The sequence below is a fragment of the Luteococcus peritonei genome (genome assembly GCF_039526385.1).
Lineage (GTDB): Bacteria > Actinomycetota > Actinomycetes > Propionibacteriales > Propionibacteriaceae > Luteococcus > Luteococcus peritonei.
The window spans coordinates 54,711-111,097 of record NZ_BAAAIX010000034.1 but is presented as its reverse complement, the minus strand read 5'-3'; the positions used below and the strand labels follow the sequence as shown (position 1 = coordinate 111,097).

At 70.6% G+C, this 56,387-nt stretch carries 53 protein-coding genes (2 of these 53 cut by a window edge); 19 read left to right on the top strand and 34 right to left on the bottom strand.

Going from position 1 to position 56,387, the window contains the following annotated elements; translation table 11 throughout:
* A protein-coding gene (locus ABD073_RS14625) for a DUF2231 domain-containing protein (RefSeq protein WP_343875791.1) crosses the window boundary here: on the top strand, window positions 1-231 show its end. The gene continues 249 nt to the left of window position 1, outside the view; only the last 231 of its 480 coding nucleotides appear in the window; the start codon falls outside the window, past its left edge; it ends in the stop codon at window positions 229-231.
* On the opposite strand, the gene ABD073_RS14620 is transcribed toward ABD073_RS14625, so the two are convergent.
* A complete protein-coding gene (locus ABD073_RS14620) occupies window positions 228-1,070 on the bottom strand; it encodes a PhzF family phenazine biosynthesis protein (RefSeq protein WP_343875789.1) in 843 nt (280 codons plus the stop codon). The two genes, ABD073_RS14625 and ABD073_RS14620, sit on opposite strands and share 4 nt — an antisense overlap.
* A gap of 256 nt (window positions 1,071-1,326) precedes the next feature.
* Between ABD073_RS14620 and ABD073_RS14615 the strand changes: the two genes are divergently transcribed.
* Complete coding sequence (locus ABD073_RS14615) at window positions 1,327-2,064, top strand: HAD family hydrolase (protein WP_343875787.1); 738 nt, start codon at window positions 1,327-1,329, stop codon at window positions 2,062-2,064.
* Window positions 2,065-2,216: 152 nt separating this feature from the next.
* Window positions 2,217-2,417 (top strand): hypothetical protein, encoded by a 201-nt coding sequence (locus tag ABD073_RS14610; protein WP_343875785.1) that lies wholly within the window; start codon window positions 2,217-2,219, stop codon window positions 2,415-2,417.
* Window positions 2,418-2,480: 63 nt separating this feature from the next.
* Here the strand turns inward: ABD073_RS14610 and ABD073_RS14605 are convergent, their stop codons facing one another.
* The 10 genes from ABD073_RS14605 to hisI all read right to left on the bottom strand — a co-directional run bounded on the left by ABD073_RS14605 (window position 2,481) and on the right by hisI (window position 15,197).
* Window positions 2,481-3,986 carry a glutamate synthase subunit beta gene (locus ABD073_RS14605; protein WP_343875783.1) on the bottom strand — a complete coding sequence of 502 codons (1,506 nt, stop codon included), beginning with the start codon at window positions 3,984-3,986 and terminating at the stop codon, window positions 2,481-2,483.
* Window positions 3,979-8,508, bottom strand: coding sequence for a glutamate synthase large subunit (gene gltB, locus ABD073_RS14600; protein ID WP_343875781.1), 4,530 nt, complete (start codon window positions 8,506-8,508; stop codon window positions 3,979-3,981). The genes ABD073_RS14605 and gltB overlap by 8 nt, the downstream gene beginning before the upstream one ends.
* Before the next feature lie 169 nt (window positions 8,509-8,677).
* A complete protein-coding gene (lgt, locus tag ABD073_RS14595; RefSeq protein ID WP_343875935.1) occupies window positions 8,678-9,499 on the bottom strand; it encodes a prolipoprotein diacylglyceryl transferase in 822 nt (273 codons plus the stop codon).
* A 14-nt stretch (window positions 9,500-9,513) separates the two neighbouring features.
* A complete protein-coding gene (gene trpA / locus ABD073_RS14590) occupies window positions 9,514-10,329 on the bottom strand; it encodes a tryptophan synthase subunit alpha (protein WP_343875933.1) in 816 nt (271 codons plus the stop codon).
* 38 nt (window positions 10,330-10,367) lie between these two features.
* Window positions 10,368-11,693 (bottom strand): tryptophan synthase subunit beta, encoded by a 1,326-nt coding sequence (gene trpB, locus ABD073_RS14585; protein ID WP_343875779.1) that lies wholly within the window; start codon window positions 11,691-11,693, stop codon window positions 10,368-10,370.
* Window positions 11,694-11,733: 40 nt separating this feature from the next.
* Window positions 11,734-12,519 (bottom strand): indole-3-glycerol phosphate synthase TrpC, encoded by a 786-nt coding sequence (trpC, locus tag ABD073_RS14580; protein WP_343875777.1) that lies wholly within the window; start codon window positions 12,517-12,519, stop codon window positions 11,734-11,736.
* Window positions 12,516-12,800, bottom strand: coding sequence for an HGxxPAAW family protein (locus ABD073_RS14575; RefSeq protein WP_343875775.1), 285 nt, complete (start codon window positions 12,798-12,800; stop codon window positions 12,516-12,518). Before ABD073_RS14575 ends, trpC begins: the two co-directional genes overlap by 4 nt.
* On the bottom strand, window positions 12,797-13,306 hold the full coding sequence (locus ABD073_RS14570; RefSeq protein WP_343875774.1) for a hypothetical protein: 510 nt from the start codon (window positions 13,304-13,306) through the stop codon (window positions 12,797-12,799). Before ABD073_RS14570 ends, ABD073_RS14575 begins: the two co-directional genes overlap by 4 nt.
* Window positions 13,303-14,823, bottom strand: coding sequence for an anthranilate synthase component I (locus ABD073_RS14565; RefSeq protein ID WP_343875773.1), 1,521 nt, complete (start codon window positions 14,821-14,823; stop codon window positions 13,303-13,305). Before ABD073_RS14565 ends, ABD073_RS14570 begins: the two co-directional genes overlap by 4 nt.
* Window positions 14,820-15,197 carry a phosphoribosyl-AMP cyclohydrolase gene (hisI, locus tag ABD073_RS14560; RefSeq protein ID WP_343875771.1) on the bottom strand — a complete coding sequence of 126 codons (378 nt, stop codon included), beginning with the start codon at window positions 15,195-15,197 and terminating at the stop codon, window positions 14,820-14,822. Before hisI ends, ABD073_RS14565 begins: the two co-directional genes overlap by 4 nt.
* A 128-nt stretch (window positions 15,198-15,325) precedes the next feature.
* Here hisI and ABD073_RS14555 point away from each other — a divergent pair, with 128 nt between their 5' ends.
* Window positions 15,326-16,132 (top strand): GNAT family N-acetyltransferase, encoded by an 807-nt coding sequence (locus ABD073_RS14555; RefSeq protein WP_343875770.1) that lies wholly within the window; start codon window positions 15,326-15,328, stop codon window positions 16,130-16,132.
* A gap of 4 nt (window positions 16,133-16,136) precedes the next feature.
* A complete protein-coding gene (locus tag ABD073_RS14550; protein ID WP_343875768.1) occupies window positions 16,137-16,901 on the top strand; it encodes a phosphotransferase in 765 nt (254 codons plus the stop codon).
* 20 nt (window positions 16,902-16,921) lie between these two features.
* Here ABD073_RS14550 and ABD073_RS14545 read toward each other — a convergent pair whose 3' ends face one another.
* Entirely contained in the window at window positions 16,922-17,641 is a 720-nt protein-coding gene (locus ABD073_RS14545; protein WP_343875767.1) for an AAA family ATPase, read from the bottom strand.
* A 54-nt stretch (window positions 17,642-17,695) separates the two neighbouring features.
* Between ABD073_RS14545 and ABD073_RS14540 the strand changes: the two genes are divergently transcribed.
* The gene (locus ABD073_RS14540; protein ID WP_343875766.1) at window positions 17,696-18,355 is read left to right on the top strand and encodes a TIGR03085 family metal-binding protein; all 660 of its coding nucleotides are present in this window, start codon (window positions 17,696-17,698) and stop codon (window positions 18,353-18,355) included.
* Window positions 18,356-18,379: 24 nt separating this feature from the next.
* On the opposite strand, the gene ABD073_RS14535 is transcribed toward ABD073_RS14540, so the two are convergent.
* From ABD073_RS14535 to ABD073_RS14520, 4 genes are read right to left on the bottom strand one after another with little or no spacing between them, the layout of a single operon-like run.
* Window positions 18,380-19,060 carry a LutC/YkgG family protein gene (locus ABD073_RS14535; protein WP_343875764.1) on the bottom strand — a complete coding sequence of 227 codons (681 nt, stop codon included), beginning with the start codon at window positions 19,058-19,060 and terminating at the stop codon, window positions 18,380-18,382.
* Window positions 19,060-20,613: a LutB/LldF family L-lactate oxidation iron-sulfur protein gene (locus ABD073_RS14530; RefSeq protein ID WP_343875931.1), complete on the bottom strand. Its 1,554-nt coding sequence runs from the start codon at window positions 20,611-20,613 to the stop codon at window positions 19,060-19,062. The genes ABD073_RS14535 and ABD073_RS14530 overlap by 1 nt, the downstream gene beginning before the upstream one ends.
* A 50-nt stretch (window positions 20,614-20,663) precedes the next feature.
* Window positions 20,664-21,455, bottom strand: a complete 792-nt coding sequence (locus tag ABD073_RS14525) for a (Fe-S)-binding protein (protein WP_343875762.1) — start codon at window positions 21,453-21,455, stop codon at window positions 20,664-20,666.
* Between the two features lie 49 nt (window positions 21,456-21,504).
* Window positions 21,505-23,193 (bottom strand): L-lactate permease, encoded by a 1,689-nt coding sequence (locus ABD073_RS14520; RefSeq protein ID WP_343875761.1) that lies wholly within the window; start codon window positions 23,191-23,193, stop codon window positions 21,505-21,507.
* A gap of 191 nt (window positions 23,194-23,384) precedes the next feature.
* Between ABD073_RS14520 and ABD073_RS14515 the strand changes: the two genes are divergently transcribed.
* A complete protein-coding gene (locus tag ABD073_RS14515) occupies window positions 23,385-23,819 on the top strand; it encodes a FadR/GntR family transcriptional regulator (RefSeq protein WP_343875759.1) in 435 nt (144 codons plus the stop codon).
* 53 nt (window positions 23,820-23,872) lie between these two features.
* On the opposite strand, the gene ABD073_RS14510 is transcribed toward ABD073_RS14515, so the two are convergent.
* The 4 genes from ABD073_RS14510 to gatC form a co-directional block, all read right to left on the bottom strand.
* Window positions 23,873-25,231: a nucleobase:cation symporter-2 family protein gene (locus ABD073_RS14510; protein WP_343875758.1), complete on the bottom strand. Its 1,359-nt coding sequence runs from the start codon at window positions 25,229-25,231 to the stop codon at window positions 23,873-23,875.
* A 196-nt stretch (window positions 25,232-25,427) separates the two neighbouring features.
* The gene (gatB, locus tag ABD073_RS14505; RefSeq protein WP_343875929.1) at window positions 25,428-26,906 is read right to left on the bottom strand and encodes an Asp-tRNA(Asn)/Glu-tRNA(Gln) amidotransferase subunit GatB; all 1,479 of its coding nucleotides are present in this window, start codon (window positions 26,904-26,906) and stop codon (window positions 25,428-25,430) included.
* A 23-nt stretch (window positions 26,907-26,929) separates the two neighbouring features.
* Window positions 26,930-28,459, bottom strand: coding sequence for an Asp-tRNA(Asn)/Glu-tRNA(Gln) amidotransferase subunit GatA (gene gatA / locus ABD073_RS14500; RefSeq protein WP_343875757.1), 1,530 nt, complete (start codon window positions 28,457-28,459; stop codon window positions 26,930-26,932).
* On the bottom strand, window positions 28,459-28,755 hold the full coding sequence (gatC, locus tag ABD073_RS14495; protein WP_343875756.1) for an Asp-tRNA(Asn)/Glu-tRNA(Gln) amidotransferase subunit GatC: 297 nt from the start codon (window positions 28,753-28,755) through the stop codon (window positions 28,459-28,461). The genes gatA and gatC overlap by 1 nt, the downstream gene beginning before the upstream one ends.
* 149 nt (window positions 28,756-28,904) lie before the next feature.
* Here gatC and ABD073_RS14490 point away from each other — a divergent pair, with 149 nt between their 5' ends.
* A complete protein-coding gene (locus tag ABD073_RS14490; RefSeq protein ID WP_343875755.1) occupies window positions 28,905-29,519 on the top strand; it encodes an ACT domain-containing protein in 615 nt (204 codons plus the stop codon).
* A 33-nt stretch (window positions 29,520-29,552) separates the two neighbouring features.
* Here the strand turns inward: ABD073_RS14490 and ABD073_RS14485 are convergent, their stop codons facing one another.
* The 4 genes from ABD073_RS14485 to ABD073_RS14470 are packed head-to-tail and all read right to left on the bottom strand — an operon-like array spanning window position 29,553 to window position 33,031.
* Window positions 29,553-29,762 carry a hypothetical protein gene (locus ABD073_RS14485; RefSeq protein WP_343875753.1) on the bottom strand — a complete coding sequence of 70 codons (210 nt, stop codon included), beginning with the start codon at window positions 29,760-29,762 and terminating at the stop codon, window positions 29,553-29,555.
* A gap of 10 nt (window positions 29,763-29,772) precedes the next feature.
* Window positions 29,773-30,750: a uroporphyrinogen decarboxylase/cobalamine-independent methonine synthase family protein gene (locus ABD073_RS14480; protein WP_343875751.1), complete on the bottom strand. Its 978-nt coding sequence runs from the start codon at window positions 30,748-30,750 to the stop codon at window positions 29,773-29,775.
* On the bottom strand, window positions 30,750-31,826 hold the full coding sequence (gene mnmA / locus ABD073_RS14475) for a tRNA 2-thiouridine(34) synthase MnmA (protein WP_343875749.1): 1,077 nt from the start codon (window positions 31,824-31,826) through the stop codon (window positions 30,750-30,752). The genes ABD073_RS14480 and mnmA overlap by 1 nt, the downstream gene beginning before the upstream one ends.
* A 50-nt stretch (window positions 31,827-31,876) precedes the next feature.
* On the bottom strand, window positions 31,877-33,031 hold the full coding sequence (locus tag ABD073_RS14470) for a cysteine desulfurase family protein (RefSeq protein ID WP_343875748.1): 1,155 nt from the start codon (window positions 33,029-33,031) through the stop codon (window positions 31,877-31,879).
* Between the two features lie 289 nt (window positions 33,032-33,320).
* Here ABD073_RS14470 and glgX point away from each other — a divergent pair, with 289 nt between their 5' ends.
* Entirely contained in the window at window positions 33,321-35,495 is a 2,175-nt protein-coding gene (glgX, locus tag ABD073_RS14465) for a glycogen debranching protein GlgX (RefSeq protein WP_343875746.1), read from the top strand.
* A gap of 101 nt (window positions 35,496-35,596) precedes the next feature.
* Here glgX and ABD073_RS14460 read toward each other — a convergent pair whose 3' ends face one another.
* Window positions 35,597-38,155: a glycogen/starch/alpha-glucan phosphorylase gene (locus tag ABD073_RS14460; RefSeq protein WP_343875744.1), complete on the bottom strand. Its 2,559-nt coding sequence runs from the start codon at window positions 38,153-38,155 to the stop codon at window positions 35,597-35,599.
* Between the two features lie 200 nt (window positions 38,156-38,355).
* Here ABD073_RS14460 and ABD073_RS14455 point away from each other — a divergent pair, with 200 nt between their 5' ends.
* From ABD073_RS14455 to ABD073_RS14440, 4 genes are read left to right on the top strand one after another with little or no spacing between them, the layout of a single operon-like run.
* Window positions 38,356-40,416: an alpha-1,4-glucan--maltose-1-phosphate maltosyltransferase gene (locus tag ABD073_RS14455; protein WP_386751674.1), complete on the top strand. Its 2,061-nt coding sequence runs from the start codon at window positions 38,356-38,358 to the stop codon at window positions 40,414-40,416.
* A complete protein-coding gene (locus ABD073_RS14450) occupies window positions 40,413-41,789 on the top strand; it encodes a maltokinase N-terminal cap-like domain-containing protein (protein ID WP_343875742.1) in 1,377 nt (458 codons plus the stop codon). Before ABD073_RS14455 ends, ABD073_RS14450 begins: the two co-directional genes overlap by 4 nt.
* A 1-nt stretch (window position 41,790) precedes the next feature.
* Complete coding sequence (gene glgB, locus ABD073_RS14445) at window positions 41,791-43,725, top strand: 1,4-alpha-glucan branching protein GlgB (RefSeq protein WP_343875741.1); 1,935 nt, start codon at window positions 41,791-41,793, stop codon at window positions 43,723-43,725.
* 2 nt (window positions 43,726-43,727) lie between these two features.
* Window positions 43,728-44,504, top strand: a complete 777-nt coding sequence (locus tag ABD073_RS14440) for an NUDIX hydrolase (RefSeq protein ID WP_343875740.1) — start codon at window positions 43,728-43,730, stop codon at window positions 44,502-44,504.
* A gap of 8 nt (window positions 44,505-44,512) precedes the next feature.
* Here ABD073_RS14440 and ABD073_RS14435 read toward each other — a convergent pair whose 3' ends face one another.
* Entirely contained in the window at window positions 44,513-44,887 is a 375-nt protein-coding gene (locus ABD073_RS14435; RefSeq protein WP_343875739.1) for a DUF4232 domain-containing protein, read from the bottom strand.
* A 283-nt stretch (window positions 44,888-45,170) separates the two neighbouring features.
* The gene (locus ABD073_RS14430; RefSeq protein WP_343875738.1) at window positions 45,171-46,109 is read right to left on the bottom strand and encodes a tetratricopeptide repeat protein; all 939 of its coding nucleotides are present in this window, start codon (window positions 46,107-46,109) and stop codon (window positions 45,171-45,173) included.
* Between the two features lie 110 nt (window positions 46,110-46,219).
* Here ABD073_RS14430 and pgm point away from each other — a divergent pair, with 110 nt between their 5' ends.
* Window positions 46,220-47,851, top strand: coding sequence for a phosphoglucomutase (alpha-D-glucose-1,6-bisphosphate-dependent) (pgm, locus tag ABD073_RS14425; RefSeq protein ID WP_343875736.1), 1,632 nt, complete (start codon window positions 46,220-46,222; stop codon window positions 47,849-47,851).
* Window positions 47,852-47,918: 67 nt separating this feature from the next.
* On the opposite strand, the gene ABD073_RS14420 is transcribed toward pgm, so the two are convergent.
* Window positions 47,919-48,479: a PH domain-containing protein gene (locus ABD073_RS14420; RefSeq protein WP_343875734.1), complete on the bottom strand. Its 561-nt coding sequence runs from the start codon at window positions 48,477-48,479 to the stop codon at window positions 47,919-47,921.
* A gap of 7 nt (window positions 48,480-48,486) precedes the next feature.
* On the bottom strand, window positions 48,487-48,699 hold the full coding sequence (locus tag ABD073_RS14415) for a hypothetical protein (protein WP_343875732.1): 213 nt from the start codon (window positions 48,697-48,699) through the stop codon (window positions 48,487-48,489).
* A gap of 136 nt (window positions 48,700-48,835) precedes the next feature.
* Between ABD073_RS14415 and mce the strand changes: the two genes are divergently transcribed.
* Both mce and ABD073_RS14405 read left to right on the top strand, forming a co-directional pair.
* On the top strand, window positions 48,836-49,294 hold the full coding sequence (gene mce / locus ABD073_RS14410; protein WP_343875730.1) for a methylmalonyl-CoA epimerase: 459 nt from the start codon (window positions 48,836-48,838) through the stop codon (window positions 49,292-49,294).
* Between the two features lie 142 nt (window positions 49,295-49,436).
* Complete coding sequence (locus ABD073_RS14405) at window positions 49,437-50,879, top strand: DivIVA domain-containing protein (RefSeq protein ID WP_343875729.1); 1,443 nt, start codon at window positions 49,437-49,439, stop codon at window positions 50,877-50,879.
* A gap of 55 nt (window positions 50,880-50,934) precedes the next feature.
* Here ABD073_RS14405 and ABD073_RS14400 read toward each other — a convergent pair whose 3' ends face one another.
* From ABD073_RS14400 to nucS, 3 genes are all read right to left on the bottom strand, one after another.
* Window positions 50,935-51,951, bottom strand: a complete 1,017-nt coding sequence (locus tag ABD073_RS14400) for a hypothetical protein (RefSeq protein ID WP_343875727.1) — start codon at window positions 51,949-51,951, stop codon at window positions 50,935-50,937.
* Window positions 51,948-52,451 carry a SigE family RNA polymerase sigma factor gene (locus ABD073_RS14395; RefSeq protein ID WP_343875725.1) on the bottom strand — a complete coding sequence of 168 codons (504 nt, stop codon included), beginning with the start codon at window positions 52,449-52,451 and terminating at the stop codon, window positions 51,948-51,950. The genes ABD073_RS14400 and ABD073_RS14395 overlap by 4 nt, the downstream gene beginning before the upstream one ends.
* A gap of 100 nt (window positions 52,452-52,551) precedes the next feature.
* A complete protein-coding gene (gene nucS / locus ABD073_RS14390) occupies window positions 52,552-53,268 on the bottom strand; it encodes an endonuclease NucS (RefSeq protein WP_343875724.1) in 717 nt (238 codons plus the stop codon).
* Window positions 53,269-53,298: 30 nt separating this feature from the next.
* Here nucS and ABD073_RS14385 point away from each other — a divergent pair, with 30 nt between their 5' ends.
* Both ABD073_RS14385 and ABD073_RS14380 read left to right on the top strand, forming a co-directional pair.
* On the top strand, window positions 53,299-53,577 hold the full coding sequence (locus ABD073_RS14385) for a hypothetical protein (RefSeq protein ID WP_343875723.1): 279 nt from the start codon (window positions 53,299-53,301) through the stop codon (window positions 53,575-53,577).
* The gene (locus tag ABD073_RS14380; RefSeq protein ID WP_343875722.1) at window positions 53,578-54,357 is read left to right on the top strand and encodes an alpha/beta fold hydrolase; all 780 of its coding nucleotides are present in this window, start codon (window positions 53,578-53,580) and stop codon (window positions 54,355-54,357) included.
* Between the two features lie 18 nt (window positions 54,358-54,375).
* Here ABD073_RS14380 and ABD073_RS14375 read toward each other — a convergent pair whose 3' ends face one another.
* Window positions 54,376-55,053: a peptidylprolyl isomerase gene (locus ABD073_RS14375; RefSeq protein WP_343875721.1), complete on the bottom strand. Its 678-nt coding sequence runs from the start codon at window positions 55,051-55,053 to the stop codon at window positions 54,376-54,378.
* Window positions 55,054-55,090: 37 nt separating this feature from the next.
* Here ABD073_RS14375 and ABD073_RS14370 point away from each other — a divergent pair, with 37 nt between their 5' ends.
* The gene (locus tag ABD073_RS14370; RefSeq protein ID WP_343875719.1) at window positions 55,091-55,717 is read left to right on the top strand and encodes a cob(I)yrinic acid a,c-diamide adenosyltransferase; all 627 of its coding nucleotides are present in this window, start codon (window positions 55,091-55,093) and stop codon (window positions 55,715-55,717) included.
* A gap of 3 nt (window positions 55,718-55,720) precedes the next feature.
* On the opposite strand, the gene lplAB is transcribed toward ABD073_RS14370, so the two are convergent.
* Window positions 55,721-56,387, bottom strand: the 3' portion of a protein-coding gene (gene lplAB / locus ABD073_RS14365) for a lipoate-protein ligase LplAB (protein WP_343875718.1). Its footprint extends 395 nt past the window's final position; only the last 667 of its 1,062 coding nucleotides appear in the window; the start codon falls outside the window, past its right edge; it ends in the stop codon at window positions 55,721-55,723.

Genomic DNA, 56,387 nt, shown 5'->3' with positions numbered 1-56,387 from the left:
GGCCTGCTGACCATCAGCTTCCTGCCACTGGCGCTGCTCTCGCTCTTGGCCTGCTGGAGCTTCGGCTCCGGCTCCGCCCTGGCCTCGAGCCGTGGCCAGCGCGACGGTTCCCGTGAGCGCCTGGTGCCGGCGGTGACCTGGCTGGTGGTGCTGCTGGCCGCCGCCACGCTGGTGCTGACCGTGCTCACCGGTCATGCCGGGGCGGTCGCCACCTGGAGCAGCTCGCGCTAGGAGAGCTGGTCCGCGGCGTCGAAGTTCAGGGCACCGTCCACGACGACGCGTGCGGACCCGCCGATCCAGATGTCGGAGCCGTCGTCGCTCACGTGGATCCGACCTGCTCGACCCACCTGGCTGCCCTGGACGGCGAGGTAGGCCTGCGGCACCTCTCCCCTGCCTCGCAGCCACTGCGCCAGCGCACCGTTGAGGCTGCCGGTGACGGGGTCCTCGTAGGAGCCGCCGAAGGCCCGCACCTCGTAGGCGATCTCGGAGCCGGCGGGCTCCAGGCCGACGACGCCGATCCGCAGGTCGCCCCGATCCGGCACCGGCCGCAGCGCCCGCACCGCCTCGGCGTCGCGGAGCTGGACCAGTCGCCACTCGGGCCCGTTGACGCCCCAGGCCTGGTCGACGATCCGCTCGCGAGGGATCCGCAGCGCCGCGGCGATCCGCTGCACGTCGGTCTCGGGCATCGGCCCGCTGCGGTGCAGCGGCGGGGTGGCGAAGGCGAGCAGGTCCCCCTGCTGGCGCACCGGCACCAGGCCGGCGGCGCACTCCTGCACCAGCCGGCCGGGCGTCCTGGGCGTGCCGCCCAGGTGGAGCCAGGCGCGGGCCGAGCCGAGCGTCGGGTGGCCCGCGAAGGGGTACTCGGTGGTGCGCGTGAAGATCCGCACTCGGTAGTCCGCCTCCGGATCGGTGGGCGACAGCAGGAAGGTGGTCTCGGAGAAGTTGGTCCACGCCGCGATCCGGCCCATCTGCTCGTCGCTGAGGTCCTCGGCCCCGGCCACCACGGCGAGCGGGTTGCCGCTCAGCGGTCCGGTGGCGAAGACATCGATCTCGAGGAAGAGGTGGGACATGCTCCCACGCTAGCGAAGCGCTCCGGTGGTGTCGGGGGCGTGCCCCCGCGTCGGACTACACCTCACGACGGCACCTCGCGACCCGTGGCGTCCACGTCGCGCTCCTGACCTCCACCTTGCGCTCCCAACCTCCACCTCGCGCTCCGGGCGCAACCTTGCGCTTGGCACTACGCGCGCAACGTTGCTCCACGGGCGCGACGTGACGCAGGTGGCGCGACGTGGCCGGCCTGCGTCGCGCCGGGTCGATACTGGTCGGGTGGTGGATCAGCAGCCGTCGGCCCCGGCCCCTGTTCTGCGCTTCCAAGCAGTGGCCTTCGACTTCGACGGGACACTAACCGACTACCTGAGCGCGGACCGAGCGGCCGTCGAGACGGCCCGTCGGCTGTGTGCGCCGAGGATCGCACCAGGAGCCTTCTTCGAGGCCTCCGGTGAGGCCATCATGGACTTCCACGAGCTGGTGGAGCAGGGGCGCGTGGACCCGCTCGACATGCACCGCTGGCGACTCGCCGCCACCTGCGACCGGCTGGGGCTGGCAGCGCCGCAGCCGGAGGCTGTGACGGCCTACCGGGAGGCGCTGCTCGAGCACTGCGCTCCCCTGCCGGGAGCGCGTGAGCTGCTCACCGAGCTGCAGAGCTGGGGGCTTCGACTGGCCGTCATCACCAACGCCTACGACCCCGACGAGCAGACGGCCCGGATCGGCCGCACCTTCCCCGCCAAGCTCTTCGAGCAGATCGTCGTCGCGGGAACCCATGGGCAACCGAAGCCTTCCCCGGAGCCATTCGTCCACCTGGCCCAGCTGATGCAGCTGCCACCCCGATCCATCGCCTACGTCGGCGACCTGCCCCGGCACGACATCCCCGGGGCCCGGGCGGCCGGCCTGTCACCGGTGATCGTCTCTGCTTCGGCAAGCACCCGGGACCTGGCCGCCGGTCTCGGGGCTCCAGCCCTGACCGAGCTCGCCACCGTGCGGTGCTGGCTGTCCCAGCCCGATTGAGGCGGCTCGAAGCGCCTCCAGCCGTCCCACCCCAACAGACGGGTCGGACCCCTGGCACCGGCTGGTTGAATGGGGGCTGGGCGCCACCCCCGCCCCGGCACCTCGTGCCGACCAGCCAGCGGTCCCTGACCGCGCAGGAGAAGGAGCAGCACATGAGTGAGGGCCAGATCTCCGAGACCTCGATGATGACGCCGCAGCAGGGCGCCGACTCCACCCCGGGCACCGGCGAGGGTGCACCCCCGGCCGACCTCTCGCAGCAGGTGGCGCAGGGCATGCCCAGCGACTACTCCGAGGAGCCGGGCGAGCGCTCCGGCGTCCAGGACGACCCCGAGGACCTGGGCGGCGCCACCTAGGCCCCGCCGCACGACGCAGCACGGCCCCCGTTCCCTGGTGGAACGGGGGCCGTGTCGTCGTGCTCAGGCCATCAGCTGGCGCACCTCGGGACCGATCGGGCGGGGCAGGCTGCTGGCGCCGTCGTCGGAGAGGAAGGCATCGACGCCGTTGGCCGCACCACGACCCTCGGCGATCGCCCAGACGATCAGCGACTGGCCACGGCCGCAGTCGCCGGCGGCGAAGACCCCGGGGACATTGGTCTGGTAGTCGTCGCCGCGACGGATGTTGCCGCGCTCGTCCAGCTCGAGGCCCAGCTCGGCCACCACTCCCCCGGGCTCGGGGTGCATGAAGCCCATGGCCATCAGCACCAGGTCGGCCGGGATCTCGCGCTCGGTGCCCTCCAGGGTGACGAGCTTGCCCTGCTCGAAGCGCACCTCGCTCAGCCGCAGGCCGGTGACCCGGCCCTCGCTGCCCAGGAACTCGGAGGTGTTGACGGCATACATCCGCTCGCCGCCCTCCTCGTTGGCCGAGGCCACCCGGTAGATCATCGGGTAGGTGGGCCAGGGCTGCTGCTCGGGACGGGTCTGCGGCGGCTGCGGCATGATCTCCAGCTGCGTGACGCTCTTCGCGCCCTGTCGCAGCGCGGTGCCGAGGCAGTCGTTGGAGGTGTCGCCACCGCCGATCACCACCACGTGCTTGTCCTTGGCGTGGATCTGGCCCTCACGGGCCTGCGGGGTCACCTGGTTGTTGCCGTCCAGGGCCTGGGTGGCCTGGGTCAGGTAGTCCATCGCCTGGTGGATGCCGTCCAGCTCGGAGCCCGGCACGGTCAGCGCCCGCGGCACCGTGGAGCCGATGGTCAGCACCACCGCGTCGAAGCGCTCGCGCAGCTGCTCACCGGTGATGCCGCCCTGCTCGTCGGCGCCGGGTCCGATCGGCGTGCTGGGCTTGAAGGTGGTGCCCTCCAGGCGCATCTGCTTCAGGCGACGGTCCAGCACCGCCTTCTCCATCTTGAACTCGGGGATGCCGTAGCGCAGCAGGCCGCCGATGGCGTCGGCCCGCTCGTAGACCACGACGGTGTGCCCGGCGCGGGTGAGCTGCTGGGCCACCGTCAGGCCGGCCGGGCCGGAGCCCACCACGGCAACGGTCTTCAGGCTGTGCCAGGTGGGCTGCTGGGGCACCACGCGACGGTCGTCCCAGGCCTTGTCGATGATCGAGACCTCGATGTTCTTGATGGTCACCGGCTCACGGCTGATGCCCACCACGCAGGCGGTCTCGCAGGGCGCCGGGCACAGCCGCCCGGTGAACTCCGGGAAGTTGTTCGTGGCGTGCAGCCGCTCCAGAGCCTGGGTCCACTCGTCGCGCCAGATCAGGTCGTTCCACTCCGGGATCAGGTTGCCCAGCGGGCAACCCGTGTGGCAGAAGGGAATGCCGCAGTCCATGCAACGGCTGGCCTGGTCGGTGATGATGGGCAGCAGGGAGCGGCCGGGCGTGCCCGGGTAGACCTCCTGCCAGTCGGTGAGCCGCTCGTCGACGGGGCGACGCTCGGCCAGCTGGCGCTGCTTGGTGATGAATCCGCGGGGATCAGCCATGAGCTGCCTCCATCATGAGATCGGTCATTTCGTCTTCCTTGATGCCGGCGAGGATCGCGTCCTCGCGGGCCTTGATCACCCGGGCGTAGTCCCGCGGGACGATCGCGGTGAAGTGGTCGGCGAGCCAGCCGTCGTCGTGGCCCAGCAGGCCATCGGCCACGCTGCTGCCGGTCTGGTCGCGGTGCAGCTCCAGCAGCTCACGGATCCGCGCCACCGCCTTCTCGTCGGGCCGCTGCGCGTCCACCAGCTCGGTGTTGAGCCGCTCGGTGTTGAGGTCGAGCACCCAGGCACTGCCGCCGGACATGCCCGCGGCCACATTGCGGCCGGTGGGGCCCAGGATCAGCGCCTCACCGCCGGTCATGTACTCCAGGGCGTGGTCGCCCACACCCTCCACGACGGCGGTGGCGCCCGAGTTGCGCACGCAGAAGCGCTCGCCCACCACGCCGCGCAGCAGGATCTGCCCGCTGGTGGCGCCGTAGCCGATCACGTTGCCGGCGACGATCTCGGTGGACGGGTCGAAGCTGACGTCCTCCGACGGGGTCACCACGATGCGGCCGCCGCACAGGCCCTTGCCGACGTAGTCATTGGAGTCGCCCACCAGGCGCATGGTGACGCCACGGGGCACGAAGGCGCCGAAGGACTGGCCGGCGGTGCCGTTGAGGGTGAACTCGATGGTCCCCTCCGCCAGGCCCTTGCCGCCGGTGGCCATGGTCACCTCGTGGCCCAGGATGGTGCCCACGGTGCGGTCCACGTTGCGGATCGCGACGGTGTGGGCCACCTTGTGGCCGCCCTCCAGGGCGGGTCGGGCCAGGTCGACCAGCTGGACGTCCAGCTTGGCGTCCAGGCCGTGGTCCTGGCTGGTGACATTGTGCAGCGCGGTGCCCTCGGGCACGTCCACCTGCGCCAGGATCGGCGAGAGGTCCAGGCCCTGCGCCTTCCAGTGCTCGACGGCGGGACGCACGTCGAGCGCCTCCACATGGCCCACGGCCTCCTGGATGCTGCGGAAGCCCAGCTGGGCCAGGATCTCGCGCACCTCCTGGGCGATGAACTCCATGAAGTTCACGACGTGGTCGGCCTGGCCGTGGTAGTGCTCGCGCAGCGCCGGGTTCTGGGTGGCGATGCCCACCGGGCAGGTGTCCTTGTGGCAGACGCGCATCATGATGCAGCCGCTGACCACCAGGGCGGTGGTGGCGAAACCGAACTCCTCGGCGCCCAGCAGGGCGGCAATCACCACGTCGCGGCCGGTCTTGAGCTGGCCGTCGCACTGCACCACGACGCGGTCGCGCAGGCCGTTGATCCGTAGCGTCTGCTGGGCCTCGGCCAGGCCGAGCTCCCAGGGACCGCCGGCGTGCTTGACCGAGGTCAGCGGCGCCGCACCGGTGCCGCCGTCGTGGCCGCTGATCAGCACCACGTCGGCCTTGGCCTTGGCCACACCGGCCGCGACGGTTCCCACACCCACCTCGGCCACCAGCTTCACGTGGACCCGTGCCTTGGGGTTGGCGCACTTCAGGTCGTGGATCAGCTGCTTGAGGTCCTCGATGGAGTAGATGTCGTGGTGCGGCGGCGGCGAGATCAGCCCGACGCCGGGGGTGGAGTGACGGGTCTTGGCCACCCAGGGGTAGACCTTCGGGCCGGGCAGCTGGCCGCCCTCGCCGGGCTTGGCACCCTGGGCCATCTTGATCTGGATGTCGGTGGCATGGCTCAGGTACTCGCTGGTGACGCCGAAGCGACCGGAGGCCACCTGCTTGATGGCGCTGCAGCGTTCCGGGTCGTGCAGCCGCTCGGAGTCCTCGCCGCCCTCACCGGTGTTCGACTTGCCGCCGATCCGGTTCATGGCGATCGCCAGCGTCTCGTGCGCCTCCTTCGAGATGGAGCCGTAGCTCATCGCGCCGGTGGAGAAGCGCTTGACGATCTCGCTGACCGGCTCCACCTCGTCGACGTCGATGCTGGGCCGGTCGCTGCGGAAGTCCAGCAGCGAGCGCAGCGTCATCAGCCGCTTCGAGTTGTCGTTGACCAGGTCGGTGTAGCGCTTGAAGACCTCGTAGCGCCCGGTGCGGGTGGCGTGCTGCAGCCGGAAGACGGTCTCCGGGTTGAACAGGTGCTCCTCGCCCTCGCGACGCCACTGGTACTCACCACCCACCTCGAGGGTGCGGTGCGGTGCGGCCGGGTGGATCGGGTAGGCGCGCTCGTGGCGCATCTGCACCTCGCGGGCCACCTCGTCCAGGCCGATGCCCTCGATCCGGCTGGTGGTGCCGGTGAAGAACTCGTCGACGAAGTCGCTCCTCAAGCCGGTGGCCTCGAAGATCTGGGCGCCGGTGTAGGACTGGATGGTGGACACGCCCATCTTGCTCATCACCTTGAGCACACCCTTGCCCAGCGCCTTGTAGGCGTTCTTGATGGCCTGGTCGGGGTCGGTCTGAACGTAGAGCTCGTTGCGGGCCATGTCCTCGGCGGACTCGAAGACCAGGTAGGGGTTCACCGCGGCCGCGCCGTAGCCGATCAGCAGCGCCACGTGGTGCACCTCCCGCACGTCGCCGGCCTCGACGATCAGGCCCGCCATGGTGCGGGTCTTCTCGCGGACCAGGTGGTGGTGGATGGCGCTGGTGAGCAGCAGCGACGGGATCGGCGCCAGCTCGCGGTCGGAGTGGCGGTCGGAGAGCACGATGGTGCGCGCACCCTCCTCGATGGCGCGGCTGACCTCGGCGCGGATCTCGTCGAGCCGCTCGCGCAGCGCCTGGCCGCCCCCGTCGACGCGGTACAGGCCGCGCACCACGTGGGTCTGGTAGTCGGGGTGCTCGCCGTCGGCATTGATCCGGATGATCTTGGCCAGCTGGTCGGAGTCCAGCACGGGGTACGGGATCACCATCTGGCGGCAGGACTCGGGGCCGGGGGTCAGCAGGTTGGCCTCCGGGCCGATGGTGCCGGCCAGCGAGGTGACCAGCTCCTCGCGGATCGCGTCCAGCGGCGGGTTGGTGACCTGGGCGAAGAGCTGGCTGAAGTAGTCGAAGATCATCCGCGGCCGGTCGGACAGGGCCGCCAGCGGGGTGTCGGTGCCCATCGAGCCGATGGTCTCGGCGCCGGTGTTGGCCATCGGGGCCACCAGCAGGCGCAGCTCCTCATGGGTGTAGCCGAACAGCTGCTGGCGACGGGTGACCGAGGCGTGCGAGTGCACGATGTGGGCCCGCTCCGGCAGGTCGTTCAGGTTCAGCCGGCCGGCATCCAGCCACTGTCCATAGGGGTGCTCGGAGGCCAACTGGTCCTTGATCTCGTCGTCCTCGACGATGCGGTGCTGCTCCAGGTCCACCAGGAACATCCGGCCCGGCTGCAGCCGGCCCTTCTGCACCACGTCGGCCGGCTCGACGGGCAGCACCCCCGCCTCGGAGGCGAAGATGACCCGGCCGTCGGTGGTGACCCAGTAGCGGGCCGGCCGCAGCCCGTTGCGGTCCAGCACGCCGCCGATCTGGCGGCCGTCGGTGAAGGTGACGCAGGCCGGTCCGTCCCAGGGCTCCATCACGGCGGAGTGGAATTCGTAGAAGTCGCGACGGGCCTGGCTCATCTCGGTGTGGTTCTGCCAGGCCTCGGGGATCATCATCAGCACCGCATGGGGCAGCTCGCGACCGCCCAGGTGCAGCAGCTCCAGCACCTCGTCGAAGCTGGCGGAGTCGCTGGCACCCTCGGAGCAGATCGGGAAGATGCGCTGCAGGTCGCCGGGGATCAGGTCGCTGGACAGCAGCGCCTCGCGGGCCCTCATCCAGTTGCGGTTGCCCTTGACGGTGTTGATCTCGCCGTTGTGAGCGATCAGCCGGAAGGGGTGGCTCAGCTCCCAGGCCGGGAAGGTGTTGGTGGAGAAGCGGGAGTGCACCAGCGCCAGCGCCGAGGCCATCTGCTCGTCGTGCAGCTCCGGGTAGACCTGCTCCAGCTGGTCGGTGGTGAGCATGCCCTTGTAGACCAGGGTGCGCGAGCTCAGCGAGCTGAAGTAGACGCCGGCCTCGTTCTGGGCGCGGCGGCGCAGCACGAAGACCAGGCGGTCCAGCTCGATGCCGGACTCGTTGCCGCGGCTGGAGACCAGCAGCTGGGCCATGTGCGGCATGGCGGCCTTCGAGATCGGGCTGAGGCTGTCGGTGACCGTGGGGACCTCGCGCCAGCCGAGCACCTTGAGGCGCTCCTCGACGGCGATCTTCTCGATGGTGATGCGCGCCATGTCGCGCTCGTCCTCGTCGATCGGAAGGAATGCCATGCCGACCGCGTAGGACCCTGCCTGGGGCAGGTCGAAGGTGCAGTTCTCGCGCAGGAAGGCGTCGGGAACCTGGATCAGGATGCCCGCGCCGTCACCGGCCGCCGCGTCGGCGCCGGTGGCGCCGCGGTGGTCCAGGTTGCGCAGTGCCTCTAGGCCCTGCTCGACGATGTCATGCCTCGCCTCGCCGTTCAGACGTGCGACGAAGGCGACACCGCAGGCGTCGTGCTCGAAGGCGGGATCGTAGAGCCCTTGCTTGGGCCGGTGGTGGAAGACCGTGGGGGCCATCTGTTTTCTCCCATCGTCAGGTGCCGGTTTCCCGGGACCGCAGGGGTTTGGCCGCCACGCACGACGGCAGACCCGACGTGCGCAGTGCGTCGCCGGATCTGCAGTCGGCTCAACATAGGTCCGCGATGTTTCACGCGCGTAACACCATCCAGCTCGTGGACGGTGTGGTTCAGCCTTCGAGAGGCTCCGCGGTAGGCGGGTGGCGGCGCAGCAGCCAGAGCAGCGTGGCCAGGGCGCAGCAGAAGACGATGGCCGAGGTGTACTCGTTCAGCCGGAAGCCGCCCAGGGTGTTGACCTTGTCGATCCGCAGTGCCTCGATCCACTGGCGCCCGGCGCAGTACCAGACCACGTAGAGGGCGAAGAGCTGGCCGTGGGCCAGCCGGAAGCGCCGCTCGGCCCACAGCAGCAGGCCGACGCCGGCCAGGCACCAGAGCAGCTCGTAGCCGAAGGTCGGGTGGAAGGTGGCGAACTGCTGGTAGCCCTCGGGGCGGTGCGAGGGGTCGATCTCCAGACCCCAGGGCAGCGTGGTGGGACGCCCGAAGAGCTCCTGGTTGAACCAGTTGCCCAACCGTCCGATCGCCTGGGCCAGGATCAGCCCGGGCGCCCCGGCGTCGGCGAACATGGCGAAGCTGGTGCCGGTGCGACGACACATCAGCCAGGCGGCCAGCGCTCCCCCGGCCACCGCGCCCCAGATGCCCAGGCCGCCGTTCCAGATGTAGAGCGCCTCGACAGGCCGACGGCCTGGCCCGAAGTAGAGCTGGTGGTCGGTGATGACGTGGTAGATGCGGGCGCCGATGATGCCGGCCAGCACGGCCACCGAGATGATCGCCTCGAAGTCGTCGCGGCTGCCCCCGCGGGCCTGGAAACGCCGCGAGGCCAGCGCCCATCCGGCCACGATCCCGGTGAGGATGCACAGCGCATAGGCGTGGATGGTCAACGGCCCCAGGTGGAAGGCGCTCCACGACGGGCTGGGGATGCTCAGCGGGAGCACCAGGGGGCCGGGGGTCACAGCGAGCGGACCCCTCGGGCCAGGTCGTCCACCAGGCTGCGCAGCTCCCCCAGGTCTCGACTGCCCTGCTCCTCGTTGCGCAGCAGGCAGTGCACCAGGGCGGAACCGACGATCACGCCGTCGGCCACACCACCCACCTCTGCGGCCTGGGCGCCGTTGGAGACGCCCAGCCCGACACCGACCGGCAGCTCGGGCGCCGCGGCGCGGGCGCGGGCCACCAGCTGCGGTGCGGCCGAGCTGGTGGAGGTGCGGGCGCCGGTGACGCCCATCACGCTGGTGGCATAGACCCAGCCGCGGCAGGCGGCCATGGTGGAGGCCACCCGCTCGTCGGTGGAGCTGGGGGCGACCAGGAAGACCCGGTCCAGGTCGTGCGCCTCGGAGGCTGCCATCCAGTGGCCGGCCTCGTCGGGGGTCAGGTCCGGGGTGATCAGTCCGGCGCCGCCGGCGGCGGCCAGGTCCCGGGCGAAGGCCTCGGTGCCATAGGTCTCCACCAGGTTCCAGTAGATCATCACCATGGCCTGCTTGCCGGTGGCAGCGACGGCCTCCACGGCGGTGAAGATGTCGCGGGTGCGCACCCCGCGCTCCAGGGCGCGGGTGGTGGCGTGCTGGATGGCCAGGCCGTCCATCACCGGGTCGGAATAGGGCATGCCGATCTCGACGATGTCGACCCCCAGCCCCTCGGTGCCCTCGGTGAGGGCGCGCATGGCCTCCACCGAACCGGGCACATCGGGGAAGCCGACGGGCAGGTAGCCCACCAGGGCGGCGCGGCCCTCCTGGCGGGCGGCGGCGTAGACGTGGCCGGAGCGGCCCAGTCGGGCGTCGTCGCTGAAGGCGGTGTCCGGGTAGCTGCTCACTTCTGCTCTCCCTCGACGTCGTGCTCGGCGGCCTCCATCTTGGCCTCGGCCAGCTGGCTGCGGCTGGCGTCGGTCTCCATCCGGCCGGCCACGTCGTCGACGCTGCCGTCAATCCCGAAGTAGCGGATGGCGGTGTCCACGTCCTTGTCGCCGCGGCCCGAGATGTTGATCACGATCAGCGGACGACGATCAGGCTGCTGGGCGGTCAGCTCCAGCGCCAGGCGACGCGCACCGGCCACGGCATGGGCCGACTCGATGGCCGGCATGATGCCCTCGGTCTGGGTGAGCAGCTTGAGCGCCTGCATCGCCTCGTCGTCGGTGACCGGGAGGTAGCTGGCACGGCCGGACTTCGCCAGCCAGGCGTGCTCGGGGCCGACGCCCGGGTAGTCCAGTCCGGCGGAGATGGAGTGGGACTCGATGGTCTGGCCGTCGTCGTCCATCAGCACATAGGTGCGCATGCCGTGCAGCACGCCCATCCGCCCGGCGGTGATGGTGGCCGCGTGGCGGCCGGTCTCCACACCGTCACCGGCGGCCTCGAAGCCGTAGAGGGCCACCTCGGTGTCGGGCACGAAGTCGGCGAAGATTCCCATCGCATTGGAACCACCGCCCACACAGGCCGTGACGGCATCCGGCAGCCGGCCGTAGCGCTCCAGCACCTGGGCGCGGGTCTCGGTGGAGATGATGCGCTGGTACTCGCGCACGATCTTCGGGAAGGGGGCGGGCCCGGCGACGGTGCCGATCAGGTAGTGGGTGCGGTCCACATTGGTGACCCAGTCGCGCATCGCCTCGTTCATGGCGTCCTTGAGCGTCATGGACCCGGCCTCGACGGCCACCACCTCGGCGCCCAGCATCTGCATCCGGGCCACGTTGAGCGCTTGGCGCTCGGTGTCCACCTTGCCCATGTAGATCCGGCACTCCAGCCCCATCAGCGCGGCGGCGGTGGCGGTGGCCACGCCGTGCTGGCCGGCGCCGGTCTCCGCGATGACGCGGGTCTTGCCCATCCGCCTGGTGAGCAGCGCCTGCCCCAGCACGTTGTTCACCTTGTGGGAGCCGGTGTGGTTCAGGTCCTCGCGCTTGAGCACGATGTCGACGCCCGCGCTGCCGTCGGCGGCGCAGTGCTCGGCGAAGCGGTCGGCCTGCCAGATCGGGGTGGGACGTCCGGCGTAGTCACGACGCAGCCGCTCCAGCTCGGCGTGGAAGTCGGGATCGGCCTCGGCCTCGGCAAAGGCCTGGTCCAGCTCGCTCAGCGCGGCGTGGAGGGCCTCGGGCACGAAGCGGCCGCCGAAGTCGTCGAAGTGACCGTGCTCGTCGGGCAGGCTCATGGATTCCCCTGTTCTGGGTGTGTGGGTACGGCGGAGGTGGTCAGCGGCAGGCGGCGATCATGGCGGCGATCGCGCCGGCCGGGTCGCCGTGGCGCACCAGAGCCTCGCCGCACAGGATGGCGTCCGCCCCCTGCGAGTGCACCAGGGCGGCGTCCTCGGGAGTGAACACCCCCGATTCTGCGACCTTGACGGCCTCGGCCGGCAGCAGGTCCACCAGTCGGCCGAACTGGGCCAGGTCCACCTCGAGGGTCTTGAGGTTGCGATTGTTGACCCCCACCAGCTCGGCTCCCAGGTCGGCGGCGCGACGCGCCTCGTCCGGGGTGTGCACCTCCACCAGCGGGGTCATGCCCAGGTCGGTGACCAGGGTGTGCAGGCGGCGCAGCTCGGCGTCGTCCAGCGCGGCGACGATCAGCAGCACCAGGTCGGCGCCGTGCGCCCGGGACTCCCAGACCTGGTAGTCGTCGACGATGAAGTCCTTGCGCAGCACCGGGATCTCGACGCGCTCGCGCACCGCGTCGAGGTCGGCCAGCGAGCCGTTGAAGCGGTGCTTCTCGGTGAGCACGCTGATCGCGATGGCGCCGCCCGCCTGGTAGGCGGCGGCCAGCTCCGCGGGATCGGTGATCTCGGCCAGCGCACCCTTGGAGGGGCTGGAGCGCTTCACCTCGCTGATCACGCCCAGGCCCGGCCGACGCAGCTGCGGCAGCACCTCCAGGGCGGCGCGACGGGTCTGGATGCGCGCCTCGAGGTGCCCCAGGCTGGTGGCCTGCCGGCGCTCGTGGAGGTCCTTGCGGACCCCGACGATGATGTCGTCGAGGACGCTGCTCACTTGCTGCTGTAGACGCGCGAGGGGGTGCCGTAACCCTGGGTCTTCATCACCAGGGTGACCAGGCCGCCGGCCAGCACGACCAGCGAGGGCACCAGCACGCCCATCCAGCCGAAGTCGTCGAAGCCGAAGGTGCTGGTCCAGGTGAGGATCAGGAAGCCGACCAGGGCGATCATCGAACCGACCCAGGCGGCGGGGCTCTTGCCCTCGTGGTAGGTGGTCTGGGCCTCGCGGGCGATCCTGCGCTCGGGCGTCATCGCACGGCCGTTGCCGGTGGAGCTCATTGGTCCTCCTGGTGTGCCCCGCGATCGTCGGGGCGCTGATGGGTACCTGCGGGTCTAGTTTCCCGTGGCGGCAGGTTATCGCCAAATTCGTCCGCGGTGGGGTCAAGACCCGCGTCGAGCGCCTTCCAGACGTCCAGGTCGGTGGCCGGAGGACCGGCCGGCACGGAGCGGTCGAAGCGGGAGGCGGCGCTCCATCCTCCGGCCCAGACCAACTGGGCGAGGGCACCCACCTCCGCCAGCACCACGGCCGCCCAGAGGCCCGGGTGCCCCTCGCCGCGCACGACGAGCGCGGCCACACCGGCGGCGAGGGCGGCGACCAGGGCTGCCACCAGCCGTCGCCCCAGGGCGCCGAGCAGCAGCGAGACGCCCAGACCGCCCAGCATCGCCCAGCCCAGGGCGCGAGCCACGTCGGCCTGCGCACCAGAGCGCGAGGCGAGCCCCAGGCAGGTGACCGCGGCCAGGAAGATGGCCGGCCAGGCCAGCAGCTTCTGCCGGCCCGGCGTCATCGGGCCCGCTCCGTGGTGCTCTGCCCCAGGACCCGCAGGCCCTCGGCACGACGCACCGCGTTCAGCGCGGCCATCGCCTTGTTCTTGGTCTCGGTGTTCTCGGTCTCGGGCACGGAGTCCGCGACGATCCCCGCGCCGGCCTGCACGTGGGCCACGCCGTCCTTGAGCAGGGCGGTGCGGATGGCGATGGCGGTGTCGGCATTGCCGGCGAAGTCGAAGTAGCCCACCACTCCCCCGTAGACGCCGCGACGGCTCACCTCGAGCTCGTCGATGATCTGCATGGCACGCACCTTCGGGGCGCCCGAGAGGGTGCCCGCCGGGAAGCAGGCCAGCGTCACGTCCAGGCCGCTGCGGCCCTCGGCCACCTCGCCGGAGACGGCGGCCTCCAGGTGCATGACGTGGCTGTAGCGGCGCACCTGCATGAACTCGGTGACCGCGATGCTGCCGGGCCGGCAGACCCGTCCCAGGTCGTTGCGGCCCAGGTCCACCAGCATCAGGTGCTCGGCGCGCTCCTTCTCGTCGGCCAGCAGGTCGGCCTCGAACTGCCGGTCCTCGGCCGAGGTGGCGCCGCGCGGCCGGGTGCCCGCGATCGGGTGCGTGGTGGCCTGGCCGTCGGTGACGGTGACCAGCGCCTCCGGGCTGGAGCCGATCACGCTGAAGCCGGGCAGCCGCAGCAGGTAGAGGTAGGGGCTGGGATTGGTGTGGCGCAGTTCGCGGTAGATGGCCAGCGGCTCGGCGGTGGTGGGCAGGCTGAAGCGCTGGCTGGGCACCACCTGGAAGGCCTCGCCGGCGCGGATCTCCTCCTTGGCCTGCTCCACCACGGCGCAGTAGTCCTCGTCGGAGCGCTGGCGCACCAGCTCGGTGGTGGCGGGCTCGCCCTCGACGGCCAGCAGGCTGGGCCGGGGCCGGGAGAGCTGGTCCACCATGGCCTGCACCCGGGCGGTGGCATCGGCCCAGGCCTCCTCGAGGCCCTGGGGGCTGTCGTCGAAGTTGATGGCATTGGCCACCAACCAGACCTCGCCCAGGTGGTGGTCGACGACGGCCAGGTCGCTGGCCAGCATCATCACCAGCTCGGGCACCTGCAGGTCGTCGACGCAGCTGTCCGGCAGCTTCTCCAGGCGGCGCACGATGTCATAGCCCAGGTAGCCGACCATGCCGGAGGTGAAGGGCGGCAGCTCGGGATCGCGCTCGGTGTGCAGCACCCGCAGCGTCTCGCGCAGCGCGGTCAGCGGGTCGGTGTCGGTGGACAGGCCGGCCAGCTCGCGGCCCAGCCATCGGGCCTGGCCGTCGGCCTCGGTGAGGGTGGCGGCGGCGTTGACGCCGACGAAGCTCCACCGGCTCCAGACGCCCGCATCGGCGGACTCGAACAGGTAGGTGAGTTCGCGGTCGCCGCACAGCTGGGCGTAGAGCGCCACCGGGGTGAGGTCGTCGGCCAGAAGACGGGTGTGGACGCTGATCACGCGACGGCCCGCCGCGGCCTGGGCGCGGAAGCCCTCGAGGTCGGGGGTGATGCTCATGCGCGAACCTCCTCGACCCGGTCGCTCGCCTCGGCGTCGGCCAGCAGCAGGTCTGCGTCGAAGCAGGTGGCGTCCCCGGTGTGGCAGGCGCCGCCGGTCTGGTCCACCCGCATCAGCAGGGTGTCGCCGTCGCAGTCGAGCCGGACCTCGCGCACGTGCTGGGTGTGGCCCGAGGTCTCGCCCTTGACCCAGTACTCGTTGCGGGAGCGCGACCAGTAGGTGGCCTTGCGGGTGGTGAGGGTGCGGTGCAGCGCCTCGTCGTCCATCCAGGCCATCATCAGCACGGCGCCCGAGGTGGCGTCGACCACGACGCAGGGCACCAGGCCGTCGTCCGTGCGCTTGAGGCGGTCCGCGATCTCAACATCAAGGAGCATGGTGCCCATTGTGGCCGATCGCGCCGCGGCTCCCCGACCACGACCACGGGGGGATGCTCTCCTCGATCGTCAAGCTCCGGCCGTGAATTCGGTTGCGCTGCGGGTCGACCACTGCGAGCCTGTGGCCGGTGCGAGAACTCCTGAACCTCTACGACCAGCAGCTGCGCGGCCTGGCCGAGGTGGCCGACGCCTCCGAGCTGGTCCGCATCGGACCGCTGTGGGCGGCCACCTTCCCGGCCCGTGGGCGCGGCTTCATCAGCTACGAACCGCTCGACCCGGACACGGACCTGGCCTGGCTGGTCGCCGAGGCGAAGCAGCACTACGAGCGGGACCCGAGGGTCACCCGCGTGGAGTGGAAGCTGCGCGACCACGACCAGCTGCCGGGCCTGGTGGATCTGCTCGGCTCCCACGGCTTCGCTCTGCAGGAGAGCGAGACGGTCATGGTCGGCGAGGTGGCCCAGGTGATCGCCGCCGCGGACCCGCTGCCCGCCGGCTACAGCCTGCACCGCGCCCACGACGAGTCTGAGCTGCGGGAGGCGGAGGAGCTGGCCGGGCAGGTCTTCGGCGACGGCCCCGAGGAGAGCATCCGGCTGGCCGACCAGCTCGTCGCCCGGATGCGCACCGACCCCGACTCCTTCGAGATGTGGTTCGTCCGCGACCCGACCGGCCAGGTGGTCTGCTCCGGACGGGTCGACCCGGTACCGGGAACGGACTTCGCCGGCCTCTGGGGCGGCGCCTGCCACCCCGAGCACCGGGGACGCGGCCTCTACCGCGCCCTGACCGCCGCCCGGGCCCGCTCGGCCCAGGCCCGTGGCCACCGGCTGCTCCAGTCCGACTGCACCGAGTACTCCCGCCCGATCCTGCAGCGCGCCGGACTGGTGGCCATCACCACGACCACCCCCGCCCTGTGGTGGCGCGACCAGCTGGCAGGCTGAGCCCATGGACGACGTCGAGCAGCATTCCGAAGAGGTCCTGGCCGGCGGCAATGCCACCGACCAGGTGGTGCGGATCGGCCAGACCGTCCGCAAGCCCTGGCTGGAGACCTCCGGGCGCGCCATGGCCCTGCTGGAGCACGTGCGCTCCGCCGGGATCGACGTGCCCCGCTTCCATGGCCGCGACGAGCAGGGACGCATGGTGCTGGACCACGTCCCGGGCACCATGGCCATCGACCTGGCGCCGCTCGACGAGCACACCGTGCACCGCGTCGGAGCCCTGGTGCGCAGCATCCACGACGCCTGCGCCGACCTACCCGTCCCCCAGGACTGGCCGGTGCTGCTGCCGGCGCCGCACCCTGACCTGCTCTGCCACAACGACCTGGCCACCTGGAACCTGGTGGTCGACGGCGACCGGCTGGTCTTCATCGACTGGGACGGTGCGGGCCCCAGCAACCGGCTGTGGGACCTGGCCTATGCCGCCATCGCCTTCGCCCACCTCTTCGCCGACGCGGACCCTGCCGCGAGCGCCCGACGGCTCGCCGCCCTGCTGGACGGCTACGACGCCGACGAGGCGATGCGCGCCGCCCTGCCCGAGGCGATGGCCGCCCGCGCCGAGGCGATGTGGCACCACCTGCGCGAGGCCCACCGCACCGGCTGGGAGCCGTGGGCCAGCATGTACGTCGAGGGGCACGGCGAGACCTGGCAGCAGAGCGCCGCCTTCATCCGCCGTCACCAGGAGCTCTGGCGCCGGGCAGCGCTCGGCAGCTGACCGGGAGCGCCGCCTGGGCCTCAGGACAGGAAGCGCGACGGGTCGTGCAGGAAGCGGCGGTGCAGCTCGACCTGCTCCAGTTCTGCCCACTGCACCGGCGCGAACCCCTGCGCGTCCACCTGCAGGATGCGGGCTCCGGGGATGGCCGCGATGACCGGTGAGTGGGTGGCCAGCAGCACCTGGATGCCGGAGGCGACCATGTCGCGCAGCCGGTGCACCAGGTCGATCTGGGAGGCGAAGCTGAGGCCCGCCTCCGGCTCGTCGAGCACCAGCAGGCCGCCCCGGCTGTAGAGCCGCACGCTGCGCTGGGCCAGCAGGTCCGCGAAGGCCTGGCCGTGGGACTGCATGTGGAAGGAGCCCTCCCCGCACAGCGGCGGGCTGTCCTCCAGGTAGGTCATCAGGCCGTGCAGGGTCTCGGCGCGCAAGAAGTAGCCCTGCTTGGAGGCGCCGGCCCCGCGCACCAGGCGCAGGTGCTGCCACAGCTCGGACTCAGTGGCGCGGGTGCTGTTGCGCGCCCCCACGCTGCCTCCCTCCGGGCTCAGCCCATAGGCCAGCGCGATGGACTCCACCAAGGTGGACTTGCCCGCCCCGTTCGCGCCCACCAGCACGGTCAGCTCCCCCAGCCCGAGGCCCTCGTCGAGCAGCTGGCGCACCGGAGCCAGTGTGAAGGGCCACTCGTCAGGGCGCGGCAGGTCCTCGGCCAGCACCTCACGGATCGGCAGCTGCTTCAACAGGCTCATGGTCGCAGGCTAGCCATCGGAACCGACAGTTGTGTGCCGCCGTAGGATCGGGACGTGAACCTTGCCCATACCGAGCGCCTGGCGCTGTGCGACCTGCTGGACGAGGTGGGGGCCGAGGCTCCCACTCTGTGCGAGGGATGGGAGGCCCAGGACCTGGCCGCCCACCTGTGGTTGCGTGAGACCGATCCGCTGGCCACCCCCGGCATCGTGATCAAGCCGCTGGCCGGGCTCACCGAGCGCCGGATGAGCCAGGCCACCACCAAGTTCAGTCACAGCGAGCTGGTGGACAAGGTGCGACGCGGGCCGGGTCGGCTCTCGGTCTTCTCGCTGCCCGGCATGGACGAGGCCGCCAACCTGGCCGAGTACTTCGTGCACCACGAGGACGTGCGCCGCGCCCAGGCCGGCGAGGTGGAGCCCCGACGGCTGGACCCCGCGATCGAGGACGCCCTGTGGAAGCGGCTGTCCACCATGGGGCGGGCCATGTTCCGACGCTGCGAGAGCAGCGTCGTCGCCCGACGCAGCGATGCCGACGGCCACCTGGTCGAGGGCCTCGAGCCGCTGGTCCTCAAGCCCGGCGAGCCGACCGTCACCGTGACGGGCACGCCCGGTGAGCTGCTGCTGCTGGCCTTCGGACGCGGCCGGCATGCCCGGCTGGCATTCGAGGGGGCCGAGGGTGATGTCGAGAGGCTGCTCGAGACCCGGCTCGGGGTCTGAGCAGCCCTTCGACTCCCCCACTGGTCACGCGTCGTCGACGACGATCACGTGCAGCTTGCGGGGCCCGTGGACCCCGTCGACGCGGGACAGCTCGATGTCGCTGGTGGCCGAACCACCCGAGATCATCGTCACCGGACTGCCCTGCACCACCGCCGGCTTCACCGCCGCGATGGACTCGGGCACGTCGGAGACCACCTGGCTGGCCAGCACCACGCAGACGTGGCGGTCGGGCACCAGGCTGATGGCGCGACGGCCCTGGTCGGGGCCATGGGTGAGCACGATGGTGCCGGTGTCGGCGATCGCGCTGGCCGCTGCCGTCACCACGGCATCGGTCTGGTTGAGCTGGTCGTTGGACAGCGCCGGCTCGTCGACGCGCACCTCGAGGCCCAGCCCCGCCGCGGCATCCACCCAGGCCTGGTCCAGTCCCGGCGGCACCACCACGGAGCCGGTGGCACCGGTGGCGCGCAGGCCCTCGGCCACGGCGGCGGCCAGGCCGGCGCGCTCCACCCGCACCACGGCGGCCTTGTAGTCGATCACCTTCTCCACGAAGGTGCCCACCACGTCGTCCATCTCGATGCCGGTGCCGTAGGTGAAGTCCACCGGCACGTCGCGCTCCGGGTCCTTCTCGGTGACATCGCTGGTGGCCTCGCGGATGCGCGCCAGGATCTGCTCGCGCGCCTGCGCGTCGGTGCTGATCGTGGTCATCACTTGCCGTCCTTCCGGTTCTTGCCCCACCACTGGCGGAAGCTCTGCTTGGGCACCTCGTCGACGTCGCGGTAGCGCAGCCAGCGGTCCGCCACCGGCGCCGGGATCGGGCCCAGGGTGCGCCCGCGCAGCGCGCGGCCGGCCAGCGAGGAGCCCCTCTGCACCGTCTCGAAGTGCTTGGCGTCGCCCATCACCCAGGCGGCGGTCTTCATCAGCGCCATCTCGGTGCCCACCTCGACGTCGCGCGGCACCCGGTCGGCCTTCTCGGCCTCGACCACCTTGTGGCGCAGGTGCACCAGGATGTCGGTGAAGGGGATCTTCACCGGGCAGACGTCGTTGCAGGCGCCGCACAGCGAGCAGGCATAGGGCAGGCCGCGGTCCACGTCGTGCTCCACGCCGCGCAGCTGCGGGTTCAGCGCCGCCCCGATCGGACCCGGGTAGACCGAGCCGTAGGCGTGGCCGCCGGTGCGCTCGTAGACCGGGCAGATGTTGAGGCAGGAGGCGCAGCGGATGCAGCGCAGCACCTCGCGGCCCACCTGGTCGGCGAGCACGTCGGTGCGGCCGTTGTCGAGCAGCACCACGTGCTGCTCCTGCGGGCCGTCGCCCTCGGTGACGCCGCTCCAGATGGAGTTGTAGGGGTTCATCCGCTCGCCGGTGGCCGAGCGCGGCAGCAGCTTGAGGAAGACCTCGAGGTCCTCGAAGCTGGGCAGCACCTTCTCGATGCCCACGATGCTGACCAGGGTCTTGGGCAGGGTGAGGCACATCCGGCCATTGCCCTCGGACTCGACGATCACCATGGAGCCGGTCTCGGCGATGATGAAGTTGCCGCCGCTGACCGCCATCTCGGCCCGCAGGAACTTCTCGCGCAGGTGCATCCGGGCGGCGTCGGCCAGCTCGGGCGGGTTGGAGGTGATGTCCTCGGGAGCGGGACGGCCGTAGCGGCCCATCTCGCGCTTGAAGATCTCGCGCACCTCCGCCCGGTTGCGGTGGATCGCCGGCACCACGATGTGACTGGGACGGTCGTGGCCCAGCTGCACGATCAGCTCGGCCAGGTCGGTCTCCCAGGCCGCGATCCCCTGCTCCTCCAGGTACTCGTTGAGGTCGGTCTCCTGGCTGGTGATCGACTTGATCTTGACCACCTCGTCGACGCCCTTGGCCTTGGCGATCTCGGCGACGATCCGGTTGGCCTCGGCCGCATCACGGGCCCAGTGCACGTGCACGCCGTTGCGGGTCAGGTTCTCCTCGGCCTGCAGCAGGTAGTGGTCCAGGTGGCGCCCGACGCGGTTCTTCACGGCCGCGGCTGCCTCACGCAGGTCCTCCCAGTCGGGACTCTCGGAGACGCGCAGGGCTCGCTTGTTGCGGATGGTGGTGGTGGCATTGCGCATGTTCTTGCGCTGCACCCCCAGCTCCAGCTCCTGCTTGGCGGCCTTGGGGAACTTCGGCATCCCCAGGTAGGTGCCCGGATGGTTGGGGGCGGGGGTGAGACGGGCCACCCCACCATTGCCCTCCACCACCCGCACCGGGCCGCGGCTGGTTGTGGCCAGCTGGTCCATGTCGGGGGTGAGGGTGCCGGCCGGGCTGGTGATGTTCTCGGCGGTCATGGTCAGTCCTCCTCGGTGTTGGCCAGGATCTCGGCCAGGTGGATCGGCCGGACCCCGGAGTTCTGGCGGCTCAGCACACCGCCGATGTTCAGCAGGCAGGAGTTGTCCCCCGCGACGACGAACTCGGCGCCGGTCTCGCGCACGTGGCGCGCCTTGTCGGCGGCCATCGCGGCACTGACGTCGGAGTTCTTGATGCTGAAGGTGCCACCGAAGCCACAGCACTGGTCGGCATCCGGAAGGTCCACCAGGGTCATGCCGCGCACCTGGCGCAGCAGCTCGTAGGGTTTGTCGCCCAGGCCCAGCAGCCGCTTGCCGTGGCAGGACGGGTGGTAGGTGACGGTGTGCGGGAAGTAGGCACCCACGTCGGTGACCCCCAGCACGTCCACCAGGAATTCGGGGATGTCGAAGACGGTCTGGCTGGTGTGCTCGGCCTGGCGCTCCAGACCCTTGTCCCCGGCATGGCGGGCCAGCATGGTGTGCTGGTGGCGCACCGCCGCGGTGCACGAGCCCGAGGGCGAGACCACGTAGTCGTAGTCGCCGAAGGCCCGGTTGTAGGCCCGCACCATGCCCACCGACTCGTCGAAGTAACCGGTGTTGGTGGTGATCTGGCCGCAGCAGGTCTGCTCGCGCGGGAACTCGACGCGGCAGCCGAGCCGCTCCAGCAGCTTCACGGTCGCGCGGCCGGTGTCCGGGAACATGACGTCGTTGATGCAGGTGATGAACAGGGCGACGGTCTTGCCCTGTCCCGGCAGGCCCGTCGCAGCTGGCTGCGCCGAGGTGTCGATGATGGTCATCTTCTTCCTCCGATGGGTGGTTGGGTCGCTCTGGTGCGGCAGGTGGGGATCACGGCAGGATCCAGGACAGCACGGGGGTGGACATCAGGCCCACGATCAGGCACATCAGCGCCAGCAGCACGATGGAGTAGGTGAAGACCTTGCGCAGGATCACCGACTCCCCGCCCGCCAGGCCGATGGCGGTGGCGGCGATGGTCAGCGACTGCGGCGAGATCATCTTGCCCACCACGCCACCGGAGGCACCAGAGCCCACCAGCAGCCCGCGCATCGGCTCGACGCCCAGGTGCGAGCCCACGCCGATCTGCTGACCGACGCCGGACTGCAGGTTGCTGAACAGGATGTTGGCCGAGGTGTCGGAGCCGGTGACATAGGTGCCGATCCAGCCCAGCACGGGGGCGACGAAGGGGTAGACGGCGCCGGCACCGGCCAAGAAGAGGCCCAGGGCCAGGGTCTGGCCGGAATCGCCCATCACGTAGGCCAGGGCCACCACCATGCCGATGGTCAGCGCGGAGAGCTTCATCTTCTGGGCATTGCGCCACAGCTCGGCGAAGACCTCGCCGATCGGCACCCGGTAGACCAGCCCGACCAGCAGCGCCACCAGGGCCAGCAGGAAGCCGGGCTGGCTGAACAGCGCCAGGGTGTAGGTGCGGTGCGCGGCCGGGGTGCCGGAGGCGGTGGTCAGGCCCTGCAGCAGCGGCCAGGCCAACTTCACGTCGCCGGCGGCCAGCAGCTTCTTGACCGCGGGCAGCGCGGCCACGGCGAAGACCGCGATCACCAGCAGGTAGGGCACCAGCGCCATCAGGATGCGGCGCCCGTCGAGCCCGGCGGTGTCGGTCTGCTGCGCGATGGCCGGCTCGGTCTCCACGCTGGGATCCATCGGGATCCCCACCCGCTGGGCCGCCTCCTGGCCGCCCTTGGGCTGCCAGAACTTGAGGAAGACCATGGCCAGCGCCACGCTCACCACGGCCGCGAAGACCTCGGTGAGGTTGTAGACGGCGGTGCCGGCCACGATCCACTTGGTGAGGCCGAAGACGACGCCCACGAACAGGCCGAAGGGCCAGCACTCCTTGATGCCCTTGCGGCCGTCCATGATGCCCAGCAGCAGGAAGGGCACCACCAGGCAGAGCAGGGCGCAGATCCGAGCCGTGACATTGGCCACCACCGAGACGTCCAGGTTGGAGGTGCGGGCGGCCATCAGCACCGGCAGGCCGACCGCGCCGAAGGCCACCGGGACGGTGTTGGCCACCAGCGCGGTGACGGCGGCGCGCAGCTTGCCGAAGCCCACCGCGATCAGCATGGCGGCGGCGATGGCGACCGGGGCACCGAAGCCGGCCAGTGCCTCCAGCAGGCCGCCGAAGCAGAAGGCGATCAGGATGCCCAGCACGCGAGGGTCGTCGCTGATCAGGAAGAAGGTGCGGCGCAGGTCGTCGAAGCGACCGCTGATCACCGTCACCTGGTACATCCAGATGGCGGCCAGCAGGATCCACACGATCGGGAACAGGCCGTAGACGAAGCCCTGCACGCTGCTGGCCAGAGCGAGCGGGATGGGCATGCCGAAGGCGGTGACGGCCACCAGCAGGGCGACGGCCCAGCTGAGCATGCCGGCATGGTGGGCCTTCCAGCGCAGCGCACCCAGGGTGATGAGCATGGTGAGGATCGGCAGCATGGCTGCCAGGGCCGACAGCCACTGCCGCCCCAGTGGGTTGCTGTCGGGGGTGAAGACGTCAAGAAGGATCATCTGAACTCCGTTGTCCGGGGTCTGGTGCTGGAGGAGAAAGCCGCGGCGACCACGTCGTCGCCATTGGTCCTTCCAATGGCACCCTAAGGACGGACCACACTCGGGTCAAGGACCGTGGGAAACTTTTCGATGCAGTTCGTCAACTTTGGTCCGACCAAGTGAACGGCTCCCGACCAGAGACGAGGTGGCCGGTGCCTGCCGAGCGCAAGCCTTCCCCCAGCGGCGGCTTCGAGATGGCCCTGGAACGGGCGGCCGCCGCCTCGGCGGTGCGGCACCGCCACCTCGAGTCGTTGGAACAGGCACGGGCCCTGCAGGCCTCGATGGAGCAGGCCGTCGCCCCGGGGCAGTCCAACCGGCTCGACACCTACTTCCACATGGCCATCGCCCGCGCCGGGGACAACATCCTGCTCAGTGACCTGGCCGTGGCGATCCGACGGGCGGTGCATTCCCCCATCCAGCGCGCCGAGCAGGCGCTGGGAGACTGGACCGACTTCGAGCAGGGGCTGGCGGAGCAGCACGGTGCGGTGCTCGAGGCGGTGCTGGCCGGCGACGAACAGGCCGCCGCCGACCTGGTGGAGCACCACATCCGCCACGCCTACCGTCACCTGCTGCCCCGCTGCGGCTGAGGGGACGGCGAAGGGCCCGTGCGCTGCTGCGCACGGGCCCTTCCACGTCTGCCTCAGCCCTCGAAGGGCTCCGGTGCCGGCACGGCCTCCATCTCGTCGCCCAGGGCACCGCGCGTGGCGTGGCGACCGTTGAGCAACAGGTTGAGCACGACGGCGCTGAGCGCGGCCGCGGAGATGCCCGAGCCCAGGATCATGCCCAGCCAGGTGGGCAGTTGCGCGTAGAAGGCGGGCACCGCGATCGGAAACATCACCAGGGCCAGCGAGGTGGCCACCACGAAGATGTTGTTGCCCCGCTCGAAGTCGGCCTGCTGCAGGGTCTGCACGCCGGCGGCGGCCACCGAGCCGAAGAGCACCACACCCGCACCACCCAGCACGGCCGAGGGGACGCAGGCCACCACGCGACCCAGCAGCGGGAACATGCCCAGCAGCAGGAGCAGCACGGCGCCCGCCGCCACGGTGTAGCGCGACTTCACCTTGGTGACGGCCACCAGACCGACGTTCTGCGCGAAGGCGGTGGGCGGGAAGGAGTTGAACAGCGGCGCCAGGATGGTGGCCAGCATGTCGGCACGCAGGCCGTTGGCGATCCGCTTCTCGTCGACGCGGGTGCCGACCACCTTCGCGACGGCGAACAGGTCGGCCATGATCTCCATCAGGGTCACGACGATCACGATGGTCATGGAGATGATGGCGCCCAGCTCGAAGCGTGGCGCGCCGAAGTGGAAGGGCCTGGGGAAGGCGAAGACCGAGCCCTGGCCCACCTGGCTGAAGTCGGCCTGGCTGAAGAGGGCGGCGACGACGGTGCCCACCACGATGCCCACCAGGATGGCGACGCGGGCCAGCTGGCGGATCCGTGTGCAGACCAGCACCACGGCCAGCGTGAAGCCGGCCAGCAGCAGGTTGGTGAGCGAGGCGCCGCCCGGGTCCTGGTTGGTGATCCAGCCGGCCGCCACCGGCAGCAGCGAGATGCCCATGGCGGTGATGATGGTTCCGGTGACCACCGGCGGGAAGAAGCGCTGGATCCGGCTGAAGAGCGGGGCCAGCAGGAAGCCGATCACGCCGGCCACGATCACCGAGCCGTAGATCACCGGCAGCCCGCCGCCGGAGGCGATGATCGCCAGCATGGTGGAGACGGCGCCGAAGGTGGTGCCGTTGACCAGCGGCAGCTTGGAGCCCAGGCCGGGCAGGCCCAGCGACTGCAGCAGGGTGGCCAGGCCCGAGACGAACAGGGCGGAGGCCACCAGCATGCCCACCTCGGCGGGGGGCAGCTTGGCCGCGGTGCCGATGATCAGCGGGATGGCGATGACGCCGCCGTACATGCTCAGGATGTGCTGGAAGCCGTACAGGAAGGCGGTGGCGACGGGAAGTTTCTCGTCCTCGGGCCGCAGCCCGGCGTCGAGGGTGGTGGTGCTCACGTGGAGGTTCCTTTTGCAGAGGTTGGAGAACTCTTGGCCCGCGAGGGCCACGCACATCCAACCACCTCCGCTCCCCCGGGCTCGAACCGGGCCCGGGGCCGGACGGTCAGCGCCGACGACCGGTCACTGGTGGTCGGCGGCAGGGACGACAGCGGGGCGGTGGGCACCAGCCCACCGCCCCGTCATGCGGTCCAGCTCAGGAGAGCTTCTCCAGCACCAGCTCGCGCACCCGCGCGGCGTCGGCCTGGCCCTTCATGGCCTTCATCACCTGGCCGATCAGCGCACCGGCGGCCTGCACCTTGCCGGAGCGCACCTTCTCGGCGACATCGGGATTCGCGGCGATCGCGGCGTCGACCGCCTCGGACAGGGCGCCCTCGTCGCTGACCACGGCCAGGCCGCGGGCCTCGACGATGGCGGCCGGCTCACCCTCGCCGGCCAGCACGCCGTCGATCACCTGGCGGGCCAGCTTGTCGTTGATGGTGCCGGCCTCCACCAGCTGCTGCAGCTCCGCCACCTGGGCGGGGCTCATGCCCACGGCATCCAGCTCCACACCGGCCTCGTTGGCGCGACGGGCCAGCTCGCCCAGCCACCACTTGCGGGCGCTCTGCGGGCCGGCTCCGGCGGCCACCGTCTGCTCGATCAGGGCCACGGCACCGACGGCCTCGGCATCGCCCATCTCGCGCTCGCTGAAGCCCCACTCGGCCACCAGGCGCTTGCGCTTCTCGGCGGGCGGCTCGGGCAGGGTGGCACGCAGCTGCTCCACCCACTCACGCGAGGGGGCCACCGGCACCAGGTCGGGCTCGGGGAAGTAGCGGTAGTCCTCCGCCTCCTCCTTGGATCGGCCCGGCGTGGTGTAGCCGCCGTCCTCCTGCCACATCCGGGTCTCCTGCTTGATGCTGCCGCCCCCGGCCAGGATCGCGGCCTGGCGGGTCATCTCGAAGCGCAGGGCACCCTCCACCGAGCGCAGCGAGTTGACGTTCTTGGTCTCGGTGCGGGTGCCGAAGGTGGTCGAGCCCTTGGGCATCAGCGAGACATTCGCATCGCAGCGCATGTTGCCCTGCTCCATGCGGGCCTCGGAGACGCCGAGCGCCTTCATCATGTCGCGCAGGTAGGCCATGTAGGCGCGCCCCACCTGTGGGGCGTACTCGCCGCACCCGGTGATCGGCTTCGTGACGATCTCCATCAGCGGCACGCCGGCACGGTTGTAGTCCATCAGGGTGTACTCGGCGCCCTGGATCCGGCCGGTGGAGCCACCCACGTGCAGGCTCTTGCCGGTGTCCTCCTCCATGTGGACGCGCTCCACCTCGACGCGGAAGTTCTGGCCCTCCACCTCGACGTCGACGTGCCCGTCGAAGCAGATCGGCTCGTCGTACTGGCTGATCTGGTAGTCCTTCGGCATGTCCGGGTAGAAGTAGTTCTTGCGGCTGAAGCGGCTCCACTCGGCCACCTGGCAGTTGAGCGACAGGCCGATCCGGATGGCCGACTCCACCGCGGTGGCATTGACCACCGGGAGCGATCCGGGCAGGCCCAGGCAGACCGGGCAGACCCGGGTGTTGGGCTCCCCGCCGAAGTCGGTGGAGCAGCCGCACCACATCTTGGAGGCGGTGTTCAGCTCGACGTGGACCTCCAGGCCGAGCACCGGGTCGAAGCGCTCGATGACCTCGTCGTAGTCCATCAGCTCGCCGTCGAAGTATCCGCTCACTTGGCCACCTCGTCCTTCTGCTCGGTCTTCAGGCTGCCGGCCAGCGCGGGCGCCTGGGCCATCAGCTCGCCGCCGCGGGCCTTCTCCAGCGCCGCTCCGACGCGGTAGAGCCGGTCGTCGGCCATCGGGGGTGCCATCACCTGCACGCCCACCGGCAGGCCGGCCTCGTCCAGCCCCCAGGGGAAGGAGGCAGAGGCATTGCCGGCCAGGTTCGACGGGATGGTGCACAGGTCCGCCTTGTACATGGCCAGCGGGTCGTCCAGCCGCTCCCCCAGCTTCCACGCGGTGGTGGGCACGGTGGGGCTGAGCAGCACGTCGCACTGCTCGAAGGCGGCCGCGAAGTCCTGGCTGATCAGGGTGCGGACCTTCTGGGCCGAGCCGTAGTAGGCGTCGTAGTAGCCGCTGGACAGGGCGTAGGTGCCGATGATGATGCGGCGCTTCACCTCGTCGCCGAAGCCGGCGCCGCGCGAGGCGCGCATCACCTCCTCGGTGGAGCGGCTGCCGTCGTCGCCGGTGCGCAGGCCGTAGCGCATGGCGTCGTAGCGGGCCAGGTTGCTACTCACCTCGGCGGGCATGATCAGGTAGTAGGCGCCCAGCGCGTACTCGAAGTTGGGGCAGCTCACCTCCACCACCTCGGCGCCGGCCTCGTCCAGTGCGGCGACGGCCTCGCGGAAGGCCTGCTCGACGGCCTCGGAATAGCCCTCGCCGCCCAGTTCGCGCACCACGCCGACCCGCAGGCCGGTGACATCACCGGAGCGGGCGGCCTGGACCACGGCCGGGGCCGGGGCGTCGATGCTGGTGGAGTCCATCGGGTCGTGCCCGGCGATCACCTCGTGCAGCAGGGCGGTGTCGAGCACGTTGCGGGCGCAGGGGCCGGGCTGGTCCAGGCTGGAGGCCATCGCGATCACGCCGTAGCGCGAGGTGCCGCCATAGGTGGGCTTGACGCCCACCGTGCCGGTCAGCGCGGCGGGCTGGCGGATCGAGCCACCGGTGTCGGTGCCGATCGCCAGCGGGGCCTGCCAGGCGGCCAGCGCCGCGGCCGAGCCGGAGCCCGAGCCGCCGGGGATCCGGTCCAGCGCCCACGGGTTGGCCGTGGCGCCGTAGGCGGAGTTCTCGCCGGAGGAACCCATCGCGAATTCGTCCAGGTTGGTCTTGCCGAGCACCACCAGGCCGGCCGACTGCAGCCGGGTGACGATGGTGGCGTCATAGGGCGGCACCCAGCCCTCGAGGATCTTCGAGGCGGCCGTGGTGGGCAGCTGGGAGTAGCAGAGCAGGTCCTTCACGGCCACCGGGACGCCGGCCAGCGGGCCGGGGCGCTCACCGGCGGCGAGCCGCTCGTCGACGGCGCGGGCCTGGGCCAGCGCGTCCTCGCGGTCGTGCGCCAGGAAGGCATGGACCTGGCCGTCGACGGCCTCGATCTGGTCCAGGAAGGCGGTGGTCACCTCCACCGAGGTGGTCTCACCGGCGGCGATCCACTCACCCAGCTGGGCGGCGGGGGCGGCCAGGATCTGGCTGGTGGTGGGCATCAGGCCTCCTCGTCCAGGATGCGGGGCACGCGGAAGCGGCCGTCCTCGGCGGCAGGGGCGCCGGAGAGCACCTGGGCCGGGCTCATCGACGGCTTCACCTCGTCGGCACGGAAGACATTGGTCAGCGGCAGGGCGTGCGAGGTGGGCTCGATCTCGGCCCCGGCCACCTGGGAGACACTGGTCACGGCGTCGAGCACCGCGTCGAGCTGCGGGGCGAGCCGGGTGAGCTCCTTGTCGGTCAGGTCGATTCTGGCCAGGCCCGCGAGGCGGGCCACATCTTGCGGCGTCAGGGCCACGATGTCTTCTCCTGGTGGTGCGTCGGATGGGTGTGCGCGAGCACTTGGCCAATCCTAGGGGGCGGGGCTGACAAGTCCATCCGCACCTCGCCACGCCCATCCTGCGGTCGGTGCCCGGAGCGGCTGGACGATCGCGCAAGACTGGGCGCATGCTCCTCGTCCGTGTCCAGCTGCCCGACCGTCCCGGTTCCCTGGGGACGGTGGCCACCGCCATGGGCCTGGCCGGCGCCGACATCAGCGCCATCGAGATCGTCGAGAAGGGCGAGGGCTTCGTCGTCGACGACTTCATGCTCACCATGCCGCCGGGAAGCCTGGTGGACCTGCTGGTCAGCGAGTGCAACGACCTGGACGGCGTGCAGGTGCTCTGGGTCTCCCGCTATCCGGATTCCTGGGGCATCGAGGGCGACATCGAACTGCTGAACGCGATGTCCATGGAGCCCTCCCGCAGCAGCCAGGTGCTCACCGAGCGCGCCCCCGTCGTCTTCCGCAGCCAGTGGGCCGCCATGCTGGACGCCGACAGCGGCCAGCTGCTGCACGGCAGCGCCCAGGCCCCCGACGAGATGCCCCGCGACCGTGACTGGCTGGGCGGCCTGGACACCCTGCACACCGTGGTGCTGCCGGCCGGCTGGCTGCCGCTGTGGCCCGAGACCGTGGTGGCCGTGGTGCCGGTGCGCAGCCGCTGCCTGGTGGTGGCCCGGCAGGGCGGGCCGGACTTCCTGGACTCCGAGCTGCGACGGCTGCACCACATCGCCTCGCTGGCCTGAGCACTGGCCCCGTGACCGCCAGGCCGGCGTCGCTCAGGCCAAGCCGTTGAGGATGCGGTAGAAGTACCAGCCCAGCCCGCACACCGCAGCCACCGCGGCGACGAAGCCCAGGCCCATCCAGATCCGCAACCGCTTCTTGGCCTGCGTGGTGGGGACGCGCTCGGGGCCCCACTCGCCCACCTTGGGCCAGACCCGGGCCGGGGTCGTGGACCCGTTCAGGTCGAGGTCGGAGAAGCCGCGCATGGTGACCAGACTAGCGCTGCAGCTGCTCGGCCAGCAGGTCCGCGGCCTGCAGCAGGTACTCGTCCTGCCGTGCGGCGGCGGCCGTGCTCCAGCCCGCCAGCCCGCAGGCCGGGGAGATGGAGACCTGCTCCACCAGAAGTGCCGGGTCCAGCCCCAGTGGTCGCAGCAGCGCCAGGCCCCGCTCCACCACCCGGTCTGCGGACAGCACCTCGTCGGGGCGGGCGGTGGGCACCAGGCCCAGCCGCAGCTGGCGGCCGTCCTCGATCCAGGCCGAGACCTGGTCCAGGTCGGCTCCCCGCAGCTGGTCCACGTCCAGGGCGACGCCCGCCACTCCGCTGCGGCCCACCAGGTCCAGGTCGAGCCCGGGAGCGCAGCAGTGCAGTGTCGGTGACTCCAGGCGGCCGGTCACCCGGCCCAGCAACTCGGAGGCCAGCGGCCGGTCCACGGCACGCAGCCGGGAGAAGCCGGAAGCGGTGGGTACCCTCCCGGAGAGCACCGCGGGCAGCAGCGGCTCGTCGAGCTGCACCGTGAAGGCCGCGGCCGGCAGGCGTCGGCCCATCTCGACCACCAGGTCGGCCAGCCCCAGGGCCAGCGAGTCGGCCAGCTCCCGCCGGGCGCCGTGGTCGGCCAGCACCTTGTCGCCGCGGGGCCGTTCCAGGCAGGCGGCCAGGGTCCACGGTCCGGCGGCGGTGAGCGTGATGGTGCCGCTGAAGGCCTGCGCGGCCTCCTCCAGCTCGTCGAGGTCGCGCCGCAGCAGGCCGCGGGCCCGACCGTGGTCCACGCCGCTGGCATCGGTGAGCCGCCAGCCCTGGGGCTGCAGGTCCACCCCCAGCCCCACCAGCAGGGCCGTGGTGCGGCCCACCATGTCGGCGCCGATGCCGCGGGCGGGCAGCTCGGGCAGCCAGGCGTGCTCGAAGCTGCCCAGCACGTGGCGCAGGGCGCCGGGCATGTCGCTGCCGGGCAGCGAGCCGTTGCCGGTGGCGTACATCAGTCCCTCCCGGTGGCGTCGATGGTGGAGCTGCCCACCACGCGGTCGCCGTCGTAGACCACCACGGCCTGGCCGGGGGCGATCCCGGTGGCGGGCTCGTCGAGCAGCACCTGCATCCGGTGCTCGTCGGCGCTGATCGTGGCGGGCATCGCCTCGCCGTGGGCGCGCACCTGGGCCATGCCGCGCCAGTTGCCCTCGGGCCGCCCCTGGGTCCACGTGGGGCGGATGCCCTCGATGCTGCGCACCGCCAGCAGTTCGCGGGGGCCCACCGTGACGGTGTTGGTGACCGGCTCGATGTCGAGCACGAACCGGGGCCGCCCGTCAGGGGCGGGCACCCCGAGGTGCAGGCCGCGCCGCTGGCCGATGGTGAACTGGTGGAAGCCGGTGTGGCTGCCCACCACCTGGCCCTCGCTGTCCACGATCTCCCCGGGGCTCTCCCCCAGGCTGCGCGCCAGCCAGCCGGCGGTGTCGCCGTCGGGGATGAAGCAGATGTCGTGGCTGTCGGGCTTCTTGGCCACGCCCAGGCCCAGGTTGCGCGCCTCGGCGCGGATCTCGCTCTTCAGGGCGTCGCAGAGCGGGAAGAGGGAGTGCTGCAGCTGCTGCTGGTCGAGCACGCCGAGCACGTAGGACTGGTCCTTGGCCGGGTCGGCCGCGCGGTACATCGCCACCTGGTCACCCTCGCGCTCCAGCCGCGCGTAGTGGCCGGTGGCGACCGCGTCGAAGCCCAGCGCCAGGCCGCGCTCCAGGACGGCGGCGAACTTGATCTTCTCGTTGCAGCGCAGGCAGGGGTTGGGCGTGCGTCCGGCGGCGTACTCGGCGACGAAGTCGTCCACCACGTCGCTGGCGAAGCGCTCGGCGAAGTCCCAGACGTAGAAGGGGATGCCGAGCCGGTCAGCAGCCCGACGGGCGTCGTGGCTGTCCTCCAGCGAGCAGCAGCCGCGGGCCCCGGTGCGGAAGCTCTGCGGATTGCGGCTGAGCGCCAGGTGGACGCCGGTCACCTCGTGGCCGGCGCGCACCATGCGTGCGGCGGCGACGGCGGAGTCCACCCCACCGGACATGGCCACCAGGACCTTCATGCCGCTCCCCTCTCGCCGACCGGCGGCGTGCTGCCGCCCGACGGGCCAGACTACCCGGCGGCCAGTGCGGCCCGGGCTCGGCTGACCACGTCGGGCAGCAGGTGGGCCAGCGCGTCCACCTGGGCCAGCGTGGTGCCGGGGCCGAAGCTGAAGCGGATCGAGGCCGAGGCCTGTTCCACGCTGCGCCCCATCGCCAGCAGCACCTCGCTGGGCTGGTGCACGCCGGCGCGGCAGGCCGAACCGGTGGAGCAGTCGATCCCGGCCTGGTCCAGCAGCATCAGCACGTCGTCGGCGCGGGTGTCGGCGAAGGTGACATTGCAGATCGCGGGGCTCACCTGTTCGGCCCCGTTGACCCAGCTGCCGGTGATGGTGGCCCGGATCCGCTCCACCAGGTGGTTGCGCAGCCCGGTGAGCCGCTCGCGCTCGCTCACCAGGTCGGCCACCGCCTGCTCGGCGGCGGCCGCGAAACTGGCGGCCAGGCTGACCGGCTGGGTGCCGGAGCGCACCTCCCGCTCCTGGCCGCCTCCCAGCCCGTAGGGCCGCAGCTGGACCTCACGTCGGGCGAGCAGGCAGCCGATCCCCACCGGTCCGCCCGCCTTGTGCCCGGACAGGCTCATCATGTCGGCCCCCGAGGAGGCGAAGTCCAGCTCCACGTGGCCCAGCGCCTGCACGGCGTCGGTGTGCAGCCAGGCGCCCCGGCGGTGGGTCAGTTCGGAGAGCTCGTCGAGGGGCTGGACGGTGCCGGTCTCGTTGTTGACCCGCATCACGCTCACCAGGGCGGTGCCCTCGTCGACCCGCTGGGCCGCGTCCTCGAGGTCCAGCAGCCCGTCGCGGTCACAGCGCAGCCGCTCGACCCTGTCGAAGCGCCCCACCGCGCCGGCCACCGCCGGGTGCTCGGTGGCGCCCACCAGCACCCGGTCCCTGCCGGCACGTTGCAGCCCGGCCCACAGCGCCAGGGAGTCGGCCTCGGAGCCACCGCTGGTGAAGACCACCTCGCTGGGGTGGGCCCCCACGGCCGCCGCCAGCTGCTCACGGGCCTCCTCCAGCACGGCGCGCGCGGCGCGTCCGCTGGTGTGCAGCGCGGAGGCGTTGCCGGCCACCGCTGAGGTACGGACCAGCACGTCCAGGGCGGCGGGCACCAGGGGGGCGGAGGCGGCGTGGTCCAGGTAGGTGCGCCCGGATCCGGTGGGGTCGAGGTCAGCCATGCCCGTGACGCTAGCGCGCCAGGGGTCGCGCGAGACAGCCGGCCAACTGTGCGCCACCTGTGCGGGGGGTCCCCGCGGGCGACCGCGATGACCGTAGAGTTGCGGTGAAGTGGCAATATGGGTCTTCGCGCCCGCGGACCGGCGGGACCGGGACAGATGTCTCGGTCCGCAGCTGCGGGCGCCGAACCTGTAGCGCGGTGACGGACGTCCGTCCGGTACCGCGCCGGTCCACTCACACGACATCAGTCTGGGCTGGCTCCTCGCCTGCCCAGCAGAAGGCATGGAACCCATGACTCAACAGACCGACGCGCCGATCGACTCCTCGATCCTCGGCGCCCAGCTGCTCGACGGCGGCTGCCGCTTCGCCCTGTGGGCGCCGCGCGCCAACCGCGTCGAGCTGGCGCTCGTGGCCGAGGACCGCAGCCAGCACAACATCGACATGGCCCGCAATCCCGACGGCGTGTGGATCGTCCATGTGCCCGGCATCGAGGCCGGCCAGCGCTACGGCTACCGGGTGCACGGCGACTGGAATCCCGACGCCGGCATGCGCTTCAACCCGGCCAAGCTGCTGCTCGACCCCTATGCCCGCGCCATCACCAGCGGCGTCGACTACTCCGGCCCGATCCTGGACCACACCGCCGAGTCCAACTACCTGCCGGACCCGCGCGACTCCTTCGCCTCTGTCCCGCTCAGTGTCGTGGTCAAGGACACGCCGCCGCCGGCGCCGATCGCGCGCCGTCGCCCGCTCAACGAGTGCGTCATCTACGAGACCCACCTCAAGGGCTTCACCAACCTGCACCCCTCGGTTCCCGAGCACATGCGCGGCACCTATGCCGGCATGGCCTACGACGCGGTGATCGACTACCTGCACGAGACGGGCATCAACACCGTGCAGCTGCTGCCGGTGCACCACTTCGTCTCCGAGCCCTTCATCGTGGGCCGCGGGCTGAGCAACTACTGGGGCTACAACACCCTGGGCTTCTTCGCCCCGCACGCCGCCTACGCCTCGATCGGGACGCTGGGCCAGCAGGTGACCGAGTTCAAGGAGATGGTCACCAAGCTGCACGAGGCAGACATCGAGGTGCTGCTCGACGTGGTCTACAACCACACCGCCGAGGGTGGCCACGAGGGCCCGACGCTGAGCTTCCGCGGTCTGGACCACCAGGGCTACTACCGCCTCACCAATGACCTGCGCAACGACTACGACGTGACCGGCTGCGGCAACTCGGTGGACACCTCCCACCCGGGCGTGCTGAACATGATCATCGACTCGATGAAGTACTGGGTCACCGAGATGGGCGTCGACGGCTTCCGCTTCGACCTGGCCACCACCCTGATCCGCGACGAGAACCACCACGTGGACCAGAACCACCTGTTCAAGCAGCGGATCGCCAGCGACCCGGCCTTCGAGGGCATCAAGATGATCGCCGAGCCCTGGGACATGGGCCCCTACGGCTACCAGGTGGGCTCCTGGGGCGAGGGCTGGAGCGAGTGGAACGACCAGTACCGCAACTACATGCGCGACTTCTGGCGCGGCGCCACCCGTGGCGTCTCGGCGCTGGCCACCCGGCTGTCCGGCTCGCCCGACATCTTCTTCCACAACGGGCGTTCGGCCGAGGCCTCGGTGAACTTCATCACCGCCCACGACGGCTTCACCATGCGCGACCTGGTCACCTACGACATCAAGCACAACGATGCCAATGGCGAGGGCAATCGCGACGGTGCCGACGACAACCGCTCCTGGAACTGCGGCTGGGAGGGTGAGACCGTCGATGTCGGCATCAACGACTTCCGCCACCGCCAGGTCAAGAACATGATGGCCTCGCTGATCCTGTCGACCGGTGTGCCGATGATCACCGCCGGTGACGAGATGGGCCGGACGCAGGGAGGCAACAACAACGCCTACTGCCAGGACTCGCCGCTGTCCTGGGTGCACTGGGACACGCTGGACACCTGGGGCGACCTCGCCGAGCTGACCAGCACCCTGCTGAAGGCCCGTCGTGACTTCCCGGTGCTGCGCAGCAACCGCTACCGCCAGCACGAGGAGGTCCTCGACGCCGACGGCCACGGCCTGGGCCGCTACGACCTGGCCTGGCTGGACGGCTGGGACGGCGAGATGCGCGACGACCAGTGGCACGACGAGGGTCGCCTGCACCTGGGCATGTACGTCTCCGACCAGGACTCCGCCTTCCTCACCTACTACAACGGCGCCCCGAATGCGGTGCAGGTGCGCCTGCCCGGGGAGCCCTGGGCCCGCAGCTACCAAGTGGTGGCCACCACGGCCCACCGCTCCGAGCTGCCGGAGTCGCCGATCGCACCGATGCAGGTCTTCGACCTGCCCGGTCGCAGCGTCACGCTGCTGCGCTGTGAGGTCAGCGCCTCGCGTCCCACCCCGGTCGTCGACGACTTCGAGCCGGTCGAGCCCGTCGAGCCGGAGACGCCGCAGGCCGATCAGGAGTTCTGAACCGGCGCGGTGGCCGGCACGGCGCCGCACCGGCCCCAGGAACGACGAGAGGGCGGCTCCCCCACCAGGGGGAGCCGCCCTCGTCGCGTCTCAGCGGACGGTCACAGCACCGGGGTGGTGTGCCAGATCTCGCGGATGTAGTCCTTCATCGAGCGGTCCGAGCTGAAGTAGCCGCTGCGGGCCACGTTCAGGATGGCACTGCGGGTCCAGGCGTCCTCGTCGGCATAGTAGGCCTCCACCCGCTCCTGCGCGTCCATGTAGGAGGCGTAGTCGGCCAGGGCCATGAAGCGGTCCTGGGTGAGCAGGTTGGACACGATGGGCTCGAAGGTGCGGCGGTCGCCACCGGAGAAGGCGCCGGAGGCGATCAGGTCGATCGCCCCCTTCAGGCGCGGGTCGCTCTCGTAGTAGCTGCCCGGGTCGTAGCCCTTGGCACCCAGGTCGGCCACCTCCGGCTCGGTCATCCCGAACAGGAAGAAGTGCTCGTCGCCGACGTGCTCGCGGATCTCGACGTTCGCGCCGTCGTCGGTGCCGATGGTCAGCGCACCGTTCAGGGCGAACTTCATGTTGCCGGTGCCGGAGGCCTCCATGCCGGCCAGCGAGATCTGCTCGGACAGGTCCGCCGCCGGGATCAGCTTCTCGGCCAGGGTCACGTTGTAGTTCGCCGGGAAGGCGATGAACAGCTTGCCCTTGACGCGCTCGTCGGCGTTGACCACCTCGGCCACCTTGTTGATCAGGTGGATGGTGTCCTTGGCCATCTTGTAGCCGGGGGCGGCCTTGGCGCCGAAGACCATGGTGCGGCCCTGCAGCGTGTCGGGATCCAAGCGGCCCTCGATGATCTCGTTGTAGAGGGTCACCAGGTGCAGCAGCTTGAGGCTCTGGCGCTTGTACTCGTGCAGGCGCTTGACCATCACGTCGAGCATGTGGCCCTCGGGCAGCACGATCTCGTCGCGGTCGGCCAGCAGCTTCGACAACCGCTGCTTGTTGCCGGCCTTGACCTCGCGGAAGGCCTTGCGGAAGTCGGGGTCCTCGGCGTAGGGCTCGAGTTCGCGCAGCCGCTCCAGGTTGTTCACCCAGCCCTTGCCGATGGAGTCGGAGATCAGGGTGGACAGCGAGCGGTTCGCCAGACGGACGAAGCGACGCGGGGTCACACCATTGGTGACATTGGTGAACTTCTCCGGCCAGAACTCGCTGAAGTCCGGCAGCACCTTGTCGCGCAGCAGCTGGCTGTGCAGGGCGGCGACGCCGTTGACCTTCGAGCCGGCGATGGTGGCCAGGTAGGCCATCCGCACGGAACGCTCCGGGTGCTCGGCGATGATGGACATGCGACGCACGCGCATCTCGTCGTTGCCGTAGCGCTCGCGCACCTGCTCCAGGAAGTGGTCGTTGATCGCGTAGATCAGTTCCAGGTGGCGCGGCAGCAGGCGACCGAGCATCTCCACCGGCCAGACCTCCAGCGCCTCGGGCAGCAGGGTGTGGCAGGTGTAGGCGAAGCAGCGCTGGGTGACCTCCCAGGCCTCCTCGAAGCCGAAGCCCTCCTCGTCCACCAGGATGCGCATCAGCTCGGGCACCGCGATGACGGGGTGGGTGTCGTTGAGCTGGAAGATGATCCGCTCGTCCAGCTGGTGCAGGTCGAAGCCCTCGGGCAGCACGTGGTGGATGTAGTCGTGCAGCGAGCAGGCCACGAAGAAGTACTGCTGCTGCAGGCGCAGCTCCTTGCCCTGCGGGGTGGAGTCCTCGGGGTAGAGCACCTTGGAGATGTTCTCCGCGAAGGTCTGCGCGCGCACCGCGGTGGCGTAGTCACCGGAGTTGAAGATCTGCAGGTCGAAGGCCTTGGTGGCCTGGGCGCTCCACAACCGCAGGGTGTTCACCCGGCCGTTCAGGTAGCCCGGCACCATGTAGTTGTAGGGGACGCCGATGACATTCCAGTCCGGGATCCAGGTGGTCTTCTCCTTGCCCTGCTCGTCGGTGGACTTCTCGGTGCGGCCACCGAAGTTCACCTGCACGCCGTGCTCGGGGTGGGCGAACTCCCAGGGGCAGCCCAGGGCGAGCCAGCTGTCCGGCTGCTCCACCTGGCGACCGTCGACGAAGGTCTGGCGGAAGATGCCGTACTCGTAGCGGATGCCGTAGCCGATGCAGGGCACGCTCATGGTGGCCAGCGAGTCGATGAAGCAGGCGGCCAGACGGCCCAGGCCACCGTTGCCCAGGCCGGGCTCGACCTCCTGGGAGCGCAGCACCGCGAAGTCGATGCCGCACTGCTTGAGCGCCTCCTCGGCGATGTCGATCAGGCCGCTGGAGAGCAGGTTGTTGCCCAGCTGGCGTCCCAGCAGGTACTCGGCCGAGAGGTAGGCGACGCCCTTGCTCGGGTTCTCCCGGTTGCCGCGCTCGGTCTCGAGCCAACGGGCCATCAGGTAGTTGCGCACCGTGGAGGCCAGGGCCATGTACTGGTCGTTCACGCTCGAGTCGCTGAGCGAGACGCCCTGGTTGGAGTTGAGCTCGTGCAGGAACTCCTTGACGAAGCCGTCGACGGTGGGCGGCGGGGTGCCCACCGGGGCCTTGGCCACCGGGTGGGTGGGTGCCCACTGGGGGCCGATGTGGCGGCCCAGGCGAGGCGACTCGTCAGAGGGCTCGTGGTGGGTGGTCTGGTCAACTTGTGTGGTCACACACACGAGCGTAACGAATCCAGGGCTCCGCGTGGCGGCCGGTGACCAACCGGCGGGCGCTCGCCGCGACAGCCCTTGTCACGTTCAAAGACATTCTCAGCCAATGCTTGGCAGGCACATCGGACAGGCCCTTGCCGACGGGCTCCGCCATCGGTGAACGGACCCTCGCGCACCCCCGGCGTGCTCGCTAGGGTGGGACGGTGAGCAGCCACCAGAACCCCGTCCGCGGCGCCTCCGTCGTCGAGCCCACGCGCACGGCCCCGAAGCGGGCCGAGCAGCCCCAGGATGCCGTCACCCCGGTCCCCGGCTTCGGCCGGATCCCGGTCACCAATGTCTCCCCCGTCGTGGAGGCCGGCCGCTACCCGGCCAAGGCCGTCGTCGACGAGTGGTTCCCGGTGAGTGCCAATGTCTTCCGTGAGGGCCACGACGCGGTGAACGCCACCGTCGTGCTGACCGCGCCGGATGGACGCCGCCGCAGCTTCCCGATGAGCCAGCAGGAGCCGATGGGCCTGGACATCTGGCAGGGCTGGGCGCAGGCCGACGCCGAGGGCGACTGGACCCTGCAGGTGGAGGGCTGGTCGGACGTGTGGGGCACCGTCCACCACAACGCCGTCGCCAAGCTGCAGGCCGACGTGGACCGCGAGCTGGTCTGCCTCGAGCTGGCCGATGTGGCTCGCCAGGCCGCCGAGCACGCCCGCGAGGCCGGCGACGAGACCACCGCAGCCCTGCTGGAGGCCAAGGCCGCCGCCTTCCTGCCCGAGCTGCCCGCCAACGAGCTGCTGGAGATGGCGCAGTCCGGCTCGCTGGCCCGTGCCATGGAGGAGCACGGCCCACGCGAGCTGGTCTCCCCCACCCAGCCCTACCCGCTGCGCGTGGACCGCCGTCGCGCGCTGTTCTCCAGCTGGTACGAGTTCTTCCCGCGCAGCCAGGGCGCCTGGTGGGACGAGGCCGGACAGCAGTGGCACTCCGGCACCTTCGACAGCTCCCACGAGCGGCTCGAGGCTGCGGCCGCGATGGGCTTCGACATCGTCTACCTGCCCCCGATCCATCCCATCGGCAAGGCCTTCCGCAAGGGACGCAACAACTCCCTGACCCCCTCCGAGCAGGATCCGGGCTCGCCCTGGGCGATCGGCTCGGCCGAGGGCGGCCATGACGCCGTCCATCCTGACCTGGGCACCCTGGAGGACTTCGACGCCTTCGTGGCCAAGGCCAAGAGCCTGGGGCTGGAGATCGCGCTGGACTTCGCGCTGCAGGCCTCGCCGGACCACCCCTGGGTCACCGAGCACCCGGAGTGGTTCACCACCCGCCTGGACGGCACCATCGCCTACGCCGAGAACCCGCCCAAGAAGTACCAGGACATCTACCCGATCAACTTCGACAACGACCGCGAGGGCATCTACCGCGAGTGCCTGCGGCTGCTGAGGTTCTGGATCGGCCACGGCGTCACCGTCTTCCGGGTGGACAACCCGCACACCAAGCCGGTCGACTTCTGGGCCTGGATCATGGACCAGGTCCACCAGACCAACCCCGAGGTGATCTTCCTGGCCGAGGCCTTCACCCGCCCCGAGATGATGCACGCCCTGGGCAAGGTGGGCTTCCACCAGAGTTACACCTACTTCACCTGGCGCAATGCCAAGTGGGAGCTCGAGGCCTACCTCAACGAGCTGAGCCGGGACTCGGCCGACTGCTACCGCCCGAACTTCTTCGTGAGCACGCCGGACATCAACCCGGCCTTCCTGCACTCCGGCAATCCGACCGCCTTCTCGATCCGTGCCATCCTGGCGGCCACCATGTCGCCCAGCTGGGGCGTCTACTCCGGCTTCGAGCTGTGCGAGCACGAGGTCTTCCGCGCCGGCGGCGAGGAGTACCTGAACTCCGAGAAGTACGAGTACCGCCCCCGCGACTGGAACTCCCAGCCCAACCTGTCGATGCTGATCGGCCGGCTCAATGAGATCCGCCGCCAGCACCCCGCCCTGCAGCAGCTGCGCAAGATCGACTTCCACCACGCTCCCAACGAGCAGGTGATCGTCTACAGCAAGACCGAGGGCGAGGACCGCGTCATCGTGGTCTGCTCCCTGGAGCCGTGGAATGCGGTCACCAGCGAGATCTACCTGGACATGTCCAAGCTGGGCCTGGATCCGGGAGCGGTCTTCGAGGTGCACGACGAGCTGAGCGGCCAGAGCTGGACCTGGGGCTCGCGCGCCTTCGTGAGCCTGCACCCGGGCAGCCCCGCCCACATCTTCAGCGTGCGTACCCGGTGAGCGCGCCGCACGAGGCCACCACCCGCGATCCCGTCGAGGCCCTGCAGGACCACGTCCTGGGCGCCCGCTGGTTCGCCGGCAAGGGGCGTGAGGGCCAGCTGGTGGGCCTGGAGCAGCCGGACTGGATCGTGGACCCGGCCGAGCACCCCTACGGGGTGCGCGCCGAGTACGCCACGGTCGGCTACCCGGACGGCAGCCACGAGCACTACCAGCTGCTGGTCAGCTACCGGCCCGAGCCGTTGGCGGACTGCCTGATCGGACCGGCCGTGGAGCCGGAGCTGGGCTTCGCGCACGATGCGCCCCGCGACGTCGAGGCGATGCGTGGCGTGCTGGCGGCCGTGCTCGAGGGATCACGGGTGCCGCACGCCTGGCAGCAGACCCTGGTGGACGGCGCCGCCCTCACCACGGAGCTGGAGCCGCGAGTCTTCGGCGGTGAGCAGTCCAACACCAATGTTCTGCTGGGTGACGTGGCGCTGATGAAGATCTTCCGCAAGCTGGAGACCGGGCCCAACCTGGACATCCAGATGCACGACGCGCTGGGCCGGGCCCACGTCTCCAGTGCCGCCCGGCTCTTCGGCTGGGTCTCGGGCTCGCTCACCCCGTTCAGCGACGAGGCCTGGACCGATGGCGCCGAGGCACCCGAGCCGGAGCGCGTCGACCTGATGATGATCAGCGAGCTGCTGCGCGAGGCGCACGACGGCTGGGAGCTGGCCGTGGAGCACGCCCGCGAGGGCCGCGAAGTCTCCGAGCACGCCGCCGCGCTGGGCGCAGCCCTGGCCGAGGTGCACGTGGCGCTGGCCGACACCTTCGGCAGCTCCACCCGATCCGGTGAGGAACTGGCCGCCACCATGCAGCAGCGTCTGGAGCGCGCCGCCGCCGACGCTCCGGTCCTGGCCGGGCACGTGGCGGGCCTGCGCCGGGGCTTCGCCGGGCTGGCCGGGCGCAGCGTGACCGCCCAGCGGGTGCACGGCGACTTCCACCTGGGCCAGTGCCTGTTCACGGCCGACGGCTGGAAGATCATCGACTTCGAGGGTGAGCCCATGAAGTCCTTCGCCGAGCGGCTGGAGCTCGACAGCCCGCTGCGTGACGTGGCCGGCATGCTGCGCAGCTTCGGATATGCCACCAGTGGCTTCGACGATCCGACCGGGGCCGAGGCCCGGGCCTGGCTGCAGGATGCCCAGCAGGCCTTCCTTGCCGCCTACCAGCAGGAGGCGGGTCCGGTGGACACCGGGCTGCTGGACGCCTACGTGGCCGACAAGGCCGTCTACGAAGTGGTCTACGAGACCAGGAACCGGCCCGACTGGGTCGGCATCCCGATGAGTGCGATCGAGGCACTCGCCCCCGACGCGACAACCGACGACGAGGAGAACTGAGATGGGTTACGACCTTGCAGGCGGACTGACCGGATGGGACATGGAGGGTTTCCAGAGCGGTGGCGACACCGAGCTGTGGAAGCGCCTCGGCGCCCACGTCGTGACCATCCCCACCGATGACGGCGGCACAGTCACCGGCACCCGCTTCTCCGTCTGGGCGCCCAATGCGCAGGCCGTGCAGCTGATCGGTGACTTCAACTACTGGGCCGGCGACGAGATGTACCGCCTGCCCGGCACCGGCGTGTGGAGCCGCTTCATCGAGGACCGCGGCACCGACACCCTCTACAAGTTCCGCATCCAGGGCCCGGACGGCGTCTGGCGCGAGAAGGCCGACCCGATGGCGCAGTTCTGCGAGTCGGCCCCCTCCACCGCCTCGATCGTCTACCAGAGCCAGTACATCTGGGGCGACGACGAGTGGATCGCCCGTCGTGAGGCCGCCCAGGCCCACCGCGAGCCGATGAGCGTCTACGAGGTGCACCTGGGCTCCTGGCGTCGTGGCCTGACCTACCTGGAGCTGGCCGACGAGCTGGTGGAGTACGTGAAGTGGCAGGGCTACACCCACGTCGAGTTCATGCCCGTCGCCGAGCACCCCTACGAGCCCTCCTGGGGCTACCAGGTCACCGGCTACTTCGCCCCCACCAGCCGCTTCGGCCGCCCCGACGACTTCCGTCACCTGGTGGACAAGCTGCACCAGGCCGGCATCGGCGTCCTGCTCGACTGGGTGCCCGGCCACTTCCCCAAGGACGAGTGGGCGCTGGGCCGCTTCGACGGCACCGCCCTCTACGAGCACGCCGACCCGCGCCAGGGCGAGCACCAGGACTGGGGCACCTACATCTTCAACTACGGCCGCAACGAGGTGAAGAGCTTCCTGGTCTCCAATGCCCTGTACTGGATCAGCGAGTTCCACATCGACGGCCTGCGCGTGGACGCGGTCGCCTCGATGCTCTACCTCGACTACTCCCGCAAGGAGGGCGAGTGGGTGCCGAATGTCTTCGGCGGCCGCGAGAACCTGGAGGCCATCGACTTCCTGCGCTACACCAACAAGCACCTCTACGAGCGCCACCCCGGCGTGCTGATGATCGCCGAGGAGTCCACCAGCTTCCCCGGTGTCACCCGTCCGGTGCACCACGACGGCCTGGGCTTCGGTTTCAAGTGGAACATGGGCTGGATGAACGACTCGCTGCGCTACATCGAGGCCGACCCGATCCACCGCCAGTACAACCACCACCTGATGACCTTCGCCATGGTCTATGCCTACAGCGAGAACTTCGTGCTGCCGATCAGCCACGACGAGGTCGTGCACGGCAAGGGCTCGATGGTCAACAAGGTGCCGCAGGACGACTGGCGCAAGTTCGCCACCATGCGCGCCTTCTACTCCTACATGTGGGCCTTCCCGGGCAAGCAGCTCATCTTCATGGGCCAGGAGTTCGGCCAGCGCTCCGAGTTCAGCGAGGAGAAGGGCCTGGAGTGGTGGGTGGCCGACATGTGGGGCCACGGCGGCCTGAAGCGCCTGTTCAAGGACATGAACGAGATCTACCGCTCCGAGCCCTGCTTCTACGAGCTGGACAACTCGCCGGAGGGCTTCGAGTGGATCCAGGCCGAGGATGCCGCCGGCAATGTCTTCGGCTGGCTGCGCAAGGATTCCCTGGGCAACCACGTGGCCTGCCTGTTCAACTTCTCCGCCGAGCCGAAGAACACCTACGGCATCCGGCTGCCGAAGGCCGGTGTGTGGACCGAGATCCTGAACACCGACTCCACCGCCTATGACGGTGACGGCAACTTCGGCAACTTCGGCCAGGTGATCGCGCGCGAGGGCGGCGCCCCCTACGGCGACGGGCCCGGCGCCACCGTCTGCCTGCCGCCGCTGGGCGGTCTGTGGCTGCGCTACGACGCCAAGGAGAGCGCGGCCCTGCCCGGGGACACCGGGCTGGCCTGATCGTGGCTGACGAGTTCACGGTCCAGGGCCACCGGTCCGGCGACGTCGGCAGCCTCTCCTGGGAGGGTGCTGCCGACGCCGAGACCCTGGCCCGGGCCGTGAGCCTGGCCGCGGACGACATGATCCTGGGCCAGCAGGTCCGACGCCTCGAGGTGGCGATCCCCGCCACGGACACCATGGCGCGCCGGGCCCTGCACCTGGCGGGCTTCCGGCGTGAGGGCGTGCGTCGACAGGCCCAGCAGGCCGCCGACGGCAACTACGTGGACGTGCAGCTCTACGCCCGGCTGGCCACCGATCCGGTCTACGGTCCGCAGGGCTTCAGCGCCGTGATGGAGACGGTGCTGCCCAAGAAGCGGCTGATCGCCCACGTGGTGCTGCGCAACGAGCACAACCAGGTGCTGCTGCTGCAGACCACCTACAAGAGTGACTGGGAGCTGCCCGGCGGGGTCGTCGAGCCTGACGAGACGCCCCGGCTGGGCGCCGAGCGTGAGGTCTTCGAGGAGCTCGGCCTGGAACTGGAGCTGGGCTCCCCCGCCCTGGTGGACTGGATGCCGCCCAGTCTGGGCTGGAGCGATGCGCTGGAGTTCATCTACGACGCCGGCCCCACCGAGGCCGAGGCGCTGACCGGCTTCCTGCTGGAGCCCCGCGAGATCAGCCAGGCGCACTGGGTGGACCGCGAGGAGCTGGACGAGCGGGTCTCGCCGCTCTCGGCGCGTCGGATCCGGTTGGTGCTGGACGGCTTCACGGGCTTCACCGAGGACGGCATCCCGCTGGCGTGATCCGCCACTCACTGCCCGGGTGAGGCGGTCCATCCCAGGCGCACGACCGACGAGATGTCGCTGCCGGCCTCCTCGGTCTCGAAGTCGCCCAGCTGCAGGCAGCCGGCCGCGGTGACCGACTCCCCCAGCAGGGTGGCGGTGATGCTGGAGGCCCCTTGTTCACAGTGGCCGTTGCCGAGCCAGTGCAGGCTGAGGTAGCCCACCTCCCCGGTGTCGAGCCGCAGCGGGCGGGTGGCCGCCTGCCAGTCCATCCGCAGGAGCACGGCACCGCCCCGGGCATCGCGCGCCACCACGGCCGGCCGTGCCGGCAGCACGATCGCCTCCTGGCCGCAGTTGCGCACCGCCAGGCCCAGGTAGCGGTGGCCCAGTCCCGCATCCAGCACGGACCAGCCCATTCGTCGGCCGGTGCTCGCCCCGCGGCAGGTCGGTGGCCAACTGCCCGTCACCGGCCGGTCCACCACTACCGCGGGTGGAGAGACCACCGGTGAGGACCACGCGGTGGGTGAGGAAGAAGCCGTGGGCGTCGGCATGACGGGGGTCCGGCTGGTGTCAGGGCTGGGGACGGCGGCTCGGGGTCCGGCATCGACCCCCTGACCGCACCCGGTGAGGGCGACGGCCAGGATGGCTCCCGTCGCGCCTACCCGGCCGGCCGTCCCCATGGCCGGCTCAGAACAGGGCGCTGGAGAGCTGGCGACGCGCCTTCACGACGGTGGGCTCGGCCTTGCCGACCACGTCGAAGAGCTCCAGCAGCCGCACCCGGGCGGCCTCCCGCTCGTCCTCGCGGGTCTCGCGGATGATCTGCAGCAGGCGGTCGAAGGCGGCCGCCGGGTCTCCGTTGATCAGCTCCAGGTCGGCGGCGTCCATCTGCACGGCCCAGTTCTCCGGCTCCGCATTCGCGGTGGTGACGATGGCCTGGGGGTCGAAGGCCAGGGAGCGCTGCAGCAGCCGCGACTGCGCCAGGCCCTGGGTTGCCTCGGCATCACCGGGGGTCTGGGCCAGGACCTTCTCGAACTCCGTGACGGCGGTGGCGTAGTCCCCCTGCTCCAGCGCCGCGTCGGCGGCGGCGAAGCGCGGATCGGCGGGCTTCTCGGCAGGCTCGCCCTCTGCGGCGGGAGCGGCGCCGTTGACCGGCTCGGCCCGGCCGGTGAGCCCGTTGGCCACCGACATCTGCACCACCTGGTCGAGGATGTTCTGCACCTCGTCCTCGCCCTTGGTTCCCTGGAAGAGCGGCACCAGCTGACCGCCCACCAGCGCGACGACGGTGGGCACGGCCTGCACGCCCAGCGCCTGCGCCACGCGGCTCTCCACGTCCACGTTCACCCGGGCCAGCAGCCAGCGGCCACCGGCCTCGGCGGTCTTGCGGATCAGGATGTCGGAGAGCTCCTGTGCACCGGCGCGGGGCGAGTAGAGCTCCATGATGACCGGGTGGTTGACGCTCTTGCGGGCCACGGCGTCGAAGTCGGCCTCACCCACCTGCTGCACCCAGGCGCCGGCACCGGCACCGGTGGAGACGGGCCCGGCGTGGTTGGCAGGATCGGTCCCGGCCGCAGAGGCCAGCTGGGACAGGTCGATGGCGCCGGGACGGCTGAAGCTCTCGGAAGTCATGGGTCCATTCTTTCGCGGGAGGGCGATTTGCCCAAGCCGACGGGCTCTGGGGCAAGACAAGATCGCACCAGGACTGTCCGTGGTGGCACGGGAGCGGCAAGATGGGGGCCATGGCACATGAGCGCGCAGGGCAGGTAGCCCAGGAACAGGACCTGATCGACGTCGACAAGGTCGTCTCGGCCTACTACGACATCACCCCCGACCCCCACGACATCGACCAGCAGGTGGTCTTCGGCACCTCCGGGCACCGGGGATCCTCGCTGGACGGCAAGTTCAACGAGCTGCACATCGCGGCCACCACCCAGGCGATCGTCGAGTACCGCGCCCAGCAGGGCACCACCGGCCCGCTGTTCATCGGCAAGGACACCCACGCCCTGTCGGTGCCGGCCTGGAAGACCGCCGCCGAGGTGCTGGTCGCCAACGGCGTCGAGGTGATGGCCGAACTGGAGGACGAGTACACCCCCACCCCCGCGGTGAGCCGCGCCATCATCGTCCACAACCGTGACCACAGCGGCCCGCGCGCCGACGGCATCGTCGTCACCCCCTCGCACAACCCGCCCCGCGACGGCGGTTTCAAGTACAACCCGCCGAACGGCGGCCCCGCCGACACCGATGCCACGAAGTGGATCGCGGCGCGTGCCAACGAGCTGATGGCCAACCCCTCGGGGATCAAGCGGGTTCCCTACGAGCAGGCCGAGTCCAAGGTCAACCGCTTCAACTACCGCACCCCCTACTGCGAGGACCTGGTCAACGTCATCAACCTGCAGGCCATCAAGGACGCGGGCGTGCGGATCGGCGCCGACCCGATGGGCGGCGCCTCGGTGCAGTACTGGCAGTACCTGGCCGAGAAGTCGGGCCTGGACCTCACCGTGATCAACCCCAAGGTGGACCCCACCTGGCGCTTCATGACCCTGGACACCGACGGCAAGATCCGGATGGACTGCTCCAGCCCCAATGCCATGGCCTCGCTGATCGGCAACCGCGACAAGTTCGACATCTCCACCGGCAACGACGCGGACTCCGACCGCCACGGCATCGTCACCCCCGACGCCGGCCTGATGAACCCGAACCACTACCTGGCGGTGGCCATCCAGTACCTCTTCCAGAACCGTCCGGGCTGGGGTGAGGGCGCCGCCATCGGCAAGACCCTGGTCTCCAGCTCGATGATCGACAAGGTGGCCGCCCAGATCGGCCGCACGCTGGTGGAGGTGCCGGTGGGCTTCAAGTGGTTCGTGCCCGGCCTGATCAGCGGTGACATGGGCTTCGGCGGCGAGGAGTCGGCCGGCGCCTCCTGCCTCATGCTGGACGGCTCCACCTGGACCACCGACAAGGACGGCATCATCCTGGACCTGCTGGCCAGCGAGATCACCGCCGTCACCGGCAAGACCCCCAGCCAGCACTATGCCGAGCTGGAGGCCACCTACGGCAAGTCCTACTACGCCCGGGTGGACGCCGACGCCGACCGCGAGCAGAAGGCCCGGCTGTCCAAGCTCTCCCCCGCCGACATCACCGCCACGGAGCTGGCCGGCGAGAAGATCACCGCCGTGCTCACCGAGGCCCCCGGCAACGGCGCGGCCATCGGCGGGGTGAAGGTGACCACCGAGAACGGCTGGTTCGCGGCCCGCCCGTCGGGCACCGAGGACAAGTACAAGATCTACGCCGAGAGCCTCACCTCGGCCGAGCACCTGGCCGCCATCCAGGAGCAGGCCCGCGACGTGGTGAACGCCGCACTCGACGCCTGATCCCGGCACGCAGACGGCGCCGGCATCCCTGAGGGGTGCCGGCGCCGTTGCACGACCGCAGGGCGGCTCAGAGGCCGTCCTGCTCGTCCTCGTCCTCGAAGTCGTAGTCGATCGGGGTGACCTTGGCGCGCAGGCCCGCGCGTTGGATGACCCGCTGGATGATCAGGTCGCGCTTCTCCGGCTGGCCGACGAAGCGGATGTCGCGCAGACCCTGGTCCTGGGCGGCGGACTCGAAGACGAAGTGTCCATAGCCCAGGATCCGGCCCAGGAAGGGCTGGAAGACGCTGATGTCGAGGATGCGCGTCATCGGCATGGTGGCCAGGTGCTGGTCGAGCACCCCGTGCACCCGGAAGACGCGCATGTTGGTGATGACGAAACGGTCCATGAACTGCATGTGGATCAGCAGCATGCAGTAGCAGAACAGGCCGATGCCGAGGATCAAGGCGATCCACCAGAAGGGTCCCAGGTCTGACATGAACCAGAACAGCGGGACGACGGCGAGCATGCCCAGCGAGGGGCCGACCACGGTCACCCAGTGCTTGGCGACCTCGTCGATGATGAACTCACCCTGGTCGACCAGCAGGTGGCGGTCCACCTCCGGCGCCAGGAAGCGTGAGATCCAGCTCACGCCGGGCTCAGTTGGCCAGAGCGGAGAACAGCCGGCCGAGGGCGTTGACCACGCTCTTCACACCCGCCGCGAACTCCTCGGGCTGGGTGGCGATGTAGTAGATGATGAAGGCGATCACCAGCGTCCACAGGATCTTCTTGGCCCACTCGGGCATGTCGTACTCCTTGATCAGGTTGACCCGCGGGTCGTTGGGGAAGTCGCGGCCAGGACGACGGAGCACACTGCCCCGAGTCCAGTCGTTCCCAACTATGCCGTACCCCGGCCCCGCCGCCCAGCACGGGCGCGCCGAAGCCTTGAGCGGCGCTGCAGGGTTTGTTGCCGCCCCGCCCTGCCGGGCCAGGGAGCCGTGTGGAAGCATGGGGGCCATGGACAACAGCGATCTCTTCATCTGCATCGACCACGTCGGCCTTGCCGTCGCAGACCTCGACGAGGCCATCACCTTCCACACCGAGAAGTTCGGCTTCCGTCTGCTGCACAAGGAGGTCAACGAGGAGCAGGGCGTCGCCGAGGCCATGATGGGAACCGGCTCGCAGCTCCCCGAGAGCGCCCAGATCCAGCTCCTGGCCCCGCTGAACGAGAACTCCACCATCGCCAAGTGGCTGGCCCGCAACGGAGGCCCCGGCATGCAGCAGCTCTGCTACCGCGTGGCCGACATCGACCACGTCTGCGAGGTGCTGCGCGAGCGCGGCCTGCGCCTGCTCTACCCGGAGCCCAAGACCGGTACCGGCGGCGCCCGGATCAACTTCGTGCACCCCAAGGACGCCGGTGGTGTCCTGCTGGAGCTGACCCAGCCCCCGGCCGAGGCCCAGCACTGAGCCGGTCCCCCGTGGCCTGACCACGCCATCACCGCACGCGGCGGGCGGCGCTCCATCTCGGAGTGCCGCCCGCCTCGTGCAACCTGGCGTTGGTAGCCTTTCCCGGGTGGAGCCGGTGGTTCCCCAGGAGAGGATCGAGCGCGTGAGCCAGCAGTACGAAGACGACTTCCAGGCCGAGGAGACCGGCCTCAACCTGTTCGACGACTCGGCCTCCGTGGCCGGCGCCTTCCCCAAGGCGATGTGGGGCTATGACCGCACCTCGGTGGACAGCTATGTCCGCGAGATCGAGATCCAGCTGTCCACGCTCAAGCAGCTCACCCGTCACCTGCGCCGCGAGATGGCCCAGGTGCAGCGCTCCAGTGGCAACACCGACCTGACCAAGCTGGGTTCGCACGCCACCGGCATCCTGCGCGCCGCGGAGAGCCAGGGCGCGGACCTGGTCAAGCGCGCCGAGCTGGAGGCAGAGCGGATCAAGGAGGAGGGGCGCCGGGTCGCCGCAGACCTGCGTGCCAACGCCCAGGCCGAGGCCGACGACATCCGGGTGGCCGGGCTGGCCAACCTGCGCAAGCTGCGCGAGGACCTGGACGGCGACGTCACCGACTCGCTGGCCAAGGCCAAGACCGAGGCAGCCAGCATCGTGGCCGGCGCCCAACGACAGGCCGAGGCGATCACCACGGAGGCCACGCAGCGTGCCGCCGGCATCGTCGCCACCGCCGAGGCCACCGCCCAGAAGACCCTCGCCGAGGCCGATCGCACCGCGGCGGACAGGCTGACGGAGGCCCATCGCCAGGCCGACGAGGCGGTGCATGCCGCGCAGGTGAGCGCCGACGAGACCATCCGTGCCGCCCAGGCCACCGCCGACCAGGCGCTGCAGACCGCCCGTACCTCCGCCGACGAGCTGCTCGCCAGCACCAGTGCCCGCCACGACGAGGTCACCCAGAAGACCGACAGCCTGCTGGCCGAGGCCACCCGGCACCACGAGGAGTCCTCGCGGCTGCTCTCCGAGGAGGCCGAGAAGGCGCAGCAGATCCGTGCCGCCGCCCTGGCAGATGCGGAGAAGACCAAGGCCGGCGCCGCCCACGACGCGGAGAACACCATTGCCTCGGCGCACCGCCAGGCGGCCATGATGAAGGACCGCCTCGAGGAGCAGTACGCCTGGCGCAAGGAGCAGCTGGAGCGCGAGGTGGCAGCCCTGCTGCAGCGCAAGGCCGGCATGGTGGCCGCCATGCAGAACCTGCGCGAGCTCGCCGGTGAGACCCCGCTGGACTTCCCCGACGACGACCCGCTGGGCACCTCCGACCCGCGCGAGACCGACAAGCTGTCCTGGACCCCGGAGCCGCTGCCGGAGCCCGCACAGCGTCCCTCGACGGGCGGGGCCACGGCCGTCGAGGCTCCTCGTGACCACGAGCCTGTCGAGGAGCAGACCCGGATCGAGCGCCCCGACGAGGAGGCCACCGCGGTGGTCGACGAGTCCACCACCGTCATCGCCACCGACCAGCAGGCCGACGCGGACCAGGCCACCGCCGTGCAGCCGGCCGTGCGGGACGAGCCCACCACGGTGATCCGCAAGGGCCGCAAGAACTGAGGACGGCCGACGGCCCCGGAACCATGCAGGTTCCGGGGCCGTCGCGCGTCCGGGTTCAGGGGGCCAGCACGGTCCGGTGCTGGTTGCCCTGGGCATCCACCCAGTGCACCGTGAGACCGGCAGCCCGGGCCCCGCTGGCCTCCACCAGCACCGCCGTGTCGCCCACCAGGCTCACCGGGCGGGTCAGCAGCCGGTGCCCCGAGACCGTGGTCGACCAGCTGGCCGTCACCCGGTCCGCCCCGGGCGGCAGGAGCAGGACCGCCTGGCTGCGACGGCCGTCGGTTCCCACCTGCTCCTGGCGGTGGCTGGCCAGAACCTCGCCGCGCGCCAGCGGGATGGCGCCGGAGGACCAGCCCTCCCCCAGCACGGCGGCAACGCCCAAGGCCGGGTCGTCGACCACCGTCACCCCCGCCTCGGTGAAGTCGGCGCTGCCGGTGCCGATACCGGTGGAGTCGGTGAAGCTGCCGTCGGGGGTGCGCCAGAGGTAGGCCTTGACCTGGCCCGCGGAGACCACGACGGTGCCGTTGGCGCCGGGCAGGAGGCCGGTCACCGTCGCCGGTCGCCCGGAGACGGACGGGACCGCCACCACGTCCTCGGCCTGTCCCGGCAGCAGACCCGCGGTGCAGGAGCTGCAGAAGACCTCGGAGCTGTACAGCGGTGCTCCGGCGGAGAGCTGGCTGCCCTCCCCCGCCCGACCGTCCTGGTCGAGAGCATGGATCGTGGCCGCACCTGGTCCGTGCGGCCGCACCAGCACCGGGCCCTGCCCGTCGGGGAGCTGGAGGACCAGCGAGCCGTCCTGCCCCGGCCCGGGACTGGCGGGCGCCGAGCTGGGCGGGGCTGCCGGCAGCGCGGCGCTTCCTTCGGCGCCTGGCCTGGCCTGCAGCAGCATGCCGCCGGCCGTGCCGAGGCAGGCCAAGCAGGCGATCGCCGCCGCACCGGTGCGCAGCCGTCCACGTCGCGCCAGACCGCGGCCCTGGGCAACCACCCGCTCCAGGTCCACCTCCACCCAGGCCTCCTCGGCCGAGCGGCGCAGCTGCTCGCGCAGCACTCGTTCCTCGTCCACCATGCTCACGACAGTGCTCCTTCCGGGTGACCGGCCCGCAGTCGTGCGAGTCCTCGGGAGGCGGCCGACTTCACCGCCCCGACGCTGATCCCCAGCTGCTCGGCGACCTGGCGCTCGGAGAGGTCGTCGAAGTAGCGCAGCACCACGACGGTGCGCTGCTGCACCGGGAGGTCGGCAAGGGCTCGGACCAGCTCGTCGCGCCGGTCCACCTGCTCGGTCTGGTCGGCGACGGCGGGGTCGTCGACCTCGGCGACGAGCAGCTCGGGGCGCGCCTTGCGCCAACGGTCGATGTTCTCGTTGACCAGGGCGCGCCGGGCATAGCCGGAGGCCTCGCCACCCCGCACCCGCGGCCAGGCCGCATAGGTCTTCACCAGGGCTGCCTGCACCAGGTCCGCCGCCTGCTCGCGGTCACCCGTCAGCAGCCATGCCGTCCCGGCCAGCGAATCGCGCGCCTCGGCGACGAAACGCGAGAACTCCTCGTCGCGCTGTGCCTTCGACCTGCCGAACACCCTCGTTCTCCTCCCGGCACGCGATGACGCGCCTCACCCTGCTCTACGGACGGGAGGCGGGAAAGGTTGCCGGGGTGCCGGCCGGCCCTCGTCCGGCAGCTCAGAAGAGGCGGTCCTCGGCATTGTCCAGGCCCCGCAGGGCGTCGTAGTCCACGGTGACGCAGGAGATGCCGCGGTCGGTGGCCAGGGTGCGGGCCTGCGGCTTGATCTGCTGGGCGCAGAAGACGCCGGCCACCGGGCTCATCAGCGGGTCGCGGTTCATCAGCTCCAGGTAGCGGGTGAGCTGCTCCACGCCGTCGATCTCGCCACGACGCTTCACCTCCACCGCCACGTAGCGGCCCGCGTCGTCGCGCAGCAGCAGGTCCACCGGCCCGATCGGCGTGTGGTACTCGCGCTGCACCAGCTGGTAGCCCTCGCCGAAGGTGGCGGGGTTCTCGGCCAGCAGCGCCTGCAGGTGGGCCTCCACGCCATCCTTCTGCAGGCCGGGATCCACCCCGAACTCGTGCTCGGAGTCGTGGTAGACCTCCCCGATCGAGATCTGCAGGGTGTCGCCGTCCTTGCCCTTGACCTCCCAGACCTGGGTGAGCTGGGCGTCCACCTCGTCGGTGGTGGCGGCCACGTCCTCACCGGGCTCCACCGGGGTGACGGTGAGCGTGCAGGGCGGGCTCATCCAGTTCAGCGGCTTGTAGGCGCGGTCATCGGCATGGATCGAGACCGAGGAGTCGGACTTGACCATGATCAGGCGCTTGGCCATGGGCAGGTGGGCGGTGAGTCGACCGGCGTAGTCGACCTGGCACTGGGCAATGACGAGGCGCACCGCCCAAACCTACCCCGGTAGGCTTGGGGCGTGGCAAAGCGACCCAGCAAGCACCTGCGCGCGGCCCGGCCGTTGTCCGGCGGGCACGCCAGCAGTGCGCACAAGGCCGACGGGCGCTGGATCGTGCGCACCATCCCCGGCTCGCGGGCCACCAAGACCTACACCTGCCCCGGTTGCCTGCAGCAGATCGGCGTCGGCGTGCCCCACATCGTGGCCTGGCCGTCGGCACCCACCGGCTTCAGCAGCCAGGCCTCCCCTCTCGACGAGCGCCGGCACTGGCACACCGGCTGCTGGAACAGGAAGCACTGAATGCTGCACTCCACCACCGTCGGCTGCGGCGCGTCCCGCATCGTCTTCCTGCACGGCCTGTTCGGCCAGGGCAAGAACTTCACCCAGGTGGCCAAGGCGCTCTCCGACGTGGCCACCAGCACCCTGGTGGACCTGCCGAACCACGGCCGCTCCCCCTGGAGCGAGCAGGTGGACTATGCCGCGATGGCCGACGACGTCGCAGAGCTGCTGCGCACCCTCGACGGCCCGGTCTGCCTGGTGGGCCACTCGATGGGCGGCAAGGTGGCGATGCGCACCGCGCTGGACCACCCCGAGCTGGTGGAGCGGCTGATGGTGGTGGACATCTCCCCCACCAAGGGCCTGGGCAGCTCCTTCGACGCCCTGGTGGGCGCCATGCAGGCCCTGGACCTGGCCGGGCTTCAGAGCCGCTCGCAGGCCGACCAGGAGCTGGCCGCCGGCATCCCCGACCCGGTGGTGCGCGGCTTCCTGATGCAGAACCTGCGCCACGAGATGGGCGAGGACGGCTGGCGCCACTGGCACTGGCAGATGAACCTGGACCTGCTGGCCCGTGAGCTGGACCACGGCATCCCCGACTGGCCCGAGGTGCACACCAGCTACCAGGGCCCCACGCTGTGGGTGGCCGGTGAGCGCTCCAGCTATGTGCGCAGCGACGCCGCGCCCGTGATGCGCGAGCTCTTCCCGCGCCATGTGCTGGTCACCATCAAGGGCGCCGGGCACTGGGTGCACTCCGAGCAGCCGGAACGCTTCATCGCCACGCTGCGCCACTTCCTCAGCCTGTAGCGCGCTGTTGGCCGGCGCTCAGCCCAGTGTCACCTTGCTGATCCGGGCCGGTGCGGCCGGGCTCTCGTTGCCGGCCATGCCCCGGGCGGCGATGTCGGTGACCGCCTGCACCCCGGCCTGGTCCATCTGGCCGAAGACGGTGTACTCCGGCTTGAAGCCGGACTGCTCGTAGACCAGGAAGAACTGCGATCCGTTGGTGTCGGGGCCGGCATTGGCCATCGCGACGGTGCCGGCGGTGTACTCCTCCTGGCCGGTCAGTTCGTCGGCGAAGGTATAGCCCGGCCCGCCCCGCCCGGTGCCGCTCGGGTCGCCGCACTGCAGCACGAAGCCACCGGCGTTGAGCAGGCGGTGGCAGCGGATGTCGTCGTAGAAGCCCTGGCGGGCCAGCGACTCGAAGTTGTTCACCGTGCAGGGCGCCTTGGCGCGGTCCATGGTGATGGTGACCGGCTTGTCGTCGATGGTGATGGTGGCGCTCACCGTGCCAGTGCTGGGCACGTTGGCATCGTTCGGCGGGTCCACCGGCCGCGACGGGTCCGAGCCGCCCACCGGATAGCTGCAGCTCGTCGTCCCCTGCTGCGAGGCCTCCCCCGCGCCGGGGCTGCTGGAGGTGTCACCGGAGGAGCTGCCGCAGGCCGTGAGGGCGGCGATCCCCACGGCTGCGACCAGGCCGGGAAAGAGATTTCGCGCAGCTGGCATGGCCACACCCTACTGGCCGGCGACTAGGGTTGGGGGCATGGTGAACCTCACGCGCATCTACACCCGCACCGGCGACCAGGGCGAGACCCGGCTGAGCGACAACTCGGTGGCCCGCAAGACCGACCTGCGCGTGGAGACCTATGGCCACGTCGACGAGGCGAACTCGGCGATCGGCGTGGCCCTGGCCACCGGTGGCCTCGACGAGCAGCTGGTCGCGGCGCTGGCCATCATCCAGAACGAGCTCTTCGACGTCGGTGCCGACCTGTCCAACCCTCTGGTGGCCAGCCCGGAGTGGGAGCCGCTGCGCATCATCCAGCCCTCCATCGACCGGCTGGAGCGCTGGTGCGACGAGTTCGGCGCCGAGCTGCCCAAGCTGCGCTCCTTCATCCTGCCCGGCGGCACCGCCGCCGCGGCCCAGCTGCACGTGGCCCGCACCGTGGTGCGTCGTGCCGAGCGCTCTGCCTGGCGCGCCGTCGAGGTCTACGGCAGCGAGGTGAGCGAGGACCCGCAGACGGTCCCCGGCGGCGTGAACCTGCTGGCGATCCAGTACCTGAACCGTCTCTCGGACCTGCTGTTCATCATGAGCCGACGCGCCAACGGTGACGCCGAGGTGCTCTGGGTGCCTGGCGGCGAGCGCAATCCTGCCGCCCAGCCCCAGGACTGAGGCTCACGGCACCCGGTGCGTCCACTCCGGGGTGCTGAACTTCTGCTCCACCAGCTCGGCGGCGCGGGCGATCTCGGCCTCGGTGTACTGGCTCTCCACGGTGTCGTAGCGGCCGGCGAAGTGCTTCAGGAAGCTGGCCATGATCTGCGCGCGGGGCAGGCCGGTCTGCGAGCGCATCGGGTCGACGCGCTTGTTGGCGCTCTTGGTGCCCTTGTCGGAGAGCTTCTCGCGGCCGATCCGCAGCACCTGAAGCATCTTGTCGGCGTCGATGTCGTAGCTCATGGTGACGTGGTGCAGCACCGTGCCGTCCACGAAGCGACGCTGCGCGGCCCCGCCGATCTTGCCCTTGTCGCTGGCGATGTCGTTGAGCGGGACGTAGCGGGCGTTGACCCCCACCTCGGCCAGGGCGCCGAGCACCCAGTCGTCGAGGAAGGCATAGGACTGCTCGAAGCTCAGCCCCTCCACCAGGCTGCCGGGCACCACCAGCGAGTAGGTGATGCAGTTGCCCGGCTCCATGAACATGGCGCCGCCGCCGCTGATCCGTCGCACCACGTCGATGCCGTGGCGTCCTGCGCCCTCGGGGTCGATCTCGTTGCGGACGCTCTGGAAGGAGCCGATCACCACCAGCGGCGAGTCCCAGTCCCACAGCCGCAGCGTCGGGTTGCGCCGG

Bases quoted from the DNA above. Each gene is read 5' to 3' on its own strand.
- ABD073_RS14620 (WP_343875789.1), bottom strand. From the start codon at position 1,070: ATGTCCCACCTCTTCCTCGAGATCGATGTCTTCGCCACCGGACCGCTG.
- ABD073_RS14610 (WP_343875785.1), top strand. From the start codon at position 2,217: ATGAGTGAGGGCCAGATCTCCGAGACCTCGATGATGACGCCGCAGCAG.
- ABD073_RS14605 (WP_343875783.1), bottom strand. From the start codon at position 3,986: ATGGCTGATCCCCGCGGATTCATCACCAAGCAGCGCCAGCTGGCCGAG.
- gltB (WP_343875781.1), bottom strand. From the start codon at position 8,508: ATGGCCCCCACGGTCTTCCACCACCGGCCCAAGCAAGGGCTCTACGAT.
- trpB (WP_343875779.1), bottom strand. From the start codon at position 11,693: ATGAGCCTGCCCGACGAGCACGGTCACTTCGACGACTTCGGCGGCCGC.
- ABD073_RS14575 (WP_343875775.1), bottom strand. From the start codon at position 12,800: ATGAGCTCCACCGGCAACGGCCGTGCGATGACGCCCGAGCGCAGGATC.
- ABD073_RS14570 (WP_343875774.1), bottom strand. From the start codon at position 13,306: ATGACGCCGGGCCGGCAGAAGCTGCTGGCCTGGCCGGCCATCTTCCTG.
- ABD073_RS14565 (WP_343875773.1), bottom strand. From the start codon at position 14,823: ATGAGCATCACCCCCGACCTCGAGGGCTTCCGCGCCCAGGCCGCGGCG.
- hisI (WP_343875771.1), bottom strand. From the start codon at position 15,197: ATGCTCCTTGATGTTGAGATCGCGGACCGCCTCAAGCGCACGGACGAC.
- ABD073_RS14550 (WP_343875768.1), top strand. From the start codon at position 16,137: ATGGACGACGTCGAGCAGCATTCCGAAGAGGTCCTGGCCGGCGGCAAT.
- ABD073_RS14545 (WP_343875767.1), bottom strand. From the start codon at position 17,641: ATGAGCCTGTTGAAGCAGCTGCCGATCCGTGAGGTGCTGGCCGAGGAC.
- ABD073_RS14535 (WP_343875764.1), bottom strand. From the start codon at position 19,060: ATGACCACGATCAGCACCGACGCGCAGGCGCGCGAGCAGATCCTGGCG.
- ABD073_RS14530 (WP_343875931.1), bottom strand. From the start codon at position 20,613: ATGGACCAGCTGGCCACAACCAGCCGCGGCCCGGTGCGGGTGGTGGAG.
- ABD073_RS14525 (WP_343875762.1), bottom strand. From the start codon at position 21,455: ATGACCATCATCGACACCTCGGCGCAGCCAGCTGCGACGGGCCTGCCG.
- ABD073_RS14520 (WP_343875761.1), bottom strand. From the start codon at position 23,193: ATGATCCTTCTTGACGTCTTCACCCCCGACAGCAACCCACTGGGGCGG.
- gatB (WP_343875929.1), bottom strand. From the start codon at position 26,906: ATGGACTACGACGAGGTCATCGAGCGCTTCGACCCGGTGCTCGGCCTG.
- gatA (WP_343875757.1), bottom strand. From the start codon at position 28,459: ATGCCCACCACCAGCCAGATCCTGGCCGCCCCCGCCGCCCAGCTGGGT.
- ABD073_RS14490 (WP_343875755.1), top strand. From the start codon at position 28,905: ATGCTCCTCGTCCGTGTCCAGCTGCCCGACCGTCCCGGTTCCCTGGGG.
- ABD073_RS14485 (WP_343875753.1), bottom strand. From the start codon at position 29,762: ATGCGCGGCTTCTCCGACCTCGACCTGAACGGGTCCACGACCCCGGCC.
- ABD073_RS14480 (WP_343875751.1), bottom strand. From the start codon at position 30,750: ATGTACGCCACCGGCAACGGCTCGCTGCCCGGCAGCGACATGCCCGGC.
- mnmA (WP_343875749.1), bottom strand. From the start codon at position 31,826: ATGAAGGTCCTGGTGGCCATGTCCGGTGGGGTGGACTCCGCCGTCGCC.
- ABD073_RS14470 (WP_343875748.1), bottom strand. From the start codon at position 33,031: ATGGCTGACCTCGACCCCACCGGATCCGGGCGCACCTACCTGGACCAC.
- glgX (WP_343875746.1), top strand. From the start codon at position 33,321: ATGACTCAACAGACCGACGCGCCGATCGACTCCTCGATCCTCGGCGCC.
- glgB (WP_343875741.1), top strand. From the start codon at position 41,791: ATGGGTTACGACCTTGCAGGCGGACTGACCGGATGGGACATGGAGGGT.
- ABD073_RS14430 (WP_343875738.1), bottom strand. From the start codon at position 46,109: ATGACTTCCGAGAGCTTCAGCCGTCCCGGCGCCATCGACCTGTCCCAG.
- pgm (WP_343875736.1), top strand. From the start codon at position 46,220: ATGGCACATGAGCGCGCAGGGCAGGTAGCCCAGGAACAGGACCTGATC.
- mce (WP_343875730.1), top strand. From the start codon at position 48,836: ATGGGGGCCATGGACAACAGCGATCTCTTCATCTGCATCGACCACGTC.
- ABD073_RS14380 (WP_343875722.1), top strand. From the start codon at position 53,578: ATGCTGCACTCCACCACCGTCGGCTGCGGCGCGTCCCGCATCGTCTTC.
- ABD073_RS14375 (WP_343875721.1), bottom strand. From the start codon at position 55,053: ATGCCAGCTGCGCGAAATCTCTTTCCCGGCCTGGTCGCAGCCGTGGGG.
- ABD073_RS14370 (WP_343875719.1), top strand. From the start codon at position 55,091: ATGGTGAACCTCACGCGCATCTACACCCGCACCGGCGACCAGGGCGAG.